The sequence below is a fragment of the Patescibacteria group bacterium genome (assembly GCA_034659915.1).
In the GTDB taxonomy this organism is placed as follows: domain Bacteria; phylum Patescibacteriota; class WWE3; order JAUXAW01; family JAYEID01; genus JAYEID01.
The window spans coordinates 115,344-173,014 of record JAYEID010000013.1 but is presented as its reverse complement, the minus strand read 5'-3'; the positions used below and the strand labels follow the sequence as shown (position 1 = coordinate 173,014).

Genomic DNA, 57,671 nt, shown 5'->3' with positions numbered 1-57,671 from the left:
CACACACCCTCTCACTTCCACATCCTCCAAATCCCCTTCCATTTTTTCCTCCAAATGTCTTAACACTAAGTGATTTGCTGCTAACAAATCCTCGGGCTTACCGGTATCTTTCCACCACCCACTAACATTTTCATAAATAATTGGGTAATTTTTTTCAATTAAATACTGGTGCACGTCAGAAATTTCCAGCTCACCACGTTCCGAAGGTTCTATTTGTTCCACAGCTTCCCAAACCTTAGGTGTATAAAAATAAACCCCAGTTACGGCAAAATCACTTTTAGGTTCTTTGGGCTTTTCTTCAATTCCTACAATCTGCGTACCTTCTGTTTCTGCCACCCCAAACCTTCCCGGATCTGGTACCTCCGAAAGCAAGAGCAAGGCTGCCGCATCTTCATTTTCAAATCTCTTAGCATAAGGAGCTATTCCCCCAGCCAAGATATTATCACCCAAATAAAACAAAAAGGGTTCGTCCTCCAAAAATTCACGGGATATTTTTAGACAATGGGCAAGCCCCAGAGGCTCTTCCTGCTCAATGTAAGTAATGTTCAAATCAAAATCCTCACCACTACCCAAAACTGCTTCCACCTCAAAACGAGTCTCATTAACAATAATGCCCACTTCGGAAATACCTATATCCCGCACCGCTTCTAAGGCGTAGAAAATCATAGGTTTATTGGCAATAGGAATAAGATGTTTATTTGAGGTATGAGTTATTGGTCGGAGGCGAGTGCCCCGCCCCCCAGCAGTAATTAAAGCCTTCATAGACTAATCCACCAGCCGGCGGAGTAACTCGTTATCCGTAATCCGGAAAATAGACCTATTACACGCCGACGCCGAGATATTCAAAACCGTGATCTTCTAATTCTGTGGGATCAAACATCCTTTTGGCATCGAAAACGAGACTGGCGTTCATTTTCTTGCAAACTTTTCCCCAATCCAAATCTTCAAATTCATCCCATTCGCAAAGAACTGCGATTACGTCTGCTTCTGCTGCAGCTTGATAAGGATCTTCTGCATAGTTAACCTCAGACAATACCTTTTTTGCTTCGGGCATTCCCATTGGATCATAAACACTTACTTCTGCGCCACCTTCTTTCAATGCTTCAATAAAAGGCACGGCTTGAGAACCCCGCATATCGTCAGTCCCTGGCTTAGCTGTCAGTCCCAAAACAGCAACCTTCTTGTTTTCTAAACCGCCCAAAGCATCTGTAACTTTGGCTACATATTTAGCTGGACGAGCACGGTTGTATTGGTCTAGCTTAGAAAAGAGGTTATCATCATCTACATATTGTTCAAACAAAGCTCCAAGAGCAGCAACATCTTTGGGGAAGCAATAACCGCCGTAACCAATTCCCGGATACCAGTAATGGCTCCCGATCCGGGAATCTAGCCCAATACCTTCAATCACATCTTGAACATCTGCTCCCACCTCTTCACAGAGATTAGCGATTTGGTCAATAAACCCAATCCGCAGAGCAAGATAAGCATTAGCTGCATATTTAATAATCTCGGCACTTTCTACACTAGTCCGCACAATAGGCGCGCCTAAAGGTTTGTGGAGTTCCTCCAAAATCCCATAAGCCTTATCGCTAGGAGTCCCAATAACAACCCGGTCTGGATCCTGGGTATCGGAAAGAGCAGTTCCCTCACGCAAAAACTCGGGGCAAGAAGCAACTTCAAAATTAGCTTGGGGATTTTCCTTTTCAATAATTTTTGTAACTAAAGAGGCCGTGCCCGGAGGAACTGTACTTTTATCAACTATTACTGTGTATTCATTTCGAAGAAAGGGAGCCAGCTCTTTTGCGGCAGCTTTAACTTGAGAAAGATCTGCACCGCCATCGCCACTTATGGGAGTACCAACAGAAATAAACACAACTTCGCTATTAGGAACCGACTTTTCGTAACTAGTAGTAGGAATAAGCCTCCCTGCCTCAACATTTCTCGCCAAAACCTCATCCAAACCAGGTTCATAAAAGGGAACTTTACCCTTCTTCATCATTTCAACTTTATCTTGGCTGCGGCGCACTACCCAAACCTTGTTGCCAAGGTCAGCAAAAACTGCACCACTTGTCAAGCCGACATATCCGGCCCCTAAGAACGTTAAATTCATAGTTAAACGTAAAACAATACTTTACTACTTCTTTACAAAACTTTACTACACTTAACACTCGTAAAGAATAGTAAAGTGTGGAAAAGTACAGTTAAGAATTGTACAATCCCCGCAAATCATTGATTCGAACTCGTAAAACGTCCCAAAACATGCGCCAAGCGTTGTAAAGAAAATTAAACCGCGTAGTTTCCACATGTTTCCAGGTCACCGGCATCTCTTTAATTTTATACCCAAATTTCCGCGCCAAGTAAAGTACCTCCACATCAAAAGCACCGAAGAAGGGTTGAGAAATTTCTTTATCTGTACCCCCGTAAACCGTAAGTGCTGAAAAAATCCTATCTGCTGCTTCCTTAGTAAACATCTTAAAACCACACTGAGTATCTTCAATACCAGGAATAGCAATAAGTTTAATCACAAAATTAAAAACACGCCCAACAAAATGCCGGTACCAAGGCTCATCTACCCTTTTGGCGCCAAAACCCTGGCGAGAAGCTATTGCCACAGAGAACTCGTGATCCCTGAGCCACATTAGCAACCTATCCGCATCTTCAATAGGTGTAGCCAAATCTGCATCAGAAAAAAGAACATAATCACCTTCTGCTACCAACATACCGTCGCGAACTGCAAAACCTTTGCCTCGGTGTGGTTTTTCTAAAAGCTTTAAATTTTCTCGATCTCCAAAAAACTCTTGCACTTCAGAAACAGTATCATCATCCGACCCATCATCAACAACTATTACCTCACCATCAAAATCCTTCTCTTCCAAATAATCAAAAACCTTAGCCAAGGATTTACGGATATTTTCTTCCTCGTTGTAAGTAGGAATAACAATAGATAAATACATAAGGTTCCGCCAGCTGGCGGAAAATTACAAATCACAAAATCCAAATTCCAAATAAGAAAGAGGTTTTGCGGCCTGCGTTTGTCTGAGACCAGTTAAAGGGTAAAGCGAATCATATTCTATCATTCCGAGTGATCCCGCCTCTTGTCGGGAGAATCGAGGAAGCTAGGGCCGTAGGCCCGCATACCGCTCAGCGGAAAAACCGCTCCGCTAGATTTCTCCACTCGCCGTAAGAACGTCTCGGTCGAAATGACAGCCCCTAGAATTAACCTTCACCAAAGATCTTCGTTAATCTATAGTTTACCAAAAACCCCAAGGTATCCAAAATCGTAGACACGGGCATTTTTGACTGACCGCGTTCCCGATCCGTAAAATGGATAGGTACTTCAGCAAATTTCGCGCCCACACCATGAGCCCGACAAACAAGCCCAATCTGAAAAGCATAACCGTCTGGTAATCCTTCAAAATCAATTTTTTCTAAAACCTCGCGCCGCATAGCACGAAAAGCTGGAGTCTGATCATGCACTTCCCAAACACCAAGAATCCGCGCCAGCAAGTTTCCAAAAAAACTCAAAAATTTCCTATGCAATCCCCAGTTTGAGGGAATAGAACCACCTTCCACATACCTAGAACCAATAACATAATCTGCACCGTTTAAAACTTTAGAAACAAGCCGAGGAACATCTTCTGGATTATGAGAAAAATCCGCATCCATAGTAACCACCACATCTGCCTCCAATTTCTCAAGGGCATAACGAATTCCTCGAATTGTATCTGCTCCCAAACCTTGTTTGGGACCAGAAATTATACGCAAATTATCAAACTCTTTAATTTTTTCCCTAACCACGTCACCTGTGCCATCAGGAGAGTTACTATCCACAACCAATATATTAAAACTTTCTAGTTCTTCCTGCTCAGCAATAAAATTAGTAAGAATTTTCTCCAAAGAATCAATAAGAGGGCCGATGTTATCTGCTTCATTATAGGTAGGAATAATAATAGTAGTACTCATTTCAATTAAAAAGAAACCACACAAATAGAAAGGGGTTTCCAATAAGGTATAACCAAAACTGTAAATAAAAGGTTAGCACAAACCAGCAAAAATCCAAAATCTAGTCTATTCTTTTAGGAGTTTGAAGAGGGGAAACAAGCTTGTTTCTAGTACCAAATAAAAATTTAACAACGCGAAAAATAAAGCTTTCCTCTAAATCTTGCTGCCCCAAAACTTCTGCCGACAAAGAGCTTTCAAGAGTAGCTATTTTTTCCAGATCAAAAAATCCCTCCGACTCTGCGCTTAAGCCATATTCCAAACTTTGAACCCAATTTCTTTGCCTCTTTGACAAATCTTGCAGCTTTTCCAAAGCCTGCGGGCTAGAATAATTCTCTTTGGAACTTTCCAAAACATTTTCCCCCAGTACCAACTGCTGAAGCAATTCTTTTCTAACCTCAGGATCGTCCCCGGCATGTTTATACGACTCCTCCAAAAGCTTGGCTCGCTCTTGGTAAATTTTCTCTATTCTCTCCACATTTTCCCTTCTCGTAGCTACTTGTATTGCTTCCCCCAACCGTTTCCCTGCAAACTGTATTGCTAACAAAGCTTTTTCCCGCGAGCTACTTTCGAAAAAAATTCGAGTCCTTTCCCATGCTAATCTCAACAAACCCAGCGGGGAGCCGGGAATAACCCTAACCAAGGGCTTTTCAGACAAAGAAAATTCAATTTTTACTTCAGAAAAACTACTAGTATCCTTTTCTTCCTCTGCATAAACGCAAAGAGGAAACACTGCTAAACTAGCAAGACTCAAGAAAAGGAAAAGAAAAAAGGTAGCAACACGCCTATTCATAATTAGGAAACTGTCAACCAAACCCGCACAATTTAATAACGTACTGCCAGAAGGAAAATTACTATAACTAACCCAGCAATCAACAAATAATCTAAGAGCACCTCCCAATCAAATTCATCTTCCAAAATATGATGAGCAGCACCCCACACAATATAAAAAATTGCTGCCCCAATTACTACCCATAACTGCAGCGCGGGTTGGCCCCGGAAAAAGTAAAGCAAAAAGCCACCTAGCAACAAAACCACGAACAAAGCTATGTAAAATAAAGCATAAAGTGTTTTTCCCATCTTAACTAAGCATTACTTTCTATAGTACAGTACCTACTTGCGAATACCAAATACCAAAAAGCAAAAATCCAAGAAAAGCAAGGTGCGCCAATGTTCTCAAAGTAAGACGAAGATCTCTCCGCTTAGAAACTACTACAGCATCTAAGAGAAATAGTATTGCAAGAAAAGCAGCACAAACAAACCCACCAGTAAGAGCAAAATCTCGCCAATTAAAATCCTCAAATCTCTGAGCCATTGGGGTACCAGCAAAAGCTTGACCAGTTATTGAAGGCTGGTGGCTCTCCTGAGGAGCAAGCTCAATCTCCGTTTCTTGTGGCTCTGCTTGACTTGTATCTAACTCTTCTCCAGCAACTGAAACCTGTGCTGCCTCCCCACTCTCTTCCCCACCCACACTAGCCAAATACGAAGGCTGGGGCGTACCAAACATCTGAACTACCAAGGTAGTCTTAAAACCATTTAATTCACCATTTACCACAGCCACACCTATCTCTTCAAACTGTGAGTTTGCAATATTGTCGCGGTGAGTAGGAGAATTCATCCAAGCTCTAACCACAGAAGCAGAGTGGTCAAAATCTTTTGCCAAATTCTCTCCAGCTGAAAGGTATACATAACCAGCCTGATCAATAAAATCCCACGGCTCTAAGCCATCAGGAGAGTTGTGCGCCCAATAATCTTTTAAAAACATATCCCGGGCCTTAGCCTCTGCAGCTTGTTTTAAAACAGCATTTGATTCTAGCGGCGAAAGGCCCAGCTTTGCCCTCTCCTGATTAGTAAGCTCAATTACTTCCCTAGAAGAAATATCAGTAGCATAACCCAAAACTCCAGGAAATTGAGCATCCAATCCAACTAAAGTAAGAAAAAGCAACGCAAAGAAGGAAAAATAAGCAATAAGAGCCGGTCTTTGGATAAGACCAGCGCGATGGGTACCGTCAGAATCGGGCAGGACTTGTTTCTTAACAAAACTGGGCGGGTATACTCTCGGCATTACATTTCAAATTGTACCAAAACCCCCTCTCAAAACCAACCCCCCCCTCTTATAGACCTCGGAGGTCTAAGAAAACCTCGGAGGTCTAAGAAAAGGACCTTGACCTTAAAAACTTAAGAGGTTAAATTAACTATAAGTGTGGCTACAAAACCAAGAGCCTTTGACACCAACCAATACTTCCACATTTATAACTGTGGGGTGGAGAAACGCAATATTTTTGAAGAAGAAAGTGATTTCCAGCGCTTCTTGGACGCCATCAACTTTTATCTTTACAAGCAGAGAACTTGTTTTGCACAATATAAAAGCCTCGAACCCAAAGCAAAACAGGTCTACGAACAAATCAACCCAAGAAGTATTGAACGCCTCAGAGTTAAACTAATAGCCTACTGTCTAATGCCTAACCACTACCACTTTGTTCTTAAACCCGCCAAAAAAGACGGGATCACCCGGTTTATTTCAGATATTTCTAACAGTCATTCCCGATTCTTCAACACAAAATATGACAGATTAGGAAGTCTTTTTCAGGGAACTTACAAAGCCAAGGAGCTACCTGACGAACAGAGTATACTCAACGTAACTAGATATGTTCACCTCAACCCTTCCGTATCAAAAAAAGCCAACCCGGAGGTTTATCTTAACCCAGAAGATTATTTGTATTCCTCCTACCCTGTTTGGATCTCTCCAACATTTCAAGACACTTCTGGACCAGACTTAGCCTATTCTGAAATTATAAATTTCAGGAACCAGGTCCAAGGACCCAAAGGGTATGAACAATTTGTCGAAGCCCAGCTAAACAAAAACCCGAAACTAGGAATTGAACGCTTAGTTATAGAATAGAGAATAGACCTCAGAGGTCTATCCACGCCGTGGTTATGGTTTTTTTGTAAGGTGCTTACGAGATGTACTTAGAAACGCTTTGGGGATAGGGTTAATATACCTCGGAGGTCTAATTAACTAATTGACGCAAATCAATAAGGATATAAGATCCTTTGCGTCACGCGAATTAACGCAAATTCAGATCAACCCTAAAGGATTCTTAGGTTGCAAACTACCCTTCGACGCGGCCTGCGCAAGGAAAAACCTCCGGGGTTTCTGCGGATCCAACCCCGGAGGTTGGGGGATCGCGCAGGCACACCAAAAATAGAAATTCCTCGGCTGGGGCCTCTTATCCTTCGAAACACTTCGCTCGCTCAGGATTGATGCTTTCTAAGCTCTTCCGACCTAAAGTCGAGAATCACTAAGATCCCATCAAAAAAGCCACGCTATAGCGTGGCTAAAGAACATCTTTCGGCAATAGAAGCCTCAAGATAATATTTAGTTAAATTAATTATATGCCATAAAAGGCTAGACATAAAAATCAGAGCCCCTTCCGGGGCAGGCTCATACAAAGTAAAACAAAGCCGTTTTGTAAATCTATATAAGCAAAATAGAACCTGATTGTCAAGCACAAAATAATAAAAAACTAGAAGATAAAAAAAACCCTTGGGTTCTGGGCAAGAACAACCCAAGGGGTATTGCTTCAGACGCTAAAAGCTTATTCTTTTCAAAATCATCTTGCCTTGGCTTTCCCGGCAATTGTCGAAAAAGACTTTCCAAGTAGGGATCTAGCTCTTGCCAAGAGCTTTGTATTTCTTCCGCTACTTGAGAAGCTTTTCCTAACTTTTGAACATCTACTCTTTCTATATAGAGCGATTCGAGCCCAAAAGCTTGCCTAGTAAGCTTAGCGCATTTTTCGTAGTTATAGCTTATCTCCACCAATCTTGCATGAAGTGCTTCGTAGTTTTCCGGTGGATCCAAGCTTCGTAAATATTTGCCAGTTACTTCCCAACCAAGAAGCGCAGCTTCTACCTCTTGTTGCCAATCTGACTCCCGCCAGTCTGTAGTTGCTGCGTGTAACTTCAGCTGTAGTGCTGCATTGAAAAACCCGTAATTTGCGCGCACCTCTCTTAACGTGCGAAGGTATTTCAATTCCTTCGGGTTAAGAAAATATCTAGCAGAAGGTGGAGACCCTGCTCGCACACACACAACCAGCAGGATCCCCACCAAAACCACAAGCAAAATCTTATACTTATTCATAGACCTCCTCATCTTACTCTGGAGTATAGTGAAGAACAGCCATGTAATCGTCAGCTGTCATTACAATCAAGTCGGGAGACCTATGCAAACTTCGCAGTTCCCAAAATCTCCCCAGCTTCATCTTCCACTTTGTTGCGCCAGTTTCCAAGTCCAAGAGGTAAAGGTAACTGCCTGCCGCAACCAAGACCTCGTCCTCAATAAGAAGCGCATCCGAAATATACGTCTGATTATCCTCAAGATCGTGTGCAAACCGCCACACAAACTTTCCTGTTTTCGGATCTACAAGGTAGAGATAACCCGGTCTCTGACGAGCAAGAAGCAAGCCGTGCTGGGTAGTAGCAATTGGCCAATCAATTAACATTTCATCGTTGACCCACCGCACTTGCCCGCTTTCCAAATCCACTGCTCCAGTCTCACCAATATCCGACTTCACCAAAAAGACAAGGTCTTCCAAAAAACCAACATACTCTACATTTCTTTGCTCATCTGTATCCCAGAGAAGCTTGCCAGTCCTAGCTTCTAGCAATCCGTAGGTACCGTGTCCATCTCTGATTAAAACCTTACCCTCTTGAGGAATTGCCTCTGTTCTCACATATGACTGCTCCCGCGTCCAAAGAACCTCGCCTACTTGGTAGTCAAACCCCCCAATTCCCTTAGAAGCTGGAACAAAAAAAGCAACTCCATTAGTAACCCCCAAACAGTACCACCTAGCCTCCCCCGGAACTGTTGCTTGAACCCCACCTCTTTCTGCATCCAAAACAGAAGCTTCTCCTTCAGGATCGGTAGCAAACACATAACTATCAGAAACTAGGTAAGATGTGGGACTTCTTAAAACATCAAGCCACAGTTCCTCTCCACTACCAATATCATAGGCTCTCAGGAAATGATCATAACCACCCATGAGCCCTCTGTTCTTACTAGTAACTGTGAGGTATAACCTCTCGTTATCCAATTCAAAATCCTCTAGCACGTCATCCGAGGAAAAACGAAGCTTCCAAGCTGTTTCCCCTGTCTTTTTGTCCAAAGCATACACTCGGTTATCTGATCTTAGAACAAAAAGCTTATCCCTATTCTGAGCAAAGATTCTTTCTGCTCTCTCAAAGTACTCCCAAGCCCAAATCCGTGTTCGGCTAGGCAAGTGTAGGGCACCAACAACACCCTCAGCATCAACCAGGTAAGCAGCTTCCCCATCAACCCACGGTTCCTGCGCCATAGGATCATCCCACAAAAACTCGGGGATACCTGTAACTTCCACAGTGGGTGTAAGAGTACCACCAACCACGCGAACAGCTGTCTCTTCCGGTACGCTAGTGTAAACTGTTTCAACTTTGCGCTCCCCTGTTAATTGGAACACTACTAAAGAAGCGCAACTAAAACACGCCAAACCAACCACAGTGACCACAACCAAAACAACCCAACCAACTTTTTCCTTCTTCACCACAAACCTCCTTTTTGTATCTAACTATCGGTGCTTAATTTTTTAGATTTTCAAGGTGCAGCAGCAATCAATTTAAAAAAAGCAAAAGCCAGCTCAACTGAGCTGGCCCAAGAAATGTTTTTAAATTTTTCTGGTAGGAAATTTTCATATAGGTTATCTGTAACCTAGTTTTAACTTATAATAACTATATGAGGTTGTCAAGACCTGTAATAGCGAATAGATGCAAATTTAATACTGCAAATTTATGCAAATGGGAAAAAGAAGGAACAGGAGACTCCTAATTCGTAACAAGAGAAAAGAAGAGCATAGAGGATAGAAGATAAGAAATACGGTGGATAAACGATAGATATACGGTAGATATGCAACTGAGCCAGAGAACCCTGCAAGGTTTAGCTTGTCTAATCCTTGGAGGTTTTGGTAAAGAAGAAGCAAGAATACGATTCATGATTTATGAAACATAAATCATGAATAAACCCTTCGGGCTTCAGAACATAAACTTCTGAAACTTCTAACCCGAAGGGTAATGAACAAAGCTAAACCGAATCTGCTTCCGAAGAAAGATTCGAGATTATTTGGCAAAGCTCCTGGATATCAACTACCTTCTCCAATACAGCAGCCGCTCTTTCTGCAAAATGTTCTGGCACAGCGTGCGGCCAGCGCGTAACAATGACAAAAGGAATTTCCCTAGAAATGCATGCTGAACAGAACGCCCGCGAAGATAATCCGTACAAGGGGTGCTCCTCCCCTAAAGGAGTGGTTCCCCAAAAGGTGATTACCGCTACGGGCGTCTCTGCCAAATCAGCAGGAAACCCCTGTGAGTCCAGAACAGTTCGAACCGAGTAACCCGCGCTTTGCAACAAGAACTTAAAAGTCTGAGCACATCCCACATCCTGCTCCCGAACCAAAACCAGCTTCTCTTGCTCCAACATTTTTTCACCGCCTTAATTTAGTACTCTTGACCACCAAGTGCTTTAACATCAAACTTGGTTCTTTGATCCACCTATATCCCCCTCACTAATTCAGAGCAGGCGCTGGTACACCCTGTGAACACGATCAAACTCTACACCAAATGCCTGCACCTCGCGTAAGTTCTCGACATTTTTCTCAGAAACCTGATTCGCCACTGCCCACTCAAACCGGCTTTCTTCCAAAATCTTTGCCAGCTCAGCGTACAACACAATAGCAGCACCCAAGCCCTGGTACTTTGGAAGAATTCCAATTCCATTAAGATCCATCCAGTTAGAGCGGTAGCGCTCAAGCATAATCCACAGCCAACCCAACGGCCACAGCTTACCCCCGGCTCGCCGGATCCCCGGTACTATATTTGGATAGGTAAGGACAAACCCCACCACATCCGCACCTTTCATCACCAACCTAATTAGACGCGGATCAGCAATAGCTAAAAAGCGGTCAACAACCCTTTGCATCCCTTCTTCATCCATGGGCCAAAAGAGAGGGAGACCGGCAAAGGATTTGTTGTAGACTCTCTTCAACTCCGGCACCAGGCGAGTCGCCTGCTTTCGAACTTCCTGTTTGCTGTCGAAAGTCATAATCCTAAAACCGCGGTGTTTTTTCACCTTCTTGGCAACCTGTCGAATGCGTTGAATACGTGCTCGGTTTTTCTCAAGTGCATCTCTTATTGAAACCTGAGCAGAAAAGCTATCCACCAGCTTTTCAAACCCAGCTTGCTCAAGCAAGCCCTCATAATAAGGAAAGTTCCAGGAAATTCCCATCCCCGGTCGGCGGCGGAACCCTCTTACTAAAACTCCGTGTCCATCCCCAGCATGCATACCCAAGGGACCAATCATCTTCCTTAGACTATGCTGCCTAGCCCAATCAATTGCAGCTGCAAAAAGTAGCCTTGCCACCTGCAAATTATCCACAGCTTCAAATAAGTAGAAAAAAGCTGTTTTGCTTTGGTGGTATTTGTTATAAAGGCTGTGGTCAAGCACAGCTACCCTTCCCAAGACCTGCCCCTGCTCTTTTGCCATAAAGAACTCAGCTTGGGAATGACTATAGAACGGATTGTTTTCCCGATCCAACACAAACTCCACATCTGAAATCATGGGAGGAATCCAATACGGGTTTCCCCTGTAAATCTCAAATTGGACTTGAATAAACTTCCAAACATCCTTCTCAGTTTCTACTCTCTGAACTTTCATTACCCACCTCCTGTTTCCTGAACCCTGCTCTGTTTTGTGTCTTTGCTTGCGCACTTCCCTTTGAACTTCTCGGTGCTGATCGCGTGTCAACGGATATTTCCAAGCCACCACAACTGCTACCAAATAAGCCATCCATTTAGCACTCGCCGGCGCAACCAAAATAGCCGAAATTACCAACCTCCCATGGCTCCAGTGTTCTAACCTTATTTAAATTCAAAAATTAAAGTGCAGTTAACCTAGCTTTAATCTTACCATCTTATAGGAAGGAGAGCAAAAAGAAACTGCTCTATTTTAGTTCTTTAATTTAGTCTCTTTAGTTGTCAGGTATCCTACACTAAAACACACAAATACTAAATCTGAAAATTAACCCTATAAAGTTGACTTCTTCAGCGTTTTAAGGTACTATAGAAGCGCGCTTTCAAAAGAGTTTCAACAACTCTCGCACTTTAACAAGCTGGATCTAATGGAGAGAAGAAAAGGAGGTGGAGCTGTAAAGAAGCTTAAGACTGAAACATAATTCCGTAAAGTAAAAGCAAGAACAGAAAAAGGAGAGGCAAAGTGAAAAACAGATGGATTTACCGAAGTGTGGCATTTCTAGCAGTCTTCACGCTTACAGTAACGGGGATTGCTATTGCAACCGCAACTGCCGAGCCAGCCAAGGTGCCAGTATCTTCGCAGACAAACAACGAAATATATACTGAGCAATGCTTCAAAGTAGACGTCACCGACGCCTTCAAGGAAGCAAGCGGAGATCTCGCCGAGGATTGGGATAATTGCCCAGGAACGGTTGCGGTAACCAGTGTTACCGTAAAAGCGGGAACCGAAACCTACCAAGAGTCCAATGACTGCTTTACCATCGGTTACGAGGGCAGTAAATGGTGGGTCGCAGAAAACTGGGAAGACGACAACAAAGGACCAGAATGCAAAGACATATCCTGGTACGAGATCTGTGGGGAGTGTGTTTACGAACTCTGCACAGAGATGACCGAGTGGGTACTGGTCGAAACCGGTGACTGGCAGTGGGACCCCATCGCGCAGGACTTCTACCGAATCCTGAAGTACGAGAGGTATGACAAGTACGATCAGGATTACCTTTGCGACAAGAAGCAAGAGAAGGAATGGCAAGGGTACCAACTCTGTACAGAAATGACTGAGTGGAGCGAGTGGAAAGTTATCCAGGACTGGACCTGGGACCCCGTGCAGGGTGACTTCTACCGGGAACTCGAACGGTATCGCTACGACGCATATGATACCGATTATCTCTGCGATACAGAGCAGAAGACCGAATGGAAGGGTTATGAGCCGGGAGCATGCTACGCGGTCGATGCTCCGAAAACTGAGCTTCCTACCGAGGGACGCGAGATAACAACTTGCGCCACCGGCGAGGGAGATACAGCTCGACTCGTAATCTACTCAACAGGCGAAGCCGTAGGTGACGAAGTTCAGGTCACTGACGGAAAAGCCTGCTTCACCGCACGCTTCCACCCTGACACCAAATACCAGATTCAATACAAGACTGGTGACGGAGAGTGGAGCAGCTCGGGCTGCATATTCTCCTTTGGAAAAGAAGAGGAGGAGAGGGATCACATCCGAGGTGACCTCTACCTTCGGAAGACTGTAGTGGCACCTTGCGGCACTATCGCTGCCACAGTAAACCACTACGAAGAAAGCAACGATTGGAGAATGCGCTGGATCGCACGTATCTATCACCTCTCCGACCTCCGCACCGTAGAAGGCGCGCTATTCGACAAAACTTGCGCCGCTTACGGCGGACCGGAAGAAGAGGTGGGGGTCCAAGGGGCCGCCTTTAAAGCTCACCTGACCAGTCCGGACGGAGAAGCGATCTATAGGAGCGAGTACTTCTCTGCAGACGGCTACGACGGGGTAGCTGGAGCCACTGTGTGGAATGACAACGTCGGCAAGAGTTTCGGTGCGCTGGCCGCAGAATTCCCACCCTTGAGCATCAACGGATATTTTATCCAAAGCCCCTTCGACTGGCTTGCCGAAACTTACAACGCAAGCTGGGAAGTCGAAGTGGTAGAGGGTACCCCCATGAAAAACAACACCGGTCTGGTTTGCCCCCGCGTACAGCGCGGCCAAGGAGTCTACTGCGGCTGGCTGAGAAATACTTTGGTTCTGGAGGAGGAAGAAATAAAGGAACCAGACGCCAGTCTGGGAAGCCTTTATCCCTACCCAGGAGAGCTAATCGGTGAGGTCTGCGTAGCCGGAAGGTGCAACCCTCTGTACGAGGGTAGCGACTTTACCGGCGACGGAAGATTAGACCTGCCCGCCTACGGTTGGGCTGTGTACAACGGCCACATCCGTGGTCACCGCATGGGAGTTGGAGCCACACTCGCGGAAGGGGTAACGGTAACTGTTACAAGCCAGGGCAACAGCCTAACTCGGCTAACCGGTGCCAAAGAAACCCGTTCTTACGCAGAGCACCTAAACGGAACGGGTTTGCTTACCGATATTGGAACCTGTTATTGGTGGCTCGGCCAGTGGGCTGGAATTCAGAATTTCCCACTGGAGTAGATCAGTAACAATTTAAACTCCGAAAGGAGAGACTATCGCCCTCGAGGCTTTTGGATCGAATCATTGATCCCAAGAGCTTCGGGGGCTTTTTTTTGTTCTTCAATAAAAACCCAACCCTAGAACTTAGAAGAACACCGTAGACACCAGCAAAGATCAAAAATAAAACTTTTAAAAAACTTGATTAAAAAGATAGAATCAACTTAGCAAGAACAGCACCCACAACAGCACCAAAGCTGTCAAAGAAGAAATCCCAAAAACTACAAACACGGGTGGGGACAAAGCATTGATGTAACTCATCTGCAGCTGCGTAAATAACAGTAATCAAAATAGCCGCTAACAACTTCTTGGGCACAAAAAGTTCCCAAAATAAACGGAAAAAAAATGGCTTTAACCCAAAGCGAAGAGTTTTTACTGTTCTTTTTACTTGTTCCAAAATTTCTTCAGGACCACGTTCCGCAAAATACAAAGCACGGAAAATTAAAAAAGAAAGGATGGAAAACTCAACAAAATGAACAAAAGAAGTAACAGCAAAAGATACCCAACCAACCTTTGAAATCTCAGGAGCGGGCAGAGAAGAACCAATAAAAATAAGCAGAGCCCAAAAAAGAACTGGTCCCCAGTTTTTCAAAGTCCTTTTAAATTTCATCCTCCTAATAATATCAAAGAACCACATGATAACAAGAAAACCGGGAGAGCTTTTATTTTCATTACAAGCCTCTAAGTAACTAAGAAGGGATTTAAAAAAAGAAGGATATTGGAAAACCGGCTATCCAGTTTTCCAATATCTAAGTAACTAACTGCACAAAGTCTTTAACTGTGAGCAAGACTAAAACCGCCAAGAGGAAAACAAAGAACATTTTGGTCAAAGCCTTTGCCCACCTCACAGGCAGTCCCCACTTTTCCAATACCGATACTACCACCTGCCCCCCATCCAAGGCAGGTAAAGGGAGCAAATTAACCCCACCCAAAGAGACCGAGAGGAGGACAAACCAAAGAAAGGCGCCAAGTAAAGGATCGGTCTGCAAACAACGTACACCTTGTTCAACTACTCCTACCGGTCCGGAAACGTCCGAGAACGCAATATCTCCAGAACGAAACATAGAAACCATTTGCCACGGTGCAGTTAACCCTGCCCATACTGCTGCTGCGCCCAATTTCAAACCGCCAAGATGCGGAAACAACACGCAAAGCAAAAACACAGCAATAAAATTAAAGGCAGGTCCGTACAAAAGAATTAGCACCCGTTTCCAATAAGGCTTCTTCCACCAAATCTTCTCCCGAACATCTATTCCCGCACCGAACAACAGCGGAGTAATGTGCACTGGAAGAGATTTGATCCGGAAAGTCAACCGCAAATCTCCCAAAGGTAGCCCAACCCATAGACCCCGCACGGGCATACCCACCAATTTATGAACAGCAAAGTGACCTGCCTCGTGAATTGCCAAAACAATTCCCAACAGACCAACGGAAACCAAATACCAAATTAAAGTGCGCATCTGTTTTTCTCCTTTCTATTTCTGTTTGATTTAACCTCAAAATTCTGTAGTAACTCACGCAGGGCCGCTGTTTGTCAAAATAAGGTTATTACCAACCCCAGCGTTTCTCCTGTACAGGATTTACTACCACACGTACAATAGTAGCCTTCAAGAGAGGTGGGAGGTCGGAAAAAGAATTGTAACTTTCCGACAGCAAGCCCTCTTCTGCAAAGATGCGAATCACCTCGTCTACAATACTTTCTATATCTTCGTGTAAAATCTCCTTAGCCTTCTTTGTCGCTTCTAAATCCACCCGGCTTTCGATCCTTTCCTCCACTTCTGATTCTGCTCTGGCCTCAATTCTTTCCTGCCACTCCTCATATTCCTGCCACCAGTTATCCATAATATATTCATAACAGGAAATAGCATCCTGCAAATCATTCGACAAGCTTTGCAAAGCCTCCAGAGTCTCCAAAACCATCAAGAGTCCTTTCCCACGTTCTTGAGATTCCAAAAGCTCTGCTAGCATTGAAAGCTCATACTGTACTTCTTCTTCCGCCCCACTTGCTTCCAACACCTGAACAACTTCCTTCAAAACTTCTCCCGCATGTTGGAGCTTTTTCAAATCGCTTTCAAAAACAACAGGAGTTGCCTCCTCCTGTGTTTCGTAATAAACCACCAAACTCTTCAAGGAGTCGATTATCTCCCCAATCAGATATTTGTGGGTAGCAGATACAAAACTGCTCAGACTCTCTGCAACAAAAGCTGGTAAAAGAATAGCAACTTCTTCTTCCAATTCCTCCATCTTCTCACCCACAATGCGTGACGAAAGTAAGCTTTCCAACAGCATTTCCACTGAGGGTAGCGGAACATAAGGGACCGCCCCTAACCGCCGAGACTTGTACGACATTTTAGCTCTCCTTTCTCTCAATTTTTTTCTCTGGAAATTACAAGAGGGCAGTACTCGCAGCAGAAAATATACTACCACATTACCTTGTTAAGGTACAGCAAAACTCAACAAATTCTAACCCCCAACTCTAAAAACTCTAAGGAACTCTAAGCCCCCGGGGCTTAGAACTGTAAAGCTCTGCACTACGGCTATTCCAACTACTTCTAAGCCCGCGGGGCTTAAAAAGTAGGTTGACACCACAACACCAAACAGATAAAATCGAGCCAGGTAAGCTAGCTCAAAGCAAGGTCCAAAAAACAACTATGGTCACAAAGCCCCGCCAATTTAGCGTTGATCTTCCATATCACATTTACAATCGTGGTGTGGAGAAACGAAATATTTTTACATGCCCCCGTGACTACCAAAGATTCCTACAAACGGTTGATTACTATCGATACGAACAAAACATTTCATTTGCTCAATTCAACGGGCTATCCCAAAAAGCGAGAGAGCTTTATCTTTCGGCAAATCCACGAGACGCCAAAGCACAGCGCGTCCGATTCCTTTCTTATTCGCTGATTAAAAATCACTTCCACTTCTCGTTAAAACCAAACAAGAAAAAAGGAGTCCAAACTTTTATGGCTGATTTATGCAATAGTTATACACATTACTTCAATAATAAATACGACCGGGTAGGTGGTCTATTTCAAGGACGCTACAAATCTAAGGAAATTCCAAACGAACAGGCTGTATTACAGGTAACAAGATATATTCACTTAAACGCACCTTTATCCAACCAGATCAACAAAAATGGAACCCTAAAACCGGAGGACTACCCCTATTCTTCCTACCGCTATTGGATCGATCCTTATCTTCTAGAAACCAGTAATTTCATTTTGGATCCCAAAGAAGTCAAATGGGGACTAAAGCTTCTTGGCGGTTCAGAAAAATACAAAGAATTCGTGGAAGCTAAATTAGGAGGTAACCCCAAACTAGGCATCGAAAACCTCACCCTAGAGTAACCAAACTCCTAAGTAAGGCTTCTAAGCCCCCGGGGCTTAGAAAGGTCCAAACTACCATTAAGAGGTTTCTACCCAATTTTAAGCCCCGGGGGCTTAAAATTTACTCTACGGTCACTGATTTAGCAAGGTTGCGGGGTTTATCTACATTTAACCCTCTTAGATCCGCAATATAATAGGAGAGAAGTTGCAGGGGAATTACGGTCAGGAGTGGGGAAAGGACCTCTGGAGTTTTAGGAACTATAAATTTATGTTGAGCAAGGTCACCCACTTCTCCCTCCGACTCCTCATCCACTACAGCAATTAATTCTCCTCCACGCGCGCGAACCTCTTCCATGTTGCTAATTGTTTTGTCTAATGTTTTTGAAGTAGTAGCAATAAAAACAACCGGTGTTCCCTCCTCAATCAAAGCAATGGGACCGTGTTTCATCTCACCCGCTGGATAACCCTCAGCATGAGCATAAGAAAGTTCCTTAAGTTTAAGCGCACCTTCTAAGGCAATTGGAAAATTAATACCGCGTGCGAGGTAAAGGAAATCATGAGCATCCTCGAACCGTTCAGCTACTTCCATGACTGGTTTGGTGTATTCCAATACAGTCTCCATTTTTAAGGGGATGGAGGAGAGCTCTTTGCACAGTTTCTTAAAACCTGGCGACTTCCTAATACTGGCCGCCGCATTCCCCAACCTCCGGGGTTTCTGCAGACCCAATTCCGGAGGTTTTTCCTGCGGCGGTGTGCCCATGTAATTATTCCTCAAATACAACGCAAGGAGAATCAGACTGGAAAGCTCAGTAGTAAAAGCTTTGGTGCTGGCCACCCCAATTTCCGGTCCGGCGTGCAGATAAATACCCGAATCCACTTCCCTAGCAATGGTAGAGCCAACAACGTTTACAATACCTAAAGTCTGCGCGCCCCTCCTTTTTGCCCCACGAAGTGCTGCCAGTGTATCTGCAGTTTCCCCCGATTGGGAAATCGCAATTAAAAGAGAATCCTTAGAAATAATTGGTTCGCGATAACGAAGTTCAGAAGCGTAATCTACTTCTACTGGAACCCTGCAAAGATCCTCCAACAAATATTTTCCAATTAAAGCCGCATGCCAGCTTGTACCGCAAGCAGTAATAACAATTTTCCTTAGCCTAGAAGTGTCAACATCAACACTTAGCTTAATCTCGCGGCTCTTCAACCGCCCGCGAAGATTATTTCGTACCACCTCTGGCTGCTCAAAAATCTCTTTCTGCATAAAATACTTGTAACCGCCCTTCTCAATTTGCTCCAAAGACCACCGAATCTCCTTAACCTCTTTTCCAACACAATTACCTTCAAGGTCACTAACTCGATAACTGTCTTTTGTAACCACTGCCAGTTCGTTTTCGTCTAGATAAACAACTTTCTTGGTATGCTCCATAAGTGCAGAAGCATCAGAGGCCACAAACATTTCTCCATCACCAATGCCAACCACCAGCGGTGAGCCACGCCGAGCAGCAATTATTTTATTGCTCTCTGCAAAGATAACAGCTAAACCAAATGTTCCCTCCACGCATTTTAGAGTAGAACGTACTGCCTGCTCTAACTTCTCCCTGCCCAATTCCCCAACCCCCGGGGATTGCATCCGCAAACCCCGCGGATTTTCCCTTGGGTACCCGGAAGGACGGGACTTTTCTCTATATAAAAAATTCTCAATCAAATGAACCAATACTTCGCTATCTGTTTTAGACCTAAACTCGTGACCTTTATCAATAAGCATTTTTCTCAGTGCTTTATAATTCTCAACAATCCCGTTGTGCACAATAGCAATCTTTCCCTCACAACCAAGATGCGGGTGTGCATTCCCGTGGTTTGGTTCACCGTGTGTTGCCCACCGGGTGTGGGCAATACCCAACGAACCCTGAGTATCGGAAGTTTTCAATTCTTTTTCTAAAAGAGAAACCTCTCCTTCCCTTTTTACTACGCTTATCCCCTCTTCACTAACCACACCAACACCCGCACTATCGTAACCACGGTATTCAAGCCTTTTTAATCCTGCCATCAAAATGGGTAAGGCTTGGTTTTTTCCGTTATAGGCAATAATTCCGCACATGGGAAGACGTTAAACGTTATACGTTACACGTAAAGAAATGAAATGCTTAAACATTTTTATAACCTGCTGGGTTTTTGGGCCGGGAGCGCCGGTTCCAATAATTGTTTTATCAATTTGAACAACCGGAAGCACCTCCTTATTAGTAGATGTAATAAACGCTTCATCCGCATCATCTAACTCCGCTACCCGCAGGTTACGTATCTCAATCTCAAAGCTATCTCTTGCCAATTCTAAAACCACCTCCCGTGTTAAACCTAACAGCACACCTTCTCGAGCCGTAATTAGTTTATCTCCTTTAAATAAGAAAAAATTGCCGGTGGAGACTTCGTAGATCTCGCCGTTTTTTATATAAAGAATTTCATAAGCACCAGAGCAATCTTTGCGGGAGTGATTTGCAAAAGCTTTGGTATAACACAAGGTTTTGGACCGAGGATATATTCTCTCGTGTTCGAGTGTTACCAGTTTCACGCCCTGTCGATAAAAATCTGAAGGAAGTCGGTGCAATTTTTGGGCAATAATAAAAAAATTGGGGCCATTTTCCGGTCTTGTAAAACCGTCTGGGGAAGTACCACCAGTAAGAACCATACGTACTGCCGCGTCTCCAAATTCATTTTTCTCCAAGAGTTTGTTCAAAATTTCTTTTGCCTTTTTCTTTGTCAGTGGTGGCTCAAGATCTACAGTCCGGGCAGAGTTCCAAAACCTTTCCAAATGCTTATCCAAGAGGAAGAACTTACCAGAATAAGCTCGTAAGAATTCAAAAACACCGTAACCCCGAAGTAACCCCAAATCCAAAACCCCTACTTTCGCTTGCTCTTCTGGAACAAAATCTCCATTGAGATAAAACACGGGCATTACGGTTAATGTAACGACGAAGATCAACTCTTATCACAAATCGCAAAAATATGGAAATTTAGGCCAATCTCTGGTAGCATTAAATTCCCGTTATTCCCACTAAAATGCTCCCCAATAAGGGAGCTATAGAAAACAAGGAGAAAGACTGTGCAAACGAGAAGGATCTATAAGGGACCCGGAGAAAAGCTTTTCACACGGGCAAAAGAGGACAGGAACGTGGCACTTGCGTTCACCTGCGAAGACGGTAAAAGGTATTGGATTCACCATCTCTGGGAAATTCCTAAAGATAGAGAAGACCTGGAAAGTTTTTACGGCGTGAGTGACAACCCGTACAAAGCAGTTATTGTCAGGAATTACAATCCCAAGAATACTTCCGGTCCGTACGAAGGAACAATTGAATTCACACCTAGTGTTCCCGTACCTATCGCCCCACTGATAACGAAAAATGTAACCCTAAGAGTAGTGGGTTTTCCCGAAGACCTCGATCTCTTAGCGAGCAACGCACGAATCGGTTATGAAAATCATGGGAACCCTGCTCCCATAGTTTCTTTGGAAGTGGAGGGTCTAAATGGCCTCCCCCGACTGGTTGACTTCCGGTTAAATATGCGCAAGAAACCAGGAAAGAGTGGGGAAACTATTACTCTTTGGGGCGAACTGTACGCACTCTTTTGCACCATTCCCGTGAGGGCCTACATCAATATAGAAAAAGGATCGGGACTCTTAGAAACTCAGCTGTAACGTTACCCAACCCGTGGTCGCTAACCGTTAGCACCACGGGTGCTTTTTCCTTCAAAAACCACGGAATCCATTTCCGCACCCAGCTCATTTAAATATTTTTTCATATCCCTGACCATCCCCGGCGGTCCGCACACGTAAAAGTTTTGCGAGAAATCGTCAATTTCTTCTTCTAAAAACTCTTTGTCAATATAACGATCGTCGTAACCGCAACACTCCTCCTCAGTCAGCGTCAATACTAAGTCACCCTCCGGAAACATTTCTCGAAATTCTTTTTCCAAAATCACATCCTGGGCGGTTTTATTCGAAAAAAATAATTTATTTCCGGACAAATCACCGCGTTCCCTAAGACTACGAAAAATAGCAATAAAAGGTGTAACCCCTGCACCACCCGCAATAAAAACACCGGAGCCTTTATAGTTAATCGTTCCCCACGGGTCACGCACAATCAACTCATCTCCCGGAATCAATTTGTGCAGCTGTTCGGTAACCCCACTATGTTCCGGGTATCCTTTTATTGTAAATTCGAGAACTTTGTCTTTATTGAGAGAAGTAAAAGTGAAGGGGCGGCGTTCATCTTTCCACTCCGGTTTATTTATTGAAATTTCAGTTGCTTGACCGGGAGTGAATTTGTAATTCTTCGGTTTCTCTAAAACAAACCGCTTAACATCATGAGTAACAAATTCTGTCATTAAAATAGTTACAACTTCTTCCATAAAAATTGAAGGTTAGTAGAAACTCGCCAAGTTCAACGCCCGTACATCAAATCACCGCGATAACGCTCAAGCTGCCTTTCTACACTCTCTCGAAGCTCAGTAAAGGCTAAAGTTAAGCGGTCAGAAACACGTTCGGCAAAAATGTGTTTTTTTCCCGGAAGGTGCATTTCAAAGCTAACTTCATAACCTTCCGGATGTTCACGTATCCGTACTTTTGCTGTTTTAATGTCCCTATCAAAATCTTTGAGCAGTTTATCCAACTGCGAACCTAATTTGTCTTCAATTAAGTCACGAATATGGTCATTAATTTCCATACCGTCACCTATTATTTGTATTCTCATAAAACGTTCTTTCAATCCCGCCAATTCCTCAACCTTCGAGGTTCCAAAAACCTCGAAGGTTTTTCCTTAGCGGACATTCCCTTAACTTTCCTTCCTATACCGCAGGAATGCAGCGATGTCCGGTAAATCCCTCGCCACTGGTCCCCGCCACACAACAACTTCCCCATCGGTCCTCACTACTCGTCTCACTACCCACGGTGCCAAATCAGTAACCTCTCGACTACCGGGATACTTTTGCAAATGGGGGAACTCCTCATCTAAAACAGAACCGTGCATTTCCAAATCGGGTTTCACAAAAAGCATACCAATACTTCCTTCTCGCGCTTCCCGAACAACATCCTGCCAACCCTCCACATACCGATCCGGGACTTCTCTGGCTCTGTTTAAAAACTGTTCTTTCTGTTCTTCCTGAGCTTGAGCAACCTTTTCCCGAGCATCCTTTTTCAACGCAGTTTCATCCTCAATAGTTTTTTCTTCCACAACCACCCTTGTACTAGCAGGGGCAATTGTTGGGTCATTAACTAGCGAAGGCACCAATTCCGAAAAGTTAGAAGAAGCATAAATTATTAAAAATTTATAATTGGAAGGTACCATTTTTGTCTTTATAGCTTCTTTCACATCTCTAAGAAGCTGCTCCCTTTCCATTTCTCTTCGACGACTAACCTTTTCTGATCCTGTACCATGGTACATTCCTCGAAAGTCAATGGGAGAAAATTGCTCCAAATACTCGGGCTCCTCCTTTACTTCTACTGGAACCTGTTGCTTTGTCTCCGGTTTAATACCTCCCAAATCAATACAGTATAGTTTCGCCTCCTTACCTTGAAGGCTCATTACCAAAGCTGTAGCTGCTACATTATTCATCCAAACCAGCTGATCTAGATCAAATGTTTTCCCAATCCTTAACTCTTTTCTAGGAGCACGGTTTAATGCTAAAACAAATACGTCCTCTTCTGGTATTTCACTACCTGCACCAGTTAATTTATCCAAATTAACCTTAACAAATATGGCTAAGCCCTGCCGTAAAGTATCCAGAAGATCCACTTGAGTTTGAACAGCTTTAACAACCGCATGCCGCAAATCCTTGTACTTCTTCAATTCTTGATGATTACGAAAAACAGAGAAAATATGTGACTTAACATGTTTATTAACTTCATCTTTGTTCCTACCTTTTTTAGGAAGGTATGCGCTAAGAAAAAATAAAGAAGAATCAGGAGAAGCAGAATAAGAAATTAATCTAGAAATAGTATCGGTATAAGCACCCATCTCCATAAGAATTTTAACATATTTGAGAAAAGTAAAAAAGAAGCCGGAGTAGCAGCTTCGTACTACTACTCCGGAACAGAAAAAAGTAGCTAATCCTTCGTTAACAGCACCACAGGATGAGCTCCCGCCGCTTGCAACCGCGAAATTTTGCTCTCATAAGCAGTAACTGCGGCTACCCGAGGAGCATCATTACTGTCAACATAGGCGCCAATAAGGGGTGCTACATCCAACCCATCTGCGAAAAAGACTACAAGGTCACAGTGCTTTTGCACATTCCCACAAACTATGGCAGGTCGGTTACAAAAGTCAACTACACAACCTGCCTTTTCCAACTCGAAAACCAACTCCTGAACCTCGGGATACTCTTCAATAGCGAAAACAAGAATGCGAGCCCTACTCAGGAACCGTAAAAAAAACCGGTTCCAAGCCTCCTTTAACTGCTTACCCGTATTTCTAAGTAGCGAAAACAACCCAACTCACCTCCCTTTTTCAGCTCCTATCCTTTCTTCGCTTATCTGCACTTAAACCTTATCCAAGAAGTCTTTGCAAGAACACTGTTATGTCCAATAAAGAGAATAACATAATCCTAAAACCGACTCCAAACCTACTAAACCTATGTGTTATTATTCAAACAAGTATTGAAAATTTGAACCAAAATTGAAACTAAATAATACATAAAAAGCAAGAGAGGAGAGAAAAGTGAAAAATATAAAAATAAAAGGAACCAAGAAGCGCACTACAAAAGTTCGTGCCATACCCAAATGCATCACTGAGGTAGAAACTGAAGAAGGAATTTCCTATCTGTTCTACATTAAAGTTCAATGGCACAGGGGAATAAGCAAAGAAGCAATGGTCCCTGTACCTCAGTCAGCACTTCTAGAACTGGAAGGAGACCTTTCGAAGGGACAAAGCCTGGATGCAAAGCTCGTACTTAAGGGCACAAGCATCATCCGTGCCCAAGTGGGTTTACGCTTCGGAAACAACAGCAACCAAAAAACTTTTTGGCAAAACGGTATAAGAGAACACTCCGAACCTGAATTAGCAGTAACCACCGAACGAACCGGGAAGCTCAAAATCGTTCCCACTTCAACTGAATGTAGCCTTTCCCAAATTTGCTGGGAAACCGAAAAAGAGAAGGTTACTATCTTAGACCAATACAGGGAACCCCTAACAATAAGTCTCGAGGATCTAGATGCACTTTCTAAGGCACTTGCCTATATAAATGATCGGGTCCAGACTATACAAACGTTTACGGAAAACTATGACAAGGACAAAGAAGGGTAGGACCAAACCTCATCCAAACCCCGCTCGTATCTTTTCGTGCCCAACTGAAGATATGAGCGGGTTTTCACCCAGTCCCGTAGGTTGGTAAAAATTTCTTTATTCTAGCAATTGCTTCCTTATCTTTTTTGCGATCGTACTTTTTTATATTTCGTTTTTTCCATTCTAGAACAGTCTCCAAACTAGCAAATTTGTAACCATTAATTTCCTGCGAATTTTCAAAAACCTTTTCAAACCACTCCTCATGTCCAGGCCAAAGAGTTCCCACATCAATATTCACACCATCAATAGATAGTTTATAAAGTTTTTGATTCTTGTCATTCTCAAAGTAAACAGTTTTTTCAATGGCAGAATTCTTCACATGTCCATCTAAAAGAATATCTAAATCATGCATATTCCCTAACCCCTCAAACTTCAAAGCACCAAACAGATAAAGGGGAGCTGATCCAAAAACCACAAAGTCTCCTTCCACTTTTCTGCAGAGCTTTCTCAAAATCGGTTTGATCTTTTCAAAATAATCCCAATTAATTTTCATAAAAATAAAACTATCTAAGTTTTAGAGACTGCAAAAGAAGGTGTAAAGCAAAGCCAACACAGATAAAAACTTTACCAATTAGCTTTTGTAACTCTTTTGAAATTGCTGTTTTTGGGAGCTTGGTGGCTGCTAAAACAACATTACTCTGCAATCCAGGCTCTACCAAAATGTTCTTTTCCTTCGAATCAATATTTACACCATCCGTAACTTTTCGCAACCGAACTTTTATCTTAAACTCTCCAGGTGAACTCTCTTTTTTGATTCTTGCCAACACCTCAAAATTGGCATCACCGCTACTATCTGTTTCAAGCTGGGGGAAATCAGCCCACGCTGCATTCCAAGCTAACCATTTTTTCTCGTCAGCGGAAAGGGTTCGCGCATTGTAAAAATTTTCATCCTCTGCAGCAAGAATTTTTACATAATAGAACGAATCTGACTCAAAATTTTTTATTCGCACCGTAGTTGTAAAGGGCTCGTCAACCCTAACACTACTAGGTAATTCAAACTCTATTTCCCTTTCTTCATCCTCTTCACCAACATACTCTGCGCCATAAATGCTATTTTCATGTAAAGGTGTCCCCAAAATATCAGAACCATCTGCATCTTTACCAAAAGTTACTTTGCTATTATTACTCATCCAATTAATCTTAGAACTGCCAGCATTTTCTGGCCAAATCCTTTCCATAGACAACTTTAAATCGTTGTCTCCCGCAAACCAACCCTCAGAACAATCCACCTCATCCACAACTTGCCTCCCTGAGTCCACTAACTTTAAATACTCACCACCATTTCCAAGAGCCCCCGTATAAATAAGATCTGCCTCTATATCACTAACTGTATTGTCATCTGTCCGCTCTAAAAGGAAATAACCGCCAGCAGCAATTCTGCCTGCTATTTCAATCTCGGGAGATCCATCCTCTGCCACCAGTAACCAACCATCTAAATTCAAATCATTATTCGCATTATTATAAAGCTCTATCCATTCATCGTTGTAAGAGGCGCGTGTTCCCATCCACGCAATCTCGTTAATCACAACATCTCCGGGAAAAACTTCTTGCTCTTCAGTAGCCGCACGAAGTGTTACGTGACTAAGTTCCTGAAAATCATTGTCTAGCGCAGCAACCTTAAAAACATACTCTTTCCCTTGTTCTAAACCTTCAAAATTGTAAACTAATTGGCTGCCCACAGCAATTCCCAAATCAAAACCAGAACCATCGTCAACATAAACTCTATAATAAACATTAGAAAAAGAAGATTCCCAGGAAAGTTTTATATTTCCCGTACCCGCTACCGCACTCACCGACCAATCAACATTAACTCGCTTGTCATTAGAATTACCCGCCAATAAAGTGCTCGCAAGACCCGTCCTTGCAAAGGCTTCAGGAATAGGGATAGTGGAAACAACACTGACAGAACTTTCTGTTGCTGTGGACCCAAAAAAGCAATATTCTAAAAGGGAGCTCCAAAAAGAGGAAAATAGAAACAATGCAATACACCCAACCACAAGAAAAATAATTACAACAAGAGGTTTTTCTTTTCCGGACACCCTCATCCGAAGCCAGAATACCACAACCCCCCACCGACCCCAAACCCCAACATTTCCCCTATCAACAAAGCGCTCATAGACCTCTAAGGTCTAAAAGGCTATAACAAAAGCCTTAAGAATCGAAAAAAACAGGAATAATTTTATTGCTAACCTTTGATTATAAGAAAAGGGCTAATAGACCTCGGAGGTCTAAAAGAGTGGTTAACGGACAACTACACGGTCGACGCGGGTAATGGAGCTTTTGCTGTAGTATTTGGATAGGGGAACATTGTTTGCACCTTCATACCAGGGGTCTTTCATAATGTATTCTCCGTTCTTCTTTTCCTTAATTACCACAAAGTGGGTTCCACCAAAGGCTGAAAGACGAACAATGACCGGTCCTTTTTCTAAAGCAGAATCCAAAGAACTATTCCCCCAGGACAAATCTCTATAGAACTTGAACCCGTTCACCTCAATAGGAATCTTATTACCATCACTATCTGTTAGATAAACGTACAAGTAACCCAAATCTGGGACAAAAGCAGAATCTACTAATGCAATATCTTTAGGCGTAATATCGTAGCCATGATAGGTAGCAATCATTGCTACCGAAGATACCAAACAGCCATAACCGGCAACGGAGTAGTTAGAACTGCCCAAATTATAAGTTCCCCATTCTCTATCTCGCTGGTTATAATAACAACCCCAATCATCACATTCCGTCTGCCCAGAAAGCAGAGTTGCTCCTCCCTGAGCAGTAACAAACGCCCGCATAGCTGCTAGCTCTGCCCGCGCTTCTCTTAGCAGATCTTGGTACTTTTGCTCATCATTTTTTGTCGCTGCCAGCAAGTTTTCTTTCTCTCGCCGTTGTCCATCCAACTGGGCTTTTTGTGCTTCCAAAGTTTGCTTGTAACTCTCTATCTCCGCCTTTACTTGTTCCACTTCTACTTTTTTCACTTCCAGCAAATTTTTCTGCTCAGTACAGTCACCCTTAGTAATCTCCATTTCGTCAATAAGTTCCTGATCCTTTTTCTCCAACACCCGCAAATACTTAACCCGGTCAATAAGTCGAGATAAAGTTCGAGCACCAAAAAGAAGTTCAAAGGTTGAAAAGCGCGACGATTTGTAGCTTTCCCTAGCCCGCTGCTGTAGAACACTCTTTTGCTCCTCCAAAAGTTCATCCAAGGTAAGAATGCGTTCTTCCAATTTTTCTATATCTGTATTTAGCTCCTCTAGTTCTTTTGCTTTTGCATACAATCTTGACTGGGTTTCGTTTATTCTCAGATTAGTAAGATAAATCTGATTATCCATATAGGCAATTTCATTTTGTAGTGTAGTCTTTCTTCCCCTTGCCTCGCTCAACTTATCTTCAAGCTCTTCTATTTCCTTTTCTAAATCCTTCATTTCCTCTTCACTTATACCTTCCTCTTCTTCCTCAGTCTGTTCTTCCGACTGTTCATCTGAGCTTGCACTGTCGGTATCTTCAGCCCAAAGAGAATAAGGATGCGAAACAAAAATAGTAATAGAAGCAAGAAGAAGGAAGAAGGAAAAAAGATATTTCTTTTGGACAGGCAACCCAAACATAACTAGTGTATTTTAGCACGAAATGGAAAAAACCTATACTAGCTAAGCCTTTAAGTATTTACGAGTTGCTAAGTACGCAGCTAACATACCCAGAAAAGCAGCGCCCAAAAGCTCGCCGCCCACAACTTCTAAAGCTAATACTGGGGTTACTTCTGGCAAAGGAACATCTCGAAGCAAAGACGTTAGTTGCGGATAAAAATAAACACCTAAGCCAGCAACAATAGCAAGAGAAACAAGAACAGCCCCCAGCCCATAAAAAGCTCCTTGAAGCAGAAATGGCGCCCGGATATACCATTTCCCAGCGCCAAGCAGGCGCATAATCTCAATTTCTTCTTTCTTGCTATGAATACTCACCCCAATTGCAAGCAAAATTATAAATAAGGAAATAGCAGCAAAAACTGCCACCAACACTAACCCCCCACTTCTTATAGCATCAGAAACTTGCTTAAAGTTTTGCGCTACATCTTGAAAATAAACCACCTCTTCTACCAGCTCATTGTTGTTTAACACCTGACTTATACTATCCAATTTTTCTATGTCTTCCGCCCGAATATCCAAGCTAGCCGGAAATATGTTAGCAGATATAGACTCCAATAAGGCAGGCTCGTCTTGATAATCTTGCCTATAAATCTCCAACGCCTGCTCCTTGGAAGTATAGGTTACTTCAAGAACACTAGCAGACTGCTCTAACCTAGACTTTAGCTCTAGTATATCCTCCTCCAGAGTTTCTGGCTTAAAAAAAGCTGTAAGTTGAGCACGACTTTCCAAATAATCCAAGGTAACATGTGAACTCAAAGCAACCAAAACAAAAACTGTAGTTACAAAAAAGGTTAAGGTGGTTACAAGAAGAGCTGCAAAGCTAATACCTTTGTCCCTCCAAATATTTACCAATGCTTGCTTAAAAACATTCATAAGATTAAAACACAAAAATATACAATCGTGCAAACAACAAACTACAAAAAAGCTTTATTTATCAGTTTCACCAACTAATTTACCATCTTCCAACTCCAAGGTACGTTTATCAAACTGGTCAACTATCCAAATATCATGAGTAGAAACCAAAACTGTAGTGCCATTTTTGTTTATACGCTCCAAAATTTCACAAATCTTTTCCGAGGACCCTCGATCAATATTACCTGTAGGCTCATCTGCTAACAACAAACGCGGCTTGTGAATCAAAGCACGCGCAAAAGAAACGCGCTGTTTTTCTCCACCCGACAAGTTCTGAGGGAAAAGATTCGCTCTGTCTTCCAACCCAACCAAAGAAAGGGTCTCCAGCGCACGATCCTTTGCATTTTCCTCCCCCATTATTTCCAAGGGAAGAATTACATTTTCCAGAACAGTTCGGGACGGTATTAGTTTATACTCTTGAAACACTGTTCCCAGCTGCCGACGTAACTCTGTAGCCATACTATCACTAAGACGTGGTATTTCCCAATCCTCAAAATAGAGTGTTCCCTCTGTGGGCAGCTCCTCTCGCAAAATCATTTTTATTAGAGTTGTTTTTCCCGATCCCGAAGGACCAACCACAAAAACAAAATCACCTTCGGAAACCGAAAAGGTAATTTCACGAAGAGCACAAGTCCCGTCTGGATATTCTTTTGTTACAGAATCAAAAACAAGCATAAATAAAAGAAAGTTCGAAACTTAAAATAAATTTCAAACCCAGATTTCCAAGTTTAAAACCTATAAAAATTTTAAGTTCTTAGTCGCTAGATACTCTTCGGGTTTTTGTGCTTAGAATCTCGGATTTGGTTACTTAAACACTACTCTCTCTACCTGCATTAGCTTTTTGTTGCTATCTTCTAAATCACGTATCGGTCCCTGAACTTCTGCCTCTAGGGACTCGGCAACAATTAGTTTATCATCCCCGGCTGCTAAGTAAATAATTTCTTCGCCACCCGACCCTATCAAAACATGAGTAGCGCCTCCGGGCGCACTTTGAGAAATATCAATAGTACCGGAATAGCTCTGCCAGCCTGACTGTAGATCAGAATCAGCAGAACTGTCCAAACTTGCTTGATCCTGTTTTTCTTTACCTTCTTCTTCCACAATAGAACTCTCCCAACCCTCCTGTCGTGATAATAAGCCACTTTCCATAATTTTTATTAGACTATAACCAATAATAGCTGAAAAGAGGGAAACAGCAATAAGGACAAAAATTTTTTGGGAATTACTTTGGGACAGAGTTGGCATTTAAGAATTACAAAAGGTTTAAAAACTCCTCGACTAACTACTAATTTTCTATATCTTACACTACCCCAATACCTTGGCGCAATTGGGCTTCAATAAATTCATCCAAGTTTCCATCCAAAACTTCCTCCGGCTGCTTAACCTCAACCCCTGTTCGTAAATCTTTTACCATTTTATAAGGGTGTAAAACATAAGAACGAATTTGGTGCCCCCACCCCGGAACCTCATAATCCCCTTTTAACTTTTCCCTCTCTTTTCTCCGTTTTTCCAGCTTTTTCTGGTAGAGACGGGCGCGGAGCATTTCCATAGCTCTCTCCCTATTTCTTTGTTGGGTTCTTTCCATCTGACATTCAACCCTAATTCCAGTTGGTTTGTGCTTTAACCTCACTGCAGTTGAAACCTTATTCACATTTTGACCCCCAGGACCCCCAGAACGAAAAGATGAAAATTCGATATCCTCAGGACTCAAATCCACCTCAACATCGTCTTTTATAACCGGCATAATTTCTACCAATGCAAACGATGTTTGTCTGAGATTATCAGCATTATAAGGCGATTGTCGCACTAATCGGTGCACCCCTGCCTCACCCTTTAAATATCCGTAAACATTTGAATCTTCAACTTTATATGTTACAGATTTAAGACCCGCCTCTTCTCCAGGAGATTCCTCAACCTTAGTAATATCCCATCCTTGCGCGTCAGCATAACGCTCATACATTCTAGCTAACATCTCTGTCCAATCCATAGCCTCAGTACCACCCTGACCAGCATGGATAGAAAGAAAAACATCATAAGAGTCATAATTCCCAGAAAGATAAGTTTTAAGCTCCAGGTGCGAAAGTGCTTCCTCCAATTCCTCATCCTCTACTTCATTGTTTTTCCAACCTTCCAGCAAACCCTCAACCTCCTCCAAAGCTTCTAGGTCTTCCTCCAGGATAGAAATTTTCTTCATTACTTCTTGTCCTCTTCGCCAGTCGTCCCAAAGATCAGGGTCTTCTGATTTCTCGTATAGCTCCGACAATTCTCGCCTTTTTTCCTCAATATTTAATTTTTGCTTAATAGCTTCTAAGCGTTCTACAAAATCAGCATCCATCTTAAAATTATTTTACCACAAGGCAAAGCATTCTAAATCATTGACAATTATAAGACAACTTGTTAATTTAAAGCCCCGCATAGTTAGGATCTGAAAAAGAGAGAGGAAAAGGAGAAAGATGTCAAAAAGTACACATAGATTACTTGACCGGTGCTTGGTATTTTTCGACTTGGAAACCACGGGCCTCGACCCGTTACGCCATGAAATTATTGAGGTAGCAGCTGTAGTTGCGAGACCACCCTATTTCCGAGCTTTTGGGGAATTTGAAATAAAAATCGCACCCTGCCACATTGAAACAGCAGACCCCCAAGCCCTCGAAATCAACCAATACAGCAAAAAGCGGTGGCGAACTGCTGTAGAACTCGAACATGGACTAAGGATTTTTAACTGTTTTGCTGCCAGTAAGTTGCTAGCAGCTTATAATGTTGGGTTCGACATGAGTTTTCTTATCCCTGCCCTCAATAAACTCAATATAAAACCCAAGTTCGACTACCACTACTTAGATGTGGCTTCTATCGCCTATTGGGAACTTCAAGGTAATCCTGAGGTAAGTGGTTTGGGACTAACTGAAATGTGTGAACATTTCGGAATTGAAAACAAGCAGCCCCACTACGCATTAAGCGATGCACACGCTACCCACAAACTCTTTCAAGCTCTAAAAGCTCTTTCGAAGTAGTCTATAAGGGGTTCTCGGACAAAACCGAGGACCCTTTTTTTGCTTTTACAAATCAAAACTAAGAGGAAAAGAGGTTTCTTAACTCTTGGGCTGCTTGCTCGGGAGTACCGTGACCGTAAGCCATAATCTCTGCACCAAGCTCAATACCGCCCAATTTTTTCTCCCGCGGAACAAACTCCAAGTGCCAGTGGAAATAAAAACTACCATCTCGATCTTTTTTCAAAAAATACTCAGACAAAGAATGAATCCAATAATTGTAGGAAACTTTGTTCCCAAATTTCATAGTCATTACATCGCAAGTTTTCTTCAACACGTCAGCCAGAGCAGTAACTGTATTTAAATCAACTTTTGAAAAGTTTGGCTCATGTTCCTTAGGCAAAACCAACATCTCGTAAGGCCACTCTGCCGCATAAGGAACAATAACCAAAAAATGAGAGTTCTCAAAAACTTTTCTCTTCCCCTCCTGTTCGCGTTTTATTAAATCACAGTAAGGACACTCCTTATTTTCCCTAAAATATGGTTCTGCTTTTTCCAACTTTTCTTGAATAGACTCTGGAATTTTCTCAAACACAACTAATTGCGAGTGCGGATGGGAGAGGGATGCACCTGAATTTGGTCCGTGGTTATTAAAAACAAAAGGTAGCCCTTTATCATCGTAGTGCCGACACCTAAATAAGTATGCTTGAATTATTTTTTCCGCGTGTTCCAGCGGAAGCTGTGCTAAATCAGAATAATGATCTGGGCTGTGGATTATAACCTCGTGACCCGACAAGACTGGAAATTTGTTTGGAACAACCCGCACTTCCCAGCCAGGACCGTTGGGAATTCCCCGACCCAATCTTAGTACTTCGGGAGGGGTTTTATTTTCTCGCCCCTCACCGAAGGGGCAAGATTCTGGAGTATCTAAGCTTGATTCCTGTAACCTACCACCGCCATCTTCAGAAACTATACGCCACTCGCCTGTAAAAGCATCTTCACGGTATGCACCACGGCTACGCTCTACACCAAATCTGTACCCCAATGCTTTTTGATAAAGTTTAAAATATTGCTTTGCAGAAGTACTCCAAGAAAAATCAACCCCCATTCCCGCTTCTACCAAAGACCCCCAATCTAGAACAGCTTCTTCTAACTTACTCTGGTCAGCACCCGCAACCCCCTTAAAAACTTTATAACTTAGCAAAGCTCTTTTTAAGCTTTGAATAAGACCTTTTTTACTATAATTACTGAAAGCAAAGCCGTTCTCACCGTCCTGAACCGTATCAGCTAATCCCCCCACAGCATGTACTACGGGAACCGCACCATAACGCATTCCCATCATTTGCGGCAAACCGCAAGGCTCAAATTTAGAAGGCATGAGGATAACATCTGCACCAGCAAAAATGCGCCGGGCTAACTGCTTGTCAAATTTGATCTGAGCAGAAAAATTATCATGGTTTTTATCCAACTTCTGAAACTTTTTCTCCCACTCTGGATCACCAATCCCCAAGAGAACAAACTGCAAATCCAATGATTTTAAACCTCTCCATGCTTTATAAATCAAATCTAACCCCTTTTGATCAGGATCTAGCCGCCCAACAAACCCAACCAGTAACTTGTCCGGATTCTCTTCTAAACCCACAGCCTGCTGCAAACCTTCTTTATTTTTAGCTTTGCCATCCCTCCAGTTAGCAATAGTATAATTTGCAAATATTTTTCCATCTTTCTCCGGGTCAAAAGATTCTGTATCAATCCCATTTAAAACACCAAAAATTCTTGCTTTGCGGGAACGTAAAACCTCATCCAAACCCTCGCCAAATTCGGAAGTTAAAATCTCCTTAGCGTAAGTAGGAGAGACAGTATTTATCACATGCGCCTTAGCAATGCCCACTAATAGAAAATCAATGTTATCATCTTGAGCATCCCAAGAAAGGAGGCGTGAGTTTTCAATAGAAAGACCTGTTTCCGAAAAAAGGTCTAAGCTAGAAATACCTTGATAAGAAAGATTGTGAACAGTAAGAAGGATAGCAGGAGAGGGCTCTAATTCTTCTACATACTTAGGAATAAGCCCTGTATGCCAATCATTCAAGTGCAACACATCCGGCTTCCAATATTGTTCTTGCTCTAACCAAGAAACTACAGCACGGTCAAAAAAAGCAAATCTTCGGATCTCCCCATCCAAACCAGTAAAAGCTTCTGTACCTCCGCTAAACAAATACTTATCATTTTCAAAAAGAAGTACCATAACATCTGTTCCCGGAAGCAGTGTTTGCCATACTGCAGTTTTGTGTGTTTCATCTGCAAAAGGCACCTCAATCTCACCCATTTTTTCAAAGGAAAACTTTTCCCTTTCTATCACATCATAAAAGGGAATTGCCACACGAACTTCCACACCTAACCTGGAAAGAGCTTTGGGAAGTGCAGCAGAAACATCACCCAATCCACCAATCTTGACAAATGGGTCACATTCTGAAGAGCAATAAAGTACTTTCATAATTTAACAAATTAATAAACACTAGGAGAATTTAAGAGGACTAAATTACTCAGCTCAAAAGCCAATAAGAGTAACACCCAAGACCAAAAGCAACACGGAAGCCAGCACTGTTATCCAAGTCTCTTTACCCCCAGTAGGCGGTACCTCTATTTCCTCCTCTTCCTCTTCAACTGGCTGCTCACCTTCGATAGTTACATCAATAGCAGCATCGTCACTTTGATCATTTTCCCTAAGAGTGGCAGTATTTACAGAACTGTAACTACCCTCAGCAAGATCAGACGATAGCGTTGAACTAAACTCAACTATTACACCGTCATCTTCAGTAGAATTGGCAGGAACAGTGCCAAACCGCAAATCCTCGTCAACAGTACCATCCAAACCAGAATCACCTTCAAACATTTGATAAATATTAGAACTGGTGTAAACATCCGAAACTCTTACATCCTCTGCATCCACATTTCCCGTATTCCAAACCACAACTCGCCACTCAACTACAGACCCTATATCAACTGTTGTCCGATCATCATACCATCGTTCGCCGCCCTCTTGGCGAACATATTTCTTAATGTGCAGCGCATACTCCCCCGAAGGAGTAACTTCAATACTAGCACTGTCTGAACCGCCTTGATCTAACATTCCTGTATTTGTAGAAAGATAAGTATTGGTTCCTAAATCTTGAATCAAAGAATCGTTATCCTTAACTACTGCAGTAAATGTTTGGTAAAGATTTGAATCAGCAAAAGACTCTTCCTCTGTTCCATTAGCAGGAATAGTTCCCCAATTGAAAGATGGTCCAGCACCATCAGGGCTACTACCATCAAAAGTTTCATAAATATCTTGCTGATCATAAGAATCTGTAGAACTGGCTTCAACGTCTGCCGTCCTACTATTCCAAACCACAAGCTTCCACTTAACCGTAGATTGGGGATCAACTGCTAAGGTTCCTACTTCAACTTCAGATAAAGAGCTTGTTGTATCGGAATACCAGGCAGTTGTGCACTCCCCACTAGTATCTATTTCACAAACATATTTTTTAATTTGAAGATCAGACTCACCCTCAACTCCAACACGAATACTAGCTGAATCAGAAAGGTCGTAATCAGTCACATAAGCTGTGTTTTGAGATAAATGTGAACCAGCACCAGCGCTTTCTAGCAATGGATCCTCCGCTAAAACAACAGCTTCAAACTCCCGTGACAAATCGGTAGATTCAAAAGCTTCCTCCTCTGAACCGCCAGCAGGAATAACAGAGGGCCAATCTTGATAAGTAGGTCCAGTTCCAGTAGGTTCTGCTCCAGCAAAAGAGCTGTAAATCTCACTAGCTGTATAATCATCTGTAGTCTCAGAAACAGATATATCCTCACCACCAGAATTCCACAGTACTATCTTCCAAACTACAGTAGTACCTGGATCCACGGGAAGGGTACCCACAGTTACATTAGAAAGAGTTGTTTCTGTATCAGTGTACCAAGCATCTGTACCTTTAACCTTTACATACTTCTTTATCTTAAGGTCTGGTTCTGTAACTGTAAAAGTAAGGGTGCAATTCTCGCCACCACCAAAAGAAGCTTCGGTTGGTTCGGGCTCAGTAGTAGTATCTGGTCGGGAAATTTTCCAGGCTAAAAACACAGCTCCTACCGCCAAAAAAACAGTTCCCAACACAACCAAAATTGTAGTTAAAGTTTTTCTATTCATAAGAACAATTACTTACTAAGGCGACGGTGTTGCGTAATTAGTACACTGCACAGTACCTTGAACATTAGCGCAAACTCTACTTGCTACTCCCCATGTACCTGTTTTGTCAATCACAATAGGAGCATCGCTAGAACTAGCAGGATAAGTAGCACTCCAGGTAGGACCTTGTCCCGCTACATCAACAGAGAATGGGCTCCCCGCAATTTGCTCGTTCTCTTGAAAACCATCAAAAGCTGAGCCAACCTTAGGATCAAGATAAACTTTAAAATCAATACGGACAATAGGATAAGGGTTATCTCGCTGATCCTGGTAAGACCAACGGCTGCTTCCTTGGCAAGTAATGCTAACAGAATCACCAAGCTCAATTTCAGAAGGCGAGGGAGAAATAGTTAAATCATCACAAGTAATATCTTCTTCTGGGAAGGGGGCGAGATCCAAAGCTAGTACACAACCCCCACCATCCGCAGTGCAAGTATCCTGGTCATCGCAACCGGAAGAACCAACATCGTTACTCACCTTTACCCATGCGTAGTGTGTACTTGGCTGATATGTATCATTAGTAAGACTAGTAAGATCCCAAACAGCTTTATTATCACCGGACGCTGCATTAGGATCAATTGAACCCGCATCAGAACCCCAAGTATAAGAAAGAGCCCCACCATCTCCTTGAGTAGCCTGAACAGTCAAGGTAACTGTCCCCCCAAAATAGGGAAGTCCGGTAGGCTCCGCGGTAATGTTATTGCATCGTGGCCCAGTAAGCTCTTCCTCCTCACAGTACTGGTCACCAATTTCCCAAAGCACTGCATCATTAGAAACATTGGGATTTCCCACCGCCCCATCAGTTTGCCCTACAGGACAATCGGGGGGAGCTCCCCCAAAATCCGCATGTAAACACATTGTTTTCCAATAATCATCGGAGTCAATAGTGAACTCTTTTTTGACGGGGTTGTCACTGCAACCAATTTCTGGATCAAAGCCGTCATAACAATGATAGCGAGTAAACCCTACTGGTTGCCCATGGCAATTTTCGGCGTGCACTGTCAAACATGCTTGTTCAATAGTTATTTCTTGACCATTATAAGTAAATGTTTCTGATCCATCAGCCCAAGAAACCTTACATTCTTCTGGCGCAGGTTCGCTAGACCGACAGGCACCATCAATACACTCTTCGCCTTGAGCTGTACAATCCTCAACCCAACCAAAATGCCCGTCATCACAAGTATTACCAGCCCCACAAAAATCACAACACCTACCCCAAGCTTTCAAACAGTCGCCGTGGCATTCATAATTCGAAACATCACACAAGTCAGGCTTATCCCCCCCACAATAGTCAGAGAGCTTTGTTCCTGTGCAGCCAGCTGCCGAAGCGGGAGTTTCGCTTACTGGCTCTTCAGTTTTTTGCAATCTCCACGCAAGAAAACCAGCAGTTCCACCCAAAAGAAGAGTAAAAGCTACAGTAACACCTACTAGTACTTTTTTACTTCGCAATAAGGAAAAAATGTTCCCAAAAAAGGAACCAGAAGATTTGGATTCAGTTTCCGGATCAGAAAAAGATATATTTTCCATGGACAGGGCCTATCCTAATATAAACTAGGTTCAAGCTAGCATATTATGGAAATCGGCGCAAGGAAATTAGCACCCTAAATGGTAAGCGCAGTCTTTCCTTTTGTACAATGTTTAATTAAGATTAACGACCACAACAATGCTTATATTTCTTGGGAGTACCGTCTGGATATGTTGCACCACAAGGACAGGGGTCATTCCTCCCCGGCTCTTCCTCTTTCTCAATCGGCTTAAGCTTCTTTCTTTGCCCACCAGCCGCAGGAGAAGCCCCGGGGGCTGAGGAATGCGGCTGCCCTGACAAAGCAGCTTTCTCATCCCTAACCCCTAGCTCCGGTTTCTCGTGCTGAAGCTGAATTCGGCGCGGCATTTTGGGAGCAGAAATCTCATCAGGCGAAGAAATTCTCACACGTACTAGCCGTTCGGCAGTGTTAGAATAAATATCCCTCATTAGTTTTTCAAAAAGTTCTCGCGCTTCTCTTTTATATTCCACCAACGGATCACGGCGGGCGTGTCCCCGCAAGCCAATTCCCTCCCGCAAATCAGTAAGAGTATCAATATGCTCCATCCAAAAAGTATCAACAACTCCCAAAGAAATTTCCTTCACAATTTCAAACCATGTCTCGCCCAATTCTTCTCGGCGTGTTTCCCAAACTTCAGGTAAATCATCACTATAACTTTCAAGCTTTTCGAGAAGCCAATCCAACCGCTTTTCCCCCTCCGCACCCCCAGAATTTTCAACCGCTGATAATATTCTCCTTCTCAACTTGTAAACAATCTCCCGCTGGACATTAGCAACATCATCATACTCTACAAGATGCTTTCGAATATCAAAATTGTAACCCTCCACCTTCTTTTGAGCTCTTTCAATAGAACCAGACACCATAGGATGCTCCAAGGGAACATCCTCCTCCATCCCAAATCTATCCATTAATGCTTTTACCCTATCTCCACCAAAAATACGCATTAAGTCATCTTCCAGAGAAACAAAAAATTGGCTTGAGCCTGGATCCCCTTGCCTACCTGCACGCCCACGCAACTGGTTATCAATCCTTCTTGCCTCGTGCCGCTCCGTACCAACAACATGTAGCCCACCCAAATCCAAGACCTGTTCTTGCTCTTCTCTATCAACTGGATCTCCACCTAATTTAATATCCACACCCCGACCAGCCATGTTAGTAGCTACAGTAACGGATTTAGGACGACCAGCCTGGGCAATAATCTCAGCCTCGCGCTGGTGATTTTTTGCATTCAAAATTTCGTGGGGAACATGTTTTCTTTCTAATAAGCTATGCACTAGCTCGTTCTTTTCTACCGATGTAGTTCCCACCAACACAGGTTGACCGCGCTCATAGCACTCTTCTATTTCCCCTACTACTGCTCGCCATTTTGCTGACTTAGTTTTATAAACTAAGTCTGATCGGTCGTCTCTAATAACTGGTTTGTGAGTAGGAATAGCAATTGAATCTAATCCATAAATTTTCTTAAACTCTTCTGCCTCCGTCATTATGGTTCCGCTCATGCCCGCAAGTTTGTCGTACATCCGAAAATAATTCTGAATTGAGATAGTTGCTAAAGTTTGGGATTCTTTCCTAATAGGAACACCCTCCTTAGCTTCAATTGCCTGATGCAAACCCTCACTATAACGGCGCCCCAGCATTAACCTACCAGTAAATTCATCCACAATTATTACTTGCCCCTCTTTCACAATATAATCCACATCCCTTTCAAACAAAGTGCGGGCTCGTAGCGCTTGCTCTACGTGGCGCACAGTTTCAAAATCCTGCTCGTAAAGATTATCAACCCCTAGCTTGCGTTCTACCTTGCGTAACCCAAGCTCTGTAAGGTTAGCTGTCTTTTCCTTTTCATCCACCTCAAAATCGGTCCCCGAAACCAAGCCCTCAGTTAATTTTGCAAATTCATAATATTTTTCAGTTGCTTCCTCTCTTGGAGCAGAAATAATAAGAGGTGTTCTTGCCTCATCAATTAAGATAAAGTCTACTTCGTCCACAATAGCAAAATTGTGAGCTCCCACATCATCGTTAGAATTAGTTTGCACCATTCCGGAAAAACTGTGCGCCATATTATCTCTTAAATAATCAAAACCAAATTCATTGTTCGTACCATAAGTTATATCTGCTTGGTAGGCTTCTCTTCTCTCAACAGGACGAAGATGCTGAAGTCGGGGATCGTGTTCCGAATCATCTACGTAAGAAGGATCTAAAATAAAAGCGTTGTCATGTACAATACAACCAATTTCCAAACCTAAAAAGTGCAAAGTTTGACCATACCAGCCAGCATCACGCCTAGCTAGATAATCGTTAACTGTAATCATATGACACCCCTTACCTTCCAAAGCATTAAGGTAAAGTGTAAGAGCTGAGGTTAAAGTTTTACCCTCACCAGTCTTCTGCTCTGCTGCTTTTCCTTGGTGGAGCGAAATAGCAGCCATAAGCTGAACATCATAAGCACGCTCGCCTTGTTTCCTTCGAATTGCTTCTCGGACAACCGCAAAGACTTCCGGTAGTAAATCATCTAAAGTTTCTCCTTTTTCTAAACGCTTCTTAAACTCAGGTGTCTTTGCCTGCAGTTTCTCGTCAGAAAGAGGCTTAATCTCGCTCTCGAGTTGGTTTATCTCCTCTACTACAGGTGTAAGCTTGTTTAATTGTTTCTCGTTAGAATCAAAAAGATTCCCCAAAAATCCAAACACAATCAGCCTCAATTCTATCACGAACCCACTTACCTTTAAACCGGCCGAGGATAAAAGCCGCCGCGCGTGCCACCCTGCACCCGGGCTTTTTCTAATTTTTTTTACCTTGAAGACTGAATTTGGCATTTTTTATTAAAAGGGAGTGGTCCTAGAACCACACTTATAATACAGACAAAAGAACCACCATATATTAAATAACTACAAGATAAAGCTATAGTCTACAATATTAATTTGTGGTAATATTTCTCTTAGAAACTCAAAAGCACATAAACAAATGAATTCATTCCAAAGGGGGAGGTCATGCGAGATATTAGCAAGTTTATTGCGCAGATGGTCTGGAGCCCAAGTAGTATTCTCCAGATACTGGGTTGCGCCCGTAAGTTTTTCCTAGATCGGATAATGAGGGTGGTTACCCCAGCACCTTGGTACCTACCTTTTGGGGATGCTTGCCACAAAGCAACTGAAGCCCTCCACATTGGTTCCGGCGCCAACAGGGGTAAGTTTGAACCCACCCCAGAAAGGCCGTTCTTTTTCAAATCCAAAGAGTCATTTGGCGGATTTTGGAAATGGCGCTGGAAAAGAAGCATTGAAGAATACCGGAAGCGGTACGGGGATGTAACCTGGCAATACGAAGGACAGTACTGGAAACTTATGAGAACGGGAGAAGAATTGCTTACTGGTTCCCCGGACAACATTGGTTACTGGGACCGCTTTCTAAGCTTACCCCAAAGCCTTGGTTTGGGGCCTGTTGAAATCTTAGAAGTAGAGTACACACTCCCTACGGTTGAGCTGTTTGAAAGGTACCCCTTTACCGGGCGTATCGATCAGCTTTGGCACCTACCCCAAAGAGATATGCTAGCAATTGTTGACATAACCACAAGCCGGCTCGAAAACATCAAACTACTGCAGATTTCCGCCTACATTGAGGGCCTAAAAGCAGTCCTTTCTAAAAAGCCGGAAGTGGCTGCGCACTTTGGCAACCTACCAATCATGGGTATAGTTTGGTCACTAAGAAGCGGTGAATTGCGAAAACTCGAAAGCTATAACCGCCAAAGGTTAGAGGGACAGTTCGCAACTGCTCAATCCGTACTGCTAGAGCAAAAATGGACACCTATAGACAACGACCACACCTGTAAATACTGTCGGTTCAACTCTGTTTGTCGGAAAGAACCTTTTGAATCTTTGGAAACAAATGTTGGAGATAAAGGAGGAAATAGTCCGCCAACTGTAAAACCAACAGAAGGAAAAGAAGAACCTAAATCACCCGAACAACTCAAGCTCCCCCACAATAGAGAAGACGGAGGTTGGTTCCGGGGCTGGAAAGTACGCGGTGACAAGCCTCCTAAATAGATTCCGAACAAAATCAAAAGCCCGAGTTCTGGGTCGCGGTCTGTACCGCACCTCAGCCCTCGGGCTATTTCTTTGCAAACGACAACTCAGTTGTCGTTTTTGACTAAGTGCCAAAGCCAAGAAGCTACGTCCTCTGGGCGCTTGGGTAGGTTAAGAGCTTTTTGTGCAAAGGGAGAAAAAATCCCCAGCTTCCGCCAAGCAATTCTCCCCACCTGCTCCTTAGTTGCTCCCAAACCAAACATCTGCCAAGCAGCGCTGTAAGCGCGCCAGGCATGTTGATAAGCCCCTGCTTCCGCAATGTAGGGCTCCGATGCTCCGGGAGGAAAAACCCCCTCCGTAATCGCAACGCCTTCCTCCGGCAAGTAAGCCTCCAGAGAAGAAAGAAGCTCTTCTTCCAAATCCCGCGGAAGATCCACCTCTTTCTTATTCTTGGGGGACCGAGATTCACCTACGCGCACTTTTCGAACAATCCTGTAAGGCACTTTTTTCATCCCCCGCCTCCTCCAGCATTTTCAATCGCTTCTCCCAGTGCTTCTGAACCTCCGCGTCCGCTCCTCCTGGAAGGCTGCGCAACACACTCAGAATCTCGTGTACCCCGCAGATTCGATCTCCCAATTCAAATCTACTCATATTCATTAGGGCCTCCTAGAGGTCCAACTTTAGCTGGCTGGCCCCCGAGCTTGGTTCGGATTTCTTCTGATCACGGGATTCTGCTTCTTTCTCCGCGATAACAGCATCAATCCGATCCAGCTCTCGGTCTATGTCCTCCATACTGTAAGGGGACAGACCCTCTTGCGCCCGCTCCAAGCGACCTTCCACCTCCCGGCGGTATCCTCGGAGCTCGGAAATGCTCATCTGACGAAGTGCTGCTTTAGTACGCATAGCCACTCTCAGCTCCTTTCTTGTAAACCTGCCAACCTCGAACGAAATCTTATTCCAGTAGCTTAATTATATCCTATATCTGTAGATATTACAAAATAAAAGAGCCTGAAGGCTTTTTTCGAACACCCTCAGGCTCAAATGCTACCTAGTTATCATTTTCGCGGAAACGCATTAATACGTCACAAACCCAATCCGGGTCAACTTGATTTGCCTTGCGAAGAGCGCACTTAAGGGAACAACAATAGTAATATGAACTATTACTATTTCCGTCCAAATCAGGTACTAAAAAGGGCTTGCGATTAACAATAAAGTTCCCGCAACAATTACAATGCCCAAAGTAAAGCTCATTATCACGACAATTACAGCGGTACCATTGCAACAACTCTTTTAGTATCACATACCCTCACCACCCCTCAAAGAGACCATTAAATGAATAGAAGAAACACAACCAAAGCCAAAACTATTCTATAAACAGCAAAGGGTACTAGACCTATATTATCCACCAAACCCAGAAAAAATTCAATAGCTATAAAACCAAAAAGAAAAGAAGACACAAAACCCGTAACCAGAACCGAAAAAGAGGTATCAAGCGACGTCAAAGTAAAAAGACCCCAGAGTCCCGCTCCCAAAACTACCGGCGTTGCCAAAAGAAATGAAAAACGCGTTGCAGATTGGACAGTCAACCCCGAAAAAAGTCCCGCGGAAATCGTAATCCCCGAACGGGATACACCCGGAATCAGTGCCAAAATCTGCGAAAAGCCAATCTCCAGAGATGGTATAAGTCGTAACTCCTCCAAAACACGTAGTCCAACTGTATCAGCAATAATCATTATTAAAGCTACAATTAAAAGCGCACCAGCAATTATTTTTGGGGAACGCAAATTTGCTCCCACCCAATCGTTTAAAAGAATCCCAACCATACCCGCCGGAATAGAAGCCAGAACAAGAAAAACAAGTTGGCGAGAATCAGCCGAAAACTCAGAGAATGGAATCTGAACTACAGCATCCGTAAAAACACCTTGTTTTAAATCCGTAAACAACGACGTAAACATCCCCCACCATTCTTTACGAAAATAAAAGAGAACAGCAATGCCAGTTCCTAGATGCAAGAAAGCGTCCAAAGCCAAAGACTGCTCCTTCCAACCAAAGACCTTGGGTAAAAGAATAAGATGCCCCGAAGAGGATACCGGAAAAAACTCAGTTATGCCCTGGACAATACCTAGTACAAAAGCTTGAAAACTATTCATGAGTTGGGTATGGAGGTAACTTTGCCTCCATCTTAGCCATAAAACTACCAATAACCTTGTGGTTCACCACAAATCTAGCAACAAACGCTGCAAACAACCCCAACCCAAAACCACCAACAACATCGAACCAACGGTGGACAAACGCCCACACTCTGCCTGCGCCTACAGACAGCGCAAAAGCCAACAGAACCAAACCCAAAAGTTTATTATCCACTAAAACAGAAAAGGCAATAGCAGCACTAGCAGCTGCATGCTTAGAAGGAAAAGAGGTAGTTCGAAATCTAGAGTTCTGCTCCAAAAAAAAGATTGGAACTCGTGGAGAAGTCTCTGCTAATTCAAAAGGTCTGAGTGCCGGAAATACAATCCCAACCAACAATGAAAGTATGTTAGCAATAAGTACAGCTAACAAGGCTTGAAAAACAACACTTTTTTTTCCCTTAAGCCAAAAGTAAACAAGCGGCAAAAGGAAAACAAACACCAAATATTTGCCTATAGCTAAAATTAAAAAATCAGCCACAACTACTTCCGCGAGAAAAATGCGTACAAAAGAATAAAAAATTGGAAAAGCCTAAAGATGCTCCAACCTCTTGTTTCTTTATTGGAACAAAAACCTTAGAAACCCCTTTTTCAAAAGATTTTAGAGACTTGTCAACCGAAGAACGCGTTGTTTGATTATAAACCACCAATCCTCCGGACGAAAGTAACTTCTTAGTCTTTTCAAAAAACTCTATTTTTTTGAACTTATCTGGAAAATTACCACCTTGGAACACATCAACAAAAATAAGGTCGTAAGAAGAAAAGCTAAGCTCATAACGATCTGGATTATCTACCACGTCAAAGGCGTCCCCCTGAACAATATGCAAACCCGGAACCTCTGCCAACCCAAAAAACCTTTCCCCCACTTCCAACACAACTGGATCAAGCTCCACCCCGTCAATTCTAGAATTGGGAAACTTTTTACAAATAAAGTGAGCTACTGTACCCCCACCCAAACCTAAAATCAAAAATTTTTCCAATCTTTTACCCTGATACTCGTACGCTATATCAACCACCCGCGACCAATAACGCTGACCAATATTAGAAGCATTCTTATCAACAGACTGGCGAACACCATTAACCAAAAGCTGGCGCTCACTCCCAGCCTGAACAACTTCAACTGTTCCATAAATAGGTGATTTTTCCCGAAATAAGACCTGAGGAAAGATTGATTTTAGTAAACTCATGTTTAGCAGGATTATTCTGCAATAGCTATTAACTTCGACCTACAATTTACTTGGGACAGGCTGAATCACTCCCATTTCCACCATAGGTTCCAAAGCTTCTGGTATCAATACCGAACCATCCTCTTGTTGGTAGTTCTCTAAAATAGCCAAAACTGTCCTACCAATAGCAAACGCAGTACCGTTCAAGGTATGAACAAAATCTTTCTCACCTTTTTCATTTTGGTATTTTACATTAAGCCTTCGAGCCTGAAAGTCTGTACAATTGCTGGCAGAATGCGTCTCCCGATAACAATCTTGTGAAGGGAACCAGGCATTAATATCATACTTTCTAGCTGCTGGAGCACCCAGGTCACCAGTACACATTTCTGTCACTTGGTAAGGAATTTCTAGTTCTTGCATTAGGTTTTCTTGCACAGAGAGGAGAAAGTCGTGTTCCTCCTCGGATCCTTCCGGATGGGTAAAAGAAAACATCTCTACCTTATCAAATTGATGAACTCGAAAAATACCCTTAGTATCTTTGCCATAGCTACCAGCCTCGCGCCGAAAACAAGTAGAAAAAGCAACATAACGCCGTGGCAACGTACCCTCCTCCAAAACCTCATTCATATGCATAGGACCAACTGCTTGCTCCGAAGTCCCAATTAAATAAAGCTGGTCTTTTTCAAAATGATAAGTCTCCTGCTCACCGCCATGTTCCAAATAACCCATGGCACGCATGGCTTTATCATTTATCATTACGGGTGGAATTACAGGAAGAAAACCCTCCCAAAGAAGGTTCTTTATTGCTAAGTCAACTAAGGCAAACTCCAACAAAACTGCAGCTCCTTTTAGATAACCAAAGCGGGCTCCGGAAACTTTAGCTGCCCTTTCTTTATCTATAATTCTCAAGCTTTCGCCTAGCTCCCAATAAGGCTTAGGTTCAAAATCAAAATCCCGTGGCTTACCCCACTTTTTAACCTCAACATTTTCTTCTTCACTTTCCCCCCGAGGAACATCTTCAGCAGGCATATTTGGAATTTGTTGCCAAACTTCCTTAAACCTTTCTTCAACCTCCCGAAGCTTTGGTTCAAGTTTTCTTAGCTGATTCTTTAACTTTTTAGCTCTCTCAATATCATCTGCAGATGGCTTTTCCTGAATATTACTAATTTCATTTATCTCATGCCGCAGTTTTTCTACCTCTTGCAAAAGCTCACGCCGTTCTTTGTCCAACTCAAGAGTTTTATCAACCAAAGAAGGATTAGCTTGCTTGGCTTGTAAACCCCTCCGCACCGTATCTGGATTGTTACGAATAAAATCAATATCTAGCATCTAACTGCCATAGTAGCACACCAAAAAAGTATAGAAAAGAAAAAAAGAAAAAAAGAAAAAAGAAAAAAGAAAAAAGAACCAGATCAACTTCTAGACCCTAAACTAAACTCATACTCACGTACTAGTATGTTAGTATAAAGATGCGACCATCCTAATTACTACTAATAATCTTAGAAAGAGGTGATAACCGTGCCGCGAGTTAAAGTTAAGTTGCCAAAAGAAAAAAACAAAGAATTTCCCTGGATGAACGAGGAAATGAAGGGGTTCTTCGTTGCGGCCCTCAAAACACAAAACCTTCGTGATCAGGCCAAATTTTTTCGTGACATTCTTACGGATAACGAACTTAGAATGTTGGGTCTGCGCTGGCATATTGCCGAAAAACTCTGGCAAGAGGAACAAACATATGAACAAATCGCAGAAGAGTTGGAAACAACAACTACTACAGTTACCAAAATTGCAAAGAGGCTATACTTCGGTGAAGGGGGTCTGGAATTGGTATTAAAGATTCTATATCCCAAAAAGCCAGACAAAGATGAACTAGAAAAAGACGAAATGCGAAAAATTGAAGAAAAAATGAGTTCACGAGAAAAACTAGCAAAAACCGGAATTCCTTTTTGAAAGAACAACTATATACCCAATTGTAAACAGGCAGCGTGTTATAGAATGTTAACATGTGAACGTACTAACATGTTAGTACGTTCATATAAGCCAGGGTACAAACACAAACCTAGTATCGCACTAAGAGCAATTTAAAGTTTATGAAGAAGTAAAGCGGAACCAAGAACTGTAAAAAGTGCGGCGGCCCAGCGCTGTTCCACCTTTTCTTTTAGCCACCAGGAAGCGAGAAAAAGAGAAACAAACGTACTAAGCGAAAACAGCGGAGTAACAAGACTTAACTCTGCACTTGTTATCGCAGTATAAAAGCTTGCGTAACGAATGCTTATCACTAACGAAGTGAGAACAGCCAAGGGGAGCCTTACTTTAGTAAATAATACTAGATTACCAAAATTACCCCGGGCAATAAGATAAGCTAAAACCATCAAAGAGGGCAAAAAGAACTGAACAAAACTGTAGGTGGTCGTGGCAAAGTAAGGAGTGGCTTTTTTATCAAACACACCGGCAATGTTAAAAAAGATTAGAAACAAAAAGTAAAACCGGCAATTTCTGTCCCGAATTAGTGCTTCTAACGATCGGAGAAAATTCTCCCCCTTTTTCAAAAAAGCTAAACCAAAAACAACAAGCAAAGTTCCCAAAACTTTTGCCCAACTAAAACCTTCTCCGAGTAAAACTACCGAAAAGAGTAAAGTCAAAACCGGACCTAAATTACCCAAAGGCGCAAGTAAAGAAACCTCCCCCTTCTCAAATGCCTTGAACATAAAGATGTTTCCCAAGCCATAAAACACACTCGCTAAAAAAGGAAAAAACCAGACCGAAGAAAGAGACGGAACTTCACGCACAAACGGCAAGAAAAAAAGCGCGCTAATAAATTGAAAAAGAAAGGCAGGAAGTTCGCCACGCGGCTCATCACGACCAAGTAACCGCAAGGTAATAGAAGCTAAACCACTAGAAACTATGACAACAAGAATAAATATATACATAAAATGCTTCGTATCAAGTTAAATAAAATTGTAATATACTAACATGCTAGCATGTTAGTACGTTCATATAGAACCTTTGGCATCTTTTAGTACCCTAATAAAGGAGAGTCGCCTTCACAATCCCAGCTGATCGCGGTCTTGTTTCATTGCAGAGAGAACAATACCAACAAAGTCTTCGAGGGGAATTCCGAGCTTTTCTTCGCAAAGAACAATTCTTTCCCGGTCAGCACCAGCTGCAAAAGAAGAGGAATCAAACTTTTTCATTACTGACTCCACCGAAACACCTTCTAATTTAGTGGGGTGAACTAAAGCCACAGCAACAACAAGGCCAGTCAAGTCATCACAAGCAATAAGCGACCATTCAAGCTTGCTCTGCGGTTCTGTATGTGTATATTCACAATTATGTGCTTTTATAGCCCGAATTATCTTTTCCGAAACACCCTCTTCCTCCAACTGCTCTGCTAAAACCAAAGTGTGATTTTCTGGATCATTTTTAGTTTCTTCATAATCCGCATCGTGTAAAAGTCCGACAATCTCCCATGCTTCGACAGGCTCAGTACAAGTTTCTCCTTTTTCCTCAAAATAGTTATGAAGGGCACGCATAGCAGCAGCTACTGCATAATGGTGCTTTCGGAGGTTTTCGTTTTCAATATTTCCTTTTAAAATCTCTAAAGCACGTTCCTTGGTAATCATTGCAATGTAAGGACATTCTAACAAAGAAAAAACACCTCTAAAAGGCTCTCCTCCTAGAGGTGCGCAAGGAAAATTGAGAAGTCATTACTTGACCTACTTGACCAATCTCATTCCTACCATTTAATCAAAAAGAGCACAAGGACAAAAGGTAGCATTACCAAAATAGCAAGCAGAACCAAAAATGTCATTAAAAAAGCACCAAACCACAGAAATAGCACAAAGCCAAGGTTCAATACTGGTAAAAACGCAACGACTTTGCGAAAAAAAGAAAGCAAGAAATATTGCCTAAACCAGGATGTAACCACAGCACTGGCAAGGGAAACAATTACGCTAAGAATACCCCAAAGAAAGGTACTCACTAACGTAATTGCAGCAATCTCCAAACCCCAGCCCACATCCCGAAGAGCGCTAATCCAATAACCACTACTAAGTGTACCTGCGAAAGCAATTCCTAACAACAAACATCCGCCCAAAAACGACAAAATACTCAAAACTGCCAAACTTGCATGAACAATGGCATCCCCACCTAAATCCTCTTGCCTAGACATCACCACCAACCTCCTCTTCTAACAGGATTTAACCTGCATCACTAGAAAAATTATAGCAGTTTTCAATAAAAAACTCACCTTAAAACTACTTTTCAGGACGCATGAGGTTAAAGAGAATTAGAGAATTACATCCCGAATTGAATGATAACAGCCCTCGCAAGACCCGTCCTTGCTAGGTAGCATTCTCATGCTATTTCTCTGGGCGCATCAACGGAAAAAGGATTACATCCCGAATTGAAGGCTGATTGGTAAGAATTGCTGTTAACCTATCAATTCCCATCCCCCACCCCGCAGTAGGAGGCATACCGTATTCTAAAGCCTCAATGTAATCTTCATCCAGAGCTTCATGCTCCTCTAAACCCTTTGCTGCTAAACCTTCCTGCTCTTCCCAACGTTCTCTTTGATCCTGAGGATCATTTAACTCGCTGTAAGCTTTAATCAACTCATATCCTGAAACCAACAGTTGAACACTTTGGATTTTAGAAGGATCGTCCGACATTCTTTTTGCAAGGGGCATAAGTTCGGCTGGATGTTCAATTAGAAATGTGGGCTGAACTAAAGTTGGTTGGCAGTACTCTTTATAGAGGTTATCAAGAACAGCACCGTAGCCCACCGCACCTTCCAAATCAATAGACAAGTCTTTCTCCTTAAGCTCACTAAGAAGCGCTTTCTCCGTGGTTACTTTGTCTATATCAATACCAGTCTGTTCCAAGACTAAATCGCGATAGGTTATTCGGTTCCAGGGCGAAGTAAAATCAAGTTTCTCCTCCCCAAACTCTACTTCCAATGAACCGCAAATTTCCTCAATCACAGAACAAAGCATCTCTTCTATAAAATCCATTAAATCTTCGTAATCCGCATACGCCCAATAAAACTCAATTTGAGTAAATTCCGGACTGTGTTGCCGATCAATACCCTCATTACGAAAATCTTTGGAAACTTCATAAACTTTTTCAAAACCCCCCACAACTAGCCTCTTAAGATAAAGCTCATTAGAAATCCGGAGGTAAAAATCTGTATCCAAAGCTTCCAAATGAGTTACAAAAGGTCGAGCAGAAGCCCCGCCATAAATAGGCTGAAGAATAGGAGTCTCTACTTCCATAAATCCATGGTTGTCTAAATACTTTCGGAGCAAGGTCAGAATCTTCGTTCGCTTTCGGAAAACCTCCCGTACTTCGGGATTCATAATAAGGTCTAAGTATCGTTTTCGGTAACGTTCTTCTTTATCTTTAAGACCATACCATTCAGAAGGAAGGGGACGAATAGTTTTAGAGAGGAGTTTCAAATCTTCTACCAGTATAGTAAGCTCACCAGCCTCAGTTTTAAAAAGCTCACCTCGTACCCCGATAAAGTCTCCTAAATCCAAAAGGTTTAAGTTGTTGAACTCCCAAGGACCTTGGGGATTAAATCCATCTTCTCTAAAACAAACCTGGATTTTTCCACTTTCGTCATAAATATCAACAAAAACTATTCCACCGTGACCGCGCGTAGCACGGATTCTTCCAACCGCCACTACTTCTGAACCCAAGTCTTTCTCCCTCAACTCTTGGTTGGAAATTCTAGAATCAAAAAACTTCCAACTAGCGGGATAGGGATCAATTCCCAAGTCTCTTAATTTTTCCAATTTTTCTATACGAACGCGCTTAAGTTCTTCAATTGGCTGCGGCATGGAGTTAGTATAACACTAAGCAAAGGGGAGAGACAACGCTTAAAGCTCCTGCTGTAACGCTGAAAGTTCAGAGGTAAACTGATCCATCACTTGGTAATCTTCGTATTTTGCAAAAAACTCCTCTGCTTCTTCTTGAGTGCCTTCCGACATAAGGTGAGAAAGCACCCCTGCCAAATTATCTACTGCCAAGAAAAGTTCCTCAAAATCTGGCTTAATAACACCATCCTTTACCTCCAAAGCATCTTGCTCACGGAAAAAGTTAAAAGCAACCATGTATCCTCGAAGATACGCCCGAATACCCTTACTGCTTTCACGGCGAAGCCAGCTTTCAAAAAGCCAAGAAATTAAAATCATTAAAAGCTCTTTAAAATCTTTCTGAGTCAAAATACCTTTTAGAACATGAAAAGTACAACCTTTTAGACCAACAATTGTGGCATGCAGCTCCTTCACTGGAGTATACATATCGCCTAATCTATTTACTGTTCCGGGATACTTTACAATAGCTTCCGTGATTTCATGAAGCATTGTCCCCCGAATTGCGTTGTCCAAAAGGCTCTCCCTCGAGTGTTCTTCTACAATATCCTTTGGAAATACCCTTTCCAAAGCACCAATGGTTATTTTCCCCTCCCGGTACCGAATATTGTCAGTGTAGATAATAATTTTTGTTCCGTATTTTTCGACTTTTTCTGGATCATTTGGCAAATTACTCCCTACGGGGCGCAGCTTAGCATGCCATCCCGCAAGCGCTACTACATCATCTACCCTAACTTTTACTGGCTTCCGCTCCTCTTCAGAAGGTCCCGCACACGAAGAATAAAGATTACGGATAACCTTTAAATAGTCTTGGGGGTTAAACTTGGGATCGTTGCTTGTTACGCGAATATTTGCCTGGAAAGCACATTTAATAGAAAAGAGGTCATCGAGGTAAGGTTCAATTGGTCCAATAACAATATCAATTTTGTGACCGTTCATCTCAAGCCATTTGTCTTCGCTCTTATCCCAACTGCCATCACGAAAAGACTGGGCACGTAGCTTTAAAAACTCTGCAAACTCTCTATCCTCCGAAGCTTTTGCTGCCTCTTCCAAGAGGGTAGCAATTTTCTCCATTTCTTCACTGTACATTTTGTGGTAAGGAATTGCCACCAAATTCCCCTTCTCACCTCTTTTTACCATAGTATAAGGGCTTAAAATAGCTGGGTCCTCTTCCGCTGCTGCTCTAATCTCTTCCCTACTAGCATTATGGGGGTAAAAATTTGCCCCAGGATGATTGTTGTCCTCTTGTCGAGAATACAAGATACCAATTAACTTAGCTGCATCAACCAATTTACCCAAAACCTTTTGCTCACTTTCCGCAAGCTTTGATTTATCGTAATTCAAATCTACAAAGTAGTTTGACATAATTAATTAACAGATAAAACCTTATAAGTAGCTCCTCTAACTATAGAACCTCCCGCTTCAACTTCTTCACCAGGCTTAGCACCCAAAAGTGCTTCCCCCACTGGAGATTCATAAGAAATTTTACCATTAACAGGATCTGCTTCCAACGAACCAACAATTTGGAATTTGTCCTTCTCCCCATCTACCTTGACTTCCACAACCGATCCTAGTTCAACCTTATCACCCGAGCCTCCTTCAATTAATTCGTAATTATTAAGGACATTTTTCAGCTCCTCAATTTCTTCCTCCGCTTGTTGCTGGCGACTAATTGCATCTCGAAGACCAGGATTTTCGGTAGGGTCTGGCTCTTCTTCCTGAGCAACTCTTAACTCACTTCGCACATCATCCATAACATTTTCTTCCAAATGCTCCAGCTTTTCCTTAAATTTTTCCAACCCCTCTGGGGTTAAATAGTATGTTTTTTCTAAATTTATCATTCAATCCCCTTTACAATATAAGTTATTCTACCACCTGGAGTTTCTACTTCAACCCGCTCCCCCGGAGCTTTACCCATTAGCGCTTGCCCCAAGGGCGACTCATAGGAAATCTTGCCCTCAGTTGGGTTTGCCTCCTCGGCACCCACAATAAAAAACTCATGATTCTGTCCTTCCAAATAAACTTGCACTTTGCACCCTAGGTCGACTTTACCACAAGCATCATTACTACGCTCAACAACTTTGGCCTGCCGCAAAACAGTCTCAAGTTCATCAATCCGCCGCTCTACAAACACTTGCTCTTCCTTAGCTGCCTTATATGCAGCGTTTTCCGAAAGATCCCCTTGCTCGCGAGCTTCGCGAATTTTCTCAGCTATTTCTTTTCTTTTCTCCTGAGTTAGTTCTTCGTACTCTTCTTTCAGTTTTTTGTACCCTCCCGGGGTCAAAATTTTCTTCTGCTTTTCTTTCATTGCTATCATTGCTATCTAAATTACTAACCATCCCCTTTAAAATAACCACTGTTTCAATAAATTATCACAAAACCACCTTACCCCCTCTAGGGAACTCTATTATTCTGAAAAACGGAAACAATTAACGCTACTTTGTAAGACGGCTTATGATTATTAATTCAAGGTGGAAGAGAAAGTACTTCCGGATAAAAAATATAACTCCTCTAAGTAGCCAATTGCTTGGCAGTGGATAAAATTAACACACCAGTCTAGAATTGTCAAACTTAAAAAACAACGAGCAAAAACCTAACAATTATATAGTTTTTCACTGTGGTTTTTACTACACGGAAAGGCTTTACCAGAATCTTAGTTCTATCTCCCCAAATCAAAAATTTACAATACACCTTCTGATGGTGGCCCCAACGGGAATCGAACCCGTGTTTCCGCCTTGAGAGAGCGACGTCCTAGGCCACTAGACGATGGGGCCACTAAACCTCAATTTACACAAACCTGACCAAGCAAGGTTATTATACCATACCTTCAACACCCTTCCTCAAGGAAACAGTTGTTCTACCTTTATCTCCTCTGATAATATTAGGTTGTAATGACTTTTAAAATAGCAAACTCTGTAAAAATTGGGGCTTTCTTAACATTGCTCAGTACTTTCTTTATAGGAACAGGACTTTGGATTTTTAAGGAAGAGGGTAATCTCTTGCCCCAGTTTGCGCAAGAACACAAAGGAACAATTTTTGGAACTCAGTCTGATCTTCCCTCTAACTGGCCCGAGGATATACCCATCCCAAATTACTACCAGCTAATACAGGCTACTGAAAATCAAAGCCAGAACCAGCAAAGGATTCATCTGATTCTAGAAACAGAAAAACCAGTTGAAGAAGTTCTAAATTTTTACAACAAAGAATTGGAAAAGAACCGCTGGAAAGGTGTAAAGACCTTTCAACCAAGTGGTGGAGAAGCCTGGATATACCAAAAAGGAGGAAGGGATTTAGAACTAATAGTAGTCCGAGATCTAAAGGAAGACAAAACTCTCACTTTCCTAAAAACTACCCTCTAGCTCCAGAAAAATACCTAACACGTTACATGAATCAACGCGTTTACCCTGTTACCTTTTTCTCTCAAAGCATTGAAATTCTCAATAGCTTTGGGTGTTATTTTGGCAATCAAGTCAACTTCAGCATCTTTAACCTCTTTCCGTACACTATCCGGAATGTGAAGCACACCAGTCTGCCCCGTACCAATAACCAAGAAAGCAGGTTTCTCATCTAACAATTTATCCAATTCCTCAGGAGCAATTTTATGCCCAGTACCGTAGCGCTTGTGCAACACATCCAAATCACGGGGAATAATTTCCTCGCCCACAACCAGGACATCTTTATACTGTTTGCCATTAATAGTTACACTACCAAACTGTGTAGAATCAAACCTAACACTCATAATCTCTATAAAAATAGTAACACAAAAACCACATCTCCCAACACTTCTAGACCTCCGAGGTATCTTAGAGCTGCGGGGACAGGAACAAGAAGAGATGATAACTTAATAGCTCTTTTTTACCCCTCAAACACCATTCCCATAGGATCCTAGACCTCGGAGGTCTATTACGGTTGTTTTGATAGGGTGGAGGGGTTATCGATTCTTAGGGCAAGTTCACGTAAAATATATTTAATGGACTGCCACAGTAGAGAACGGAAAATTTTACACCTGGATATGGATTCTTACTTTGCTTCAGTAGAGCAACAGCAAGAGCCTTCGTTACGAGGAATACCAATTGGTGTTTCAGGAAAGCCAGGAACCAGAACTGTAGTGGCAGCAGCCTCACGCGAAGCAAAACCTTTTGGTGTTAAATCTGGAATGCCTACCTGGGAAGCAAAAGAACTTTGCCCCCAGATCCGGTTTGTGCAAGGTCATATGGAAAATTACCAAAAGTGCAGTAGAACCTGGCTTCAAATTATGCGAGAGTTCTCCCCTATTCTAGAAATATTTTCTATTGATGAAGCTTTCCTCGATATAACCGACACGGTTGAAAGATTTGGCGGAGAATTAAAGCTAGCACAACAAATAAAAAAGAAGATTAGGAACCAGCTGGGAAAATATATTACAGCTTCTATTGGTATTGCACCTAATAAAACCTTTGCTAAACTAGTCTGCCAAAAAGTAAAACCAAACGGTATTTTTATCTTAAAAAGGAAAAATATCCCAGCTCTACTTAAAAATACAATCCCAAAAGAAATTTGTGGCATCGGTTCTAAAACTGCAGCTAAGCTGGAAAAAATGGGGATAAGTTCTCTTGCTGAACTAGGCAACTATCCATTAGAAAACTTAAAAGCGGTGTTTGGTTCAAGCGCACAAAACTTGAAACTATTTGGACAGGGAATTGATAACGCGCCTGTTGTACCCTACTGGCAAGAAGAAAAGGAAAAATCAATCAGCCGCTCTTTTACTCTACCTAAAGAGGTTTCTACCTTTGAGGCTGCAAAGCCAGTCCTCTTTCGGCTTGCAGAAAGGATAGCCAGAAAGATGCGAAACAAAAATGTTTTTGGAAATACAATTACACTGCAACTTAGAAATCTAAATTTTAAAACCCAAACTAGGCAAAAATCAATCTCTTATTATACTCAAGATGCGAGAGAAATATTTGCTACCTGTGTAAAACTTTACAAAAAATTTAAGGGTTTTGAAAATATAAGACTGGTAGGAATCCGTGTCTCTAACCTAACTAAAGAAAAAAACATGCCGCAAAACATGTTCAAAACTAATTGGCAAGAGCTAACCAAAACAGTAGATAAAATAAACCAACACTTTGGCGAAAAGATTGTCCATGCTACATCCCTCCCTGCCAACAAAATCCTTAAACCACCAATCGGTTATAATCAAGAAAAGGTCAAACCTGTATAAGCTAAAAGCTCCTAAACTGCTTGACAATAAAGCCCAAATATGGTGTACTAATAATCACGTCAATTGAAAGGTTATGAAGAGGAGAATGGGCCTCTTCCGCCCCGATCCCCCCAACTGGTGGAGTCGGGACAGGCTGAAAGGCGAACAGGTAAAACTAAGTAGCTTTCTCCGGCAGCTATCCGTTACCAAATAGCATACCGTTGTTGTCCTTCTACTAAAATCAGGACAAAGTCGGTACAAAGGTTCAACTAGTAATAGTTGGATAAAATAAGGTGGCAACACGTTTCTTTACGAACCGTCCTTATAACAAGGGGCGGTTTTTTTGTTTTATACCCAACCTTCTTCCTCAAACTTAGCACAGGCTAATTATTAGTGTATAATCAAAAAGGAAATCATCATGAATAGCAAAAAAAGAATACTAACAGGTGACAGACCAACGGGGAAATTACACTTGGGGCATTATGTTGGCTCGCTTAAAAACCGAGTGCGGTTGCAGGATGACTACGAGTGCTTCTTCATCATTGCCGACTTACACACCTTAACCACAGCCCCAGAAAAGGAAAATTTAGAAAAACTTCCCCAAAATATTCACGAAATGGTTTTGGATTACCTAGCAGTAGGAGTTGACCCAGAAAAGTCAACAATCTACGTTCAATCTCAAATCCCCGAGGTTACTTATCTGTCCTTACTTTTTTCAATGCTGGTCAGCGTCCCCCGTTGTCAGAGAATACCAACGCTAAAGGAAGTAATGCGCGATTTAAATATTAAGAAACCTTCCCTAGGTCTACTTACCTACCCCGTACTACAAGCAGCAGATATCTTAATGGTCCGCGCTGATCTTGTGCCAGTAGGAAAAGACCAGCAATCTCATGTAGAGCTAACCCGAGAAATTGCACGGCGCTTTAACAATCTCTATGGTGAAACCTTCCCCGAACCAGAACCTTTAATTGGTGAAG

Annotated in this window: 56 protein-coding genes and 1 tRNA gene (2 of these 57 cut by a window edge); 11 read left to right on the top strand and 46 right to left on the bottom strand. The window is 42.5% G+C overall.

The window, feature by feature from the left end:
• The 7 genes from U9M98_02665 to U9M98_02635 all read right to left on the bottom strand — a co-directional run.
• Positions 1 to 762, bottom strand: partial view of a glucose-1-phosphate thymidylyltransferase gene (locus U9M98_02665; GenBank protein ID MEA2020599.1) — the 5' portion only. 300 nt of this gene lie to the left of the window's left edge; only the first 762 of its 1,062 coding nucleotides appear in the window; its start codon is at positions 760 to 762; its stop codon lies off the left edge, out of view.
• 58 nt (positions 763 to 820) lie between these two features.
• The gene (locus U9M98_02660; GenBank protein ID MEA2020598.1) at positions 821 to 2,110 is read right to left on the bottom strand and encodes a UDP-glucose/GDP-mannose dehydrogenase family protein; all 1,290 of its coding nucleotides are present in this window, start codon (positions 2,108 to 2,110) and stop codon (positions 821 to 823) included.
• A 91-nt stretch (positions 2,111 to 2,201) separates the two neighbouring features.
• Positions 2,202 to 2,954 carry a dolichyl-phosphate beta-glucosyltransferase gene (locus U9M98_02655; GenBank protein ID MEA2020597.1) on the bottom strand — a complete coding sequence of 251 codons (753 nt, stop codon included), beginning with the start codon at positions 2,952 to 2,954 and terminating at the stop codon, positions 2,202 to 2,204.
• Positions 2,955 to 3,216: 262 nt separating this feature from the next.
• Positions 3,217 to 3,963: a polyprenol monophosphomannose synthase gene (locus U9M98_02650; GenBank protein ID MEA2020596.1), complete on the bottom strand. Its 747-nt coding sequence runs from the start codon at positions 3,961 to 3,963 to the stop codon at positions 3,217 to 3,219.
• A 100-nt stretch (positions 3,964 to 4,063) separates the two neighbouring features.
• Positions 4,064 to 4,792, bottom strand: coding sequence for a DUF5667 domain-containing protein (locus U9M98_02645; protein ID MEA2020595.1), 729 nt, complete (start codon positions 4,790 to 4,792; stop codon positions 4,064 to 4,066).
• Positions 4,793 to 4,824: 32 nt separating this feature from the next.
• Positions 4,825 to 5,079, bottom strand: a complete 255-nt coding sequence (locus tag U9M98_02640; GenBank protein MEA2020594.1) for a hypothetical protein — start codon at positions 5,077 to 5,079, stop codon at positions 4,825 to 4,827.
• Positions 5,080 to 5,098: 19 nt separating this feature from the next.
• Positions 5,099 to 6,064 carry a CAP domain-containing protein gene (locus U9M98_02635; protein ID MEA2020593.1) on the bottom strand — a complete coding sequence of 322 codons (966 nt, stop codon included), beginning with the start codon at positions 6,062 to 6,064 and terminating at the stop codon, positions 5,099 to 5,101.
• Positions 6,065 to 6,202: 138 nt separating this feature from the next.
• On the opposite strand from U9M98_02635, the gene U9M98_02630 reads away from it, so the two are divergent.
• Positions 6,203 to 6,901 (top strand): transposase, encoded by a 699-nt coding sequence (locus tag U9M98_02630; GenBank protein MEA2020592.1) that lies wholly within the window; start codon positions 6,203 to 6,205, stop codon positions 6,899 to 6,901.
• 603 nt (positions 6,902 to 7,504) lie between these two features.
• On the opposite strand, the gene U9M98_02625 is transcribed toward U9M98_02630, so the two are convergent.
• From U9M98_02625 to U9M98_02610, 4 genes are all read right to left on the bottom strand, one after another.
• The gene (locus U9M98_02625) at positions 7,505 to 8,140 is read right to left on the bottom strand and encodes a hypothetical protein (GenBank protein MEA2020591.1); all 636 of its coding nucleotides are present in this window, start codon (positions 8,138 to 8,140) and stop codon (positions 7,505 to 7,507) included.
• Between the two features lie 13 nt (positions 8,141 to 8,153).
• On the bottom strand, positions 8,154 to 9,578 hold the full coding sequence (locus tag U9M98_02620) for a PQQ-binding-like beta-propeller repeat protein (protein ID MEA2020590.1): 1,425 nt from the start codon (positions 9,576 to 9,578) through the stop codon (positions 8,154 to 8,156).
• Positions 9,579 to 10,111: 533 nt separating this feature from the next.
• The gene (locus U9M98_02615) at positions 10,112 to 10,507 is read right to left on the bottom strand and encodes a hypothetical protein (protein MEA2020589.1); all 396 of its coding nucleotides are present in this window, start codon (positions 10,505 to 10,507) and stop codon (positions 10,112 to 10,114) included.
• Positions 10,508 to 10,597: 90 nt separating this feature from the next.
• Positions 10,598 to 11,872: a hypothetical protein gene (locus tag U9M98_02610; protein MEA2020588.1), complete on the bottom strand. Its 1,275-nt coding sequence runs from the start codon at positions 11,870 to 11,872 to the stop codon at positions 10,598 to 10,600.
• 426 nt (positions 11,873 to 12,298) lie between these two features.
• Between U9M98_02610 and U9M98_02605 the strand changes: the two genes are divergently transcribed.
• Positions 12,299 to 14,275, top strand: coding sequence for a hypothetical protein (locus U9M98_02605; GenBank protein ID MEA2020587.1), 1,977 nt, complete (start codon positions 12,299 to 12,301; stop codon positions 14,273 to 14,275).
• A 181-nt stretch (positions 14,276 to 14,456) separates the two neighbouring features.
• On the opposite strand, the gene U9M98_02600 is transcribed toward U9M98_02605, so the two are convergent.
• The 3 genes from U9M98_02600 to U9M98_02590 form a co-directional block, all read right to left on the bottom strand.
• A complete protein-coding gene (locus U9M98_02600; protein ID MEA2020586.1) occupies positions 14,457 to 14,921 on the bottom strand; it encodes a VanZ family protein in 465 nt (154 codons plus the stop codon).
• Between the two features lie 139 nt (positions 14,922 to 15,060).
• Positions 15,061 to 15,771 carry a M50 family metallopeptidase gene (locus tag U9M98_02595; protein MEA2020585.1) on the bottom strand — a complete coding sequence of 237 codons (711 nt, stop codon included), beginning with the start codon at positions 15,769 to 15,771 and terminating at the stop codon, positions 15,061 to 15,063.
• Positions 15,772 to 15,859: 88 nt separating this feature from the next.
• On the bottom strand, positions 15,860 to 16,660 hold the full coding sequence (locus U9M98_02590) for a hypothetical protein (GenBank protein MEA2020584.1): 801 nt from the start codon (positions 16,658 to 16,660) through the stop codon (positions 15,860 to 15,862).
• A gap of 302 nt (positions 16,661 to 16,962) precedes the next feature.
• On the opposite strand from U9M98_02590, the gene U9M98_02585 reads away from it, so the two are divergent.
• Positions 16,963 to 17,661: a transposase gene (locus U9M98_02585; protein ID MEA2020583.1), complete on the top strand. Its 699-nt coding sequence runs from the start codon at positions 16,963 to 16,965 to the stop codon at positions 17,659 to 17,661.
• Positions 17,662 to 17,761: 100 nt separating this feature from the next.
• On the opposite strand, the gene glmS is transcribed toward U9M98_02585, so the two are convergent.
• Together glmS and U9M98_02575 are read right to left on the bottom strand one after the other, a co-directional pair.
• Entirely contained in the window at positions 17,762 to 19,735 is a 1,974-nt protein-coding gene (glmS, locus tag U9M98_02580) for a glutamine--fructose-6-phosphate transaminase (isomerizing) (protein ID MEA2020582.1), read from the bottom strand.
• Between the two features lie 9 nt (positions 19,736 to 19,744).
• A complete protein-coding gene (locus tag U9M98_02575; GenBank protein MEA2020581.1) occupies positions 19,745 to 20,587 on the bottom strand; it encodes an aminotransferase class IV in 843 nt (280 codons plus the stop codon).
• A 147-nt stretch (positions 20,588 to 20,734) separates the two neighbouring features.
• Here U9M98_02575 and U9M98_02570 point away from each other — a divergent pair, with 147 nt between their 5' ends.
• Positions 20,735 to 21,325, top strand: a complete 591-nt coding sequence (locus U9M98_02570; GenBank protein MEA2020580.1) for a hypothetical protein — start codon at positions 20,735 to 20,737, stop codon at positions 21,323 to 21,325.
• Between the two features lie 20 nt (positions 21,326 to 21,345).
• Here U9M98_02570 and U9M98_02565 read toward each other — a convergent pair whose 3' ends face one another.
• The 4 genes from U9M98_02565 to U9M98_02550 form a co-directional block, all read right to left on the bottom strand.
• Positions 21,346 to 22,038, bottom strand: a complete 693-nt coding sequence (locus tag U9M98_02565) for an FAD-binding oxidoreductase (GenBank protein ID MEA2020579.1) — start codon at positions 22,036 to 22,038, stop codon at positions 21,346 to 21,348.
• Between the two features lie 32 nt (positions 22,039 to 22,070).
• The gene (locus U9M98_02560; GenBank protein ID MEA2020578.1) at positions 22,071 to 22,379 is read right to left on the bottom strand and encodes an HPF/RaiA family ribosome-associated protein; all 309 of its coding nucleotides are present in this window, start codon (positions 22,377 to 22,379) and stop codon (positions 22,071 to 22,073) included.
• Positions 22,380 to 22,460: 81 nt separating this feature from the next.
• Positions 22,461 to 23,642, bottom strand: a complete 1,182-nt coding sequence (locus U9M98_02555) for a hypothetical protein (protein MEA2020577.1) — start codon at positions 23,640 to 23,642, stop codon at positions 22,461 to 22,463.
• Positions 23,643 to 23,731: 89 nt separating this feature from the next.
• Positions 23,732 to 24,112, bottom strand: coding sequence for a hypothetical protein (locus U9M98_02550; protein MEA2020576.1), 381 nt, complete (start codon positions 24,110 to 24,112; stop codon positions 23,732 to 23,734).
• 229 nt (positions 24,113 to 24,341) lie between these two features.
• Between U9M98_02550 and U9M98_02545 the strand changes: the two genes are divergently transcribed.
• Complete coding sequence (locus tag U9M98_02545; protein ID MEA2020575.1) at positions 24,342 to 24,926, top strand: hypothetical protein; 585 nt, start codon at positions 24,342 to 24,344, stop codon at positions 24,924 to 24,926.
• A 64-nt stretch (positions 24,927 to 24,990) separates the two neighbouring features.
• On the opposite strand, the gene U9M98_02540 is transcribed toward U9M98_02545, so the two are convergent.
• The 7 genes from U9M98_02540 to prfB all read right to left on the bottom strand — a co-directional run bounded on the left by U9M98_02540 (position 24,991) and on the right by prfB (position 31,853).
• Positions 24,991 to 25,458 carry a hypothetical protein gene (locus tag U9M98_02540; GenBank protein ID MEA2020574.1) on the bottom strand — a complete coding sequence of 156 codons (468 nt, stop codon included), beginning with the start codon at positions 25,456 to 25,458 and terminating at the stop codon, positions 24,991 to 24,993.
• A gap of 10 nt (positions 25,459 to 25,468) precedes the next feature.
• A complete protein-coding gene (locus U9M98_02535) occupies positions 25,469 to 27,010 on the bottom strand; it encodes a lamin tail domain-containing protein (protein MEA2020573.1) in 1,542 nt (513 codons plus the stop codon).
• 195 nt (positions 27,011 to 27,205) lie between these two features.
• Positions 27,206 to 28,567: a hypothetical protein gene (locus U9M98_02530; protein MEA2020572.1), complete on the bottom strand. Its 1,362-nt coding sequence runs from the start codon at positions 28,565 to 28,567 to the stop codon at positions 27,206 to 27,208.
• Positions 28,568 to 28,609: 42 nt separating this feature from the next.
• Positions 28,610 to 29,479, bottom strand: a complete 870-nt coding sequence (locus tag U9M98_02525) for a permease-like cell division protein FtsX (protein ID MEA2020571.1) — start codon at positions 29,477 to 29,479, stop codon at positions 28,610 to 28,612.
• Positions 29,480 to 29,533: 54 nt separating this feature from the next.
• Entirely contained in the window at positions 29,534 to 30,193 is a 660-nt protein-coding gene (locus U9M98_02520; GenBank protein MEA2020570.1) for an ATP-binding cassette domain-containing protein, read from the bottom strand.
• 129 nt (positions 30,194 to 30,322) lie between these two features.
• On the bottom strand, positions 30,323 to 30,763 hold the full coding sequence (locus tag U9M98_02515; protein ID MEA2020569.1) for a hypothetical protein: 441 nt from the start codon (positions 30,761 to 30,763) through the stop codon (positions 30,323 to 30,325).
• A 55-nt stretch (positions 30,764 to 30,818) separates the two neighbouring features.
• Positions 30,819 to 31,853, bottom strand: a complete 1,035-nt coding sequence (gene prfB / locus U9M98_02510; GenBank protein ID MEA2020568.1) for a peptide chain release factor 2 — start codon at positions 31,851 to 31,853, stop codon at positions 30,819 to 30,821.
• Positions 31,854 to 31,971: 118 nt separating this feature from the next.
• Between prfB and U9M98_02505 the strand changes: the two genes are divergently transcribed.
• On the top strand, positions 31,972 to 32,529 hold the full coding sequence (locus U9M98_02505; protein ID MEA2020567.1) for a 3'-5' exonuclease: 558 nt from the start codon (positions 31,972 to 31,974) through the stop codon (positions 32,527 to 32,529).
• 58 nt (positions 32,530 to 32,587) lie between these two features.
• Here U9M98_02505 and U9M98_02500 read toward each other — a convergent pair whose 3' ends face one another.
• The 4 genes from U9M98_02500 to secA form a co-directional block, all read right to left on the bottom strand.
• A complete protein-coding gene (locus U9M98_02500; GenBank protein ID MEA2020566.1) occupies positions 32,588 to 34,999 on the bottom strand; it encodes a glycogen/starch synthase in 2,412 nt (803 codons plus the stop codon).
• 54 nt (positions 35,000 to 35,053) lie between these two features.
• On the bottom strand, positions 35,054 to 36,694 hold the full coding sequence (locus U9M98_02495; GenBank protein ID MEA2020565.1) for a hypothetical protein: 1,641 nt from the start codon (positions 36,692 to 36,694) through the stop codon (positions 35,054 to 35,056).
• A gap of 15 nt (positions 36,695 to 36,709) precedes the next feature.
• Positions 36,710 to 38,260 (bottom strand): hypothetical protein, encoded by a 1,551-nt coding sequence (locus U9M98_02490; GenBank protein MEA2020564.1) that lies wholly within the window; start codon positions 38,258 to 38,260, stop codon positions 36,710 to 36,712.
• Between the two features lie 121 nt (positions 38,261 to 38,381).
• Complete coding sequence (secA, locus tag U9M98_02485) at positions 38,382 to 41,090, bottom strand: preprotein translocase subunit SecA (protein ID MEA2020563.1); 2,709 nt, start codon at positions 41,088 to 41,090, stop codon at positions 38,382 to 38,384.
• 174 nt (positions 41,091 to 41,264) lie between these two features.
• Here secA and U9M98_02480 point away from each other — a divergent pair, with 174 nt between their 5' ends.
• A complete protein-coding gene (locus tag U9M98_02480; protein ID MEA2020562.1) occupies positions 41,265 to 42,314 on the top strand; it encodes a PD-(D/E)XK nuclease family protein in 1,050 nt (349 codons plus the stop codon).
• 86 nt (positions 42,315 to 42,400) lie between these two features.
• Here U9M98_02480 and U9M98_02475 read toward each other — a convergent pair whose 3' ends face one another.
• The 6 genes from U9M98_02475 to serS all read right to left on the bottom strand — a co-directional run bounded on the left by U9M98_02475 (position 42,401) and on the right by serS (position 46,974).
• The gene (locus U9M98_02475; protein ID MEA2020561.1) at positions 42,401 to 42,805 is read right to left on the bottom strand and encodes a hypothetical protein; all 405 of its coding nucleotides are present in this window, start codon (positions 42,803 to 42,805) and stop codon (positions 42,401 to 42,403) included.
• Between the two features lie 154 nt (positions 42,806 to 42,959).
• Positions 42,960 to 43,196 carry a hypothetical protein gene (locus U9M98_02470; protein MEA2020560.1) on the bottom strand — a complete coding sequence of 79 codons (237 nt, stop codon included), beginning with the start codon at positions 43,194 to 43,196 and terminating at the stop codon, positions 42,960 to 42,962.
• Between the two features lie 425 nt (positions 43,197 to 43,621).
• Positions 43,622 to 44,443, bottom strand: coding sequence for an undecaprenyl-diphosphate phosphatase (locus U9M98_02465; GenBank protein ID MEA2020559.1), 822 nt, complete (start codon positions 44,441 to 44,443; stop codon positions 43,622 to 43,624).
• Entirely contained in the window at positions 44,436 to 44,960 is a 525-nt protein-coding gene (locus U9M98_02460; protein MEA2020558.1) for a phosphatase PAP2 family protein, read from the bottom strand. Before U9M98_02460 ends, U9M98_02465 begins: the two co-directional genes overlap by 8 nt.
• On the bottom strand, positions 44,953 to 45,666 hold the full coding sequence (locus U9M98_02455) for a hypothetical protein (protein ID MEA2020557.1): 714 nt from the start codon (positions 45,664 to 45,666) through the stop codon (positions 44,953 to 44,955). Before U9M98_02455 ends, U9M98_02460 begins: the two co-directional genes overlap by 8 nt.
• 39 nt (positions 45,667 to 45,705) lie before the next feature.
• Positions 45,706 to 46,974: a serine--tRNA ligase gene (gene serS / locus U9M98_02450; GenBank protein MEA2020556.1), complete on the bottom strand. Its 1,269-nt coding sequence runs from the start codon at positions 46,972 to 46,974 to the stop codon at positions 45,706 to 45,708.
• A 210-nt stretch (positions 46,975 to 47,184) separates the two neighbouring features.
• Here serS and U9M98_02445 point away from each other — a divergent pair, with 210 nt between their 5' ends.
• Entirely contained in the window at positions 47,185 to 47,592 is a 408-nt protein-coding gene (locus tag U9M98_02445; GenBank protein ID MEA2020555.1) for a YerC/YecD family TrpR-related protein, read from the top strand.
• Positions 47,593 to 47,723: 131 nt separating this feature from the next.
• Here the strand turns inward: U9M98_02445 and U9M98_02440 are convergent, their stop codons facing one another.
• The 8 genes from U9M98_02440 to U9M98_02405 all read right to left on the bottom strand — a co-directional run bounded on the left by U9M98_02440 (position 47,724) and on the right by U9M98_02405 (position 54,289).
• Entirely contained in the window at positions 47,724 to 48,572 is an 849-nt protein-coding gene (locus U9M98_02440) for an EamA family transporter (GenBank protein ID MEA2020554.1), read from the bottom strand.
• 114 nt (positions 48,573 to 48,686) lie between these two features.
• A complete protein-coding gene (locus U9M98_02435; GenBank protein MEA2020553.1) occupies positions 48,687 to 49,265 on the bottom strand; it encodes an HDIG domain-containing protein in 579 nt (192 codons plus the stop codon).
• A gap of 113 nt (positions 49,266 to 49,378) precedes the next feature.
• A complete protein-coding gene (locus tag U9M98_02430; protein ID MEA2020552.1) occupies positions 49,379 to 49,813 on the bottom strand; it encodes a hypothetical protein in 435 nt (144 codons plus the stop codon).
• Positions 49,814 to 50,003: 190 nt separating this feature from the next.
• Positions 50,004 to 51,482 (bottom strand): lysine--tRNA ligase, encoded by a 1,479-nt coding sequence (gene lysS / locus U9M98_02425; GenBank protein MEA2020551.1) that lies wholly within the window; start codon positions 51,480 to 51,482, stop codon positions 50,004 to 50,006.
• Between the two features lie 39 nt (positions 51,483 to 51,521).
• The gene (locus tag U9M98_02420) at positions 51,522 to 52,880 is read right to left on the bottom strand and encodes a hypothetical protein (protein ID MEA2020550.1); all 1,359 of its coding nucleotides are present in this window, start codon (positions 52,878 to 52,880) and stop codon (positions 51,522 to 51,524) included.
• Positions 52,881 to 52,882: 2 nt separating this feature from the next.
• Positions 52,883 to 53,356, bottom strand: a complete 474-nt coding sequence (locus tag U9M98_02415; GenBank protein ID MEA2020549.1) for a GreA/GreB family elongation factor — start codon at positions 53,354 to 53,356, stop codon at positions 52,883 to 52,885.
• Positions 53,353 to 53,823, bottom strand: a complete 471-nt coding sequence (greA, locus tag U9M98_02410) for a transcription elongation factor GreA (GenBank protein MEA2020548.1) — start codon at positions 53,821 to 53,823, stop codon at positions 53,353 to 53,355. Before greA ends, U9M98_02415 begins: the two co-directional genes overlap by 4 nt.
• 390 nt (positions 53,824 to 54,213) lie before the next feature.
• Positions 54,214 to 54,289, bottom strand: a tRNA-Glu gene (locus U9M98_02405).
• A gap of 117 nt (positions 54,290 to 54,406) precedes the next feature.
• On the opposite strand from U9M98_02405, the gene U9M98_02400 reads away from it, so the two are divergent.
• Entirely contained in the window at positions 54,407 to 54,874 is a 468-nt protein-coding gene (locus tag U9M98_02400) for a hypothetical protein (protein ID MEA2020547.1), read from the top strand.
• A 14-nt stretch (positions 54,875 to 54,888) separates the two neighbouring features.
• Here U9M98_02400 and U9M98_02395 read toward each other — a convergent pair whose 3' ends face one another.
• On the bottom strand, positions 54,889 to 55,254 hold the full coding sequence (locus U9M98_02395) for an Mth938-like domain-containing protein (GenBank protein MEA2020546.1): 366 nt from the start codon (positions 55,252 to 55,254) through the stop codon (positions 54,889 to 54,891).
• Positions 55,255 to 55,485: 231 nt separating this feature from the next.
• Here U9M98_02395 and dinB point away from each other — a divergent pair, with 231 nt between their 5' ends.
• Together dinB and trpS are read left to right on the top strand one after the other, a co-directional pair.
• Positions 55,486 to 56,715, top strand: coding sequence for a DNA polymerase IV (dinB, locus tag U9M98_02390; protein ID MEA2020545.1), 1,230 nt, complete (start codon positions 55,486 to 55,488; stop codon positions 56,713 to 56,715).
• 397 nt (positions 56,716 to 57,112) lie between these two features.
• Positions 57,113 to 57,671, top strand: the 5' portion of a protein-coding gene (gene trpS / locus U9M98_02385; GenBank protein MEA2020544.1) for a tryptophan--tRNA ligase. The gene runs 455 nt beyond the window's last position; the window shows 559 of its 1,014 coding nt (coding positions 1-559); its start codon is at positions 57,113 to 57,115; its stop codon lies off the right edge, out of view.

Coding starts and splice junctions, on each gene's coding strand:
- U9M98_02660 (MEA2020598.1), bottom strand. CDS start 2,110: ATGAATTTAACGTTCTTAGGGGCCGGATATGTCGGCTTGACAAGTGGT.
- U9M98_02655 (MEA2020597.1), bottom strand. CDS start 2,954: ATGTATTTATCTATTGTTATTCCTACTTACAACGAGGAAGAAAATATC.
- U9M98_02650 (MEA2020596.1), bottom strand. CDS start 3,963: ATGAGTACTACTATTATTATTCCTACCTATAATGAAGCAGATAACATC.
- U9M98_02645 (MEA2020595.1), bottom strand. CDS start 4,792: ATGAATAGGCGTGTTGCTACCTTTTTTCTTTTCCTTTTCTTGAGTCTT.
- U9M98_02640 (MEA2020594.1), bottom strand. CDS start 5,079: ATGGGAAAAACACTTTATGCTTTATTTTACATAGCTTTGTTCGTGGTT.
- U9M98_02635 (MEA2020593.1), bottom strand. CDS start 6,064: ATGCCGAGAGTATACCCGCCCAGTTTTGTTAAGAAACAAGTCCTGCCC.
- U9M98_02625 (MEA2020591.1), bottom strand. CDS start 8,140: ATGAATAAGTATAAGATTTTGCTTGTGGTTTTGGTGGGGATCCTGCTG.
- U9M98_02615 (MEA2020589.1), bottom strand. CDS start 10,507: ATGTTGGAGCAAGAGAAGCTGGTTTTGGTTCGGGAGCAGGATGTGGGA.
- U9M98_02610 (MEA2020588.1), bottom strand. CDS start 11,872: ATGGCTTATTTGGTAGCAGTTGTGGTGGCTTGGAAATATCCGTTGACA.
- U9M98_02600 (MEA2020586.1), bottom strand. CDS start 14,921: ATGAAATTTAAAAGGACTTTGAAAAACTGGGGACCAGTTCTTTTTTGG.
- U9M98_02595 (MEA2020585.1), bottom strand. CDS start 15,771: ATGCGCACTTTAATTTGGTATTTGGTTTCCGTTGGTCTGTTGGGAATT.
- U9M98_02590 (MEA2020584.1), bottom strand. CDS start 16,660: ATGTCGTACAAGTCTCGGCGGTTAGGGGCGGTCCCTTATGTTCCGCTA.
- U9M98_02585 (MEA2020583.1), top strand. CDS start 16,963: ATGGTCACAAAGCCCCGCCAATTTAGCGTTGATCTTCCATATCACATT.
- glmS (MEA2020582.1), bottom strand. CDS start 19,735: ATGTGCGGAATTATTGCCTATAACGGAAAAAACCAAGCCTTACCCATT.
- U9M98_02575 (MEA2020581.1), bottom strand. CDS start 20,587: ATGCCCGTGTTTTATCTCAATGGAGATTTTGTTCCAGAAGAGCAAGCG.
- U9M98_02565 (MEA2020579.1), bottom strand. CDS start 22,038: ATGGAAGAAGTTGTAACTATTTTAATGACAGAATTTGTTACTCATGAT.
- U9M98_02560 (MEA2020578.1), bottom strand. CDS start 22,379: ATGAGAATACAAATAATAGGTGACGGTATGGAAATTAATGACCATATT.
- U9M98_02555 (MEA2020577.1), bottom strand. CDS start 23,642: ATGGGTGCTTATACCGATACTATTTCTAGATTAATTTCTTATTCTGCT.
- U9M98_02540 (MEA2020574.1), bottom strand. CDS start 25,458: ATGAAAATTAATTGGGATTATTTTGAAAAGATCAAACCGATTTTGAGA.
- U9M98_02535 (MEA2020573.1), bottom strand. CDS start 27,010: ATGAGGGTGTCCGGAAAAGAAAAACCTCTTGTTGTAATTATTTTTCTT.
- U9M98_02530 (MEA2020572.1), bottom strand. CDS start 28,567: ATGTTTGGGTTGCCTGTCCAAAAGAAATATCTTTTTTCCTTCTTCCTT.
- U9M98_02525 (MEA2020571.1), bottom strand. CDS start 29,479: ATGAATGTTTTTAAGCAAGCATTGGTAAATATTTGGAGGGACAAAGGT.
- U9M98_02520 (MEA2020570.1), bottom strand. CDS start 30,193: ATGCTTGTTTTTGATTCTGTAACAAAAGAATATCCAGACGGGACTTGT.
- U9M98_02515 (MEA2020569.1), bottom strand. CDS start 30,763: ATGCCAACTCTGTCCCAAAGTAATTCCCAAAAAATTTTTGTCCTTATT.
- prfB (MEA2020568.1), bottom strand. CDS start 31,853: ATGGATGCTGATTTTGTAGAACGCTTAGAAGCTATTAAGCAAAAATTA.
- U9M98_02505 (MEA2020567.1), top strand. CDS start 31,972: ATGTCAAAAAGTACACATAGATTACTTGACCGGTGCTTGGTATTTTTC.
- U9M98_02500 (MEA2020566.1), bottom strand. CDS start 34,999: ATGAAAGTACTTTATTGCTCTTCAGAATGTGACCCATTTGTCAAGATT.
- U9M98_02495 (MEA2020565.1), bottom strand. CDS start 36,694: ATGAATAGAAAAACTTTAACTACAATTTTGGTTGTGTTGGGAACTGTT.
- U9M98_02490 (MEA2020564.1), bottom strand. CDS start 38,260: ATGGAAAATATATCTTTTTCTGATCCGGAAACTGAATCCAAATCTTCT.
- secA (MEA2020563.1), bottom strand. CDS start 41,090: ATGCCAAATTCAGTCTTCAAGGTAAAAAAAATTAGAAAAAGCCCGGGT.
- U9M98_02480 (MEA2020562.1), top strand. CDS start 41,265: ATGCGAGATATTAGCAAGTTTATTGCGCAGATGGTCTGGAGCCCAAGT.
- U9M98_02475 (MEA2020561.1), bottom strand. CDS start 42,805: ATGAAAAAAGTGCCTTACAGGATTGTTCGAAAAGTGCGCGTAGGTGAA.
- U9M98_02470 (MEA2020560.1), bottom strand. CDS start 43,196: ATGCGTACTAAAGCAGCACTTCGTCAGATGAGCATTTCCGAGCTCCGA.
- U9M98_02465 (MEA2020559.1), bottom strand. CDS start 44,443: ATGAATAGTTTTCAAGCTTTTGTACTAGGTATTGTCCAGGGCATAACT.
- U9M98_02455 (MEA2020557.1), bottom strand. CDS start 45,666: ATGAGTTTACTAAAATCAATCTTTCCTCAGGTCTTATTTCGGGAAAAA.
- serS (MEA2020556.1), bottom strand. CDS start 46,974: ATGCTAGATATTGATTTTATTCGTAACAATCCAGATACGGTGCGGAGG.
- U9M98_02440 (MEA2020554.1), bottom strand. CDS start 48,572: ATGTATATATTTATTCTTGTTGTCATAGTTTCTAGTGGTTTAGCTTCT.
- U9M98_02435 (MEA2020553.1), bottom strand. CDS start 49,265: ATGATTACCAAGGAACGTGCTTTAGAGATTTTAAAAGGAAATATTGAA.
- U9M98_02430 (MEA2020552.1), bottom strand. CDS start 49,813: ATGTCTAGGCAAGAGGATTTAGGTGGGGATGCCATTGTTCATGCAAGT.
- lysS (MEA2020551.1), bottom strand. CDS start 51,482: ATGCCGCAGCCAATTGAAGAACTTAAGCGCGTTCGTATAGAAAAATTG.
- U9M98_02420 (MEA2020550.1), bottom strand. CDS start 52,880: ATGTCAAACTACTTTGTAGATTTGAATTACGATAAATCAAAGCTTGCG.
- U9M98_02415 (MEA2020549.1), bottom strand. CDS start 53,356: ATGATAAATTTAGAAAAAACATACTATTTAACCCCAGAGGGGTTGGAA.
- greA (MEA2020548.1), bottom strand. CDS start 53,823: ATGAAAGAAAAGCAGAAGAAAATTTTGACCCCGGGAGGGTACAAAAAA.
- U9M98_02400 (MEA2020547.1), top strand. CDS start 54,407: ATGACTTTTAAAATAGCAAACTCTGTAAAAATTGGGGCTTTCTTAACA.
- U9M98_02395 (MEA2020546.1), bottom strand. CDS start 55,254: ATGAGTGTTAGGTTTGATTCTACACAGTTTGGTAGTGTAACTATTAAT.
- dinB (MEA2020545.1), top strand. CDS start 55,486: ATGGACTGCCACAGTAGAGAACGGAAAATTTTACACCTGGATATGGAT.